Origin of the sequence: Paenibacillus swuensis (assembly GCF_001644605.1) — a bacterium.
GTDB classification, from domain to species: domain Bacteria; phylum Bacillota; class Bacilli; order Paenibacillales; family DY6; genus Paenibacillus_N; species Paenibacillus_N swuensis.
Genome location: NZ_CP011388.1, coordinates 4,173,645 through 4,230,031 on the forward strand (window position 1 = coordinate 4,173,645; position 56,387 = coordinate 4,230,031).

The following is a 56,387-nucleotide window of genomic DNA, read 5'->3' on the forward strand; positions in this document are numbered from 1 at the left end:
GAGATCATGAAGAAAGGCATGCGCATCGTCAACTGTGCGCGCGGCGGTATTATCGATGAGATGGCGCTCATCGAGGCTATTGACTCGGACATCGTCGCCGGCGCCGCCTTCGACGTGTTCGAAGAGGAGCCGCCTCGCGCCGATCACCCGTTCCTGAAGCACCCGAAAGTTATCGTCACCCCTCACTTGGGCGCATCCACCGTGGAAGCGCAAGAGAACGTGGCGATTGACGTATCGGAGCAGGTGCTTCTCATCCTGCGCGGCGAGGCGTTCAAGAACGCGGTCAACATGCCGCCGGTTCCGGCAGACGTGTTGAACAAGCTGGCGCCGTACTTCACGCTCGGCGAGAAGCTCGGCAACTTCCTGGCGCAGCTGACCATCGGCGCTGTGCGGGAAATCCACGTGAACTATTCGGGCGATTTATCCGAAGTGGACACGACGCCTTTGACGCGCTACATCGTGCGCGGCGTGCTTTCTCACCACCTAGGCACCGAAGTGGTTAATGTGGTGAACTCCATGCATCTCGCCAAGGAGCGCGATGTGCAGGTTGTGATCCAGAAGACCGCTTCGACGAAGGGATTCACGAATCTCATCACCGTTACGCTGAAATCCGACAAGGTGGACCGCAGTATTGCCGGTACTTTACTTACGGGTTATGGTCCGCGGTTCGTGCAGATCGACAAGTTCCCTGTTGATGTGGCGCCTGAAGGCAACCTGCTGATCATCTCGCATAACGACAAACCCGGTATCATCGGACGTGTCGGCACATTGCTCGGCGTGAACGACGTAAACATCGCTACGATGCAAGTGGGTCGGGATAATGTCGGCGGAGCGGCGATCATGGTCCTCACGGTCGATAAACCGATTCCGAAAGAAGTATTGGAACAGCTAGGGGAACTGCCTGAAATTATTAAGCTTAAGGCAATTGTTCTATAAAATAGGTTTTAACCCGTTCAGAAAGTTAAAGCCCTGTGAGCATCTATCCTGCTCACAGGGCTTTATTTGATACCTGTACATGTATTCTTTAAATATCACGACGCAATGCTTTAAGCACATCCACTTGAGTTGCCCGTCGAGCCGGGCGCGCTCCAGAAAGAATGGCCACACCGATGGAGAGGCCAATACAAACGAGGGCCAACCAGGCAGGGATATAGGAGAACTGTATTCCGGGGGGAGCTTCTTCGTTGAATACACCCGACAGGATTACAGGCAACGCCAAGTTTACAACGATACTAATGGCGTATGCCACTGCCGTACCGATCAAAGCTCCAAGAAGTCCGATATAAGAGCTCTCTATTCGGAATATGGATCGAATTGTAGACGGATGCGCTCCAATTGCCTTCATGATCCCAATATCCTGCGCGCGCTCGGTTACGGCCATCGTCATGGTGTTATAGATTCCGATGGAAGCAATCAACAGCGCGATCGTCCCAATAAACATCAAACCGATTTTCATCACGGCGAACAAGACATTGACTTGCTTCAATTCATCTGCGATGGAATGGGTTACATACCCTTTCACCTTCAGAGAGTCGGAAATCTCTTTCACCTGCGAAGCGTCTGCTGCAAATACGGATACGGAATCCAGTTCACGGGTTCCGCTAGCCTCGACAGGCGTTTCCTTCGTGATATTTCCCTTACCTCCAGCGGGCGAATCCCCAATCTCACCGTTAGGCGATCCAGTGTAGGCCTCAACTTTGGCTAAAGTTCCCAAGTCAATATAGATGTCCGTTTCCCTCATGAGTTCTCGCGTAGGCTGCTTTCGTATACCCACCACTTTAACAGGGAAGGTTTCACTTTCTTTCTCGGTCCCTTTCCATCGACTGACTTGGAATTGAATCGTCTGGCCAAGCAATTGATTATTCCATGTCTTAAATGATTCCGGCGTGGCTTTCTCACCCTCCATAAGCATAGAAGCCAAATGATAACCAACCACGACCTCACCTGTCGTCACCGGCATAGTCCCGCTTTCCAATTCAAGTCCCGCTTTCACTTCTTCTTCCATGTCAACCGCAATGGTCGTAAGGTCCAGTGATTTGTCCTTCCATGTGATCGGTGTCATTTGTCTGAGGTATTGCTTAAATGTGACGGCTTTCACATGATTCATCTTACGGATGAGTTCTATATCACTAATTGCAGGGGGCTTGTGTCCCTCATCGTTATCAACTTTCTTCGCTTGCAACGTTATTTCGGTCATCAATCGACCTTCCGTTATTTCTTTCACTACGGAACGCTGCAAGCCGAACCCTACGGAAGCCAGCACAATCAGGAAGGCGCAACCCATGGCTGTCGCCAAAACGGTCATAAACACGCGGGATTTGTTCTTCTTCATATTTGACCGGACAAACCGGAATCTGTCTTTCCACTTCATATCTTTCCATGCTCCTCTTTCAGGCAATGACGCCATCTTTTAATGTGATCGTATGGTCGGCTATGGAGGCTACTCTGTCGTCATGAGTGATGATCAAGAAGGTAATCCCGGATTCCCGGTTCAATTCCTTAATAAAGGTTAACAGAGATTCCTCATTTTCACTGTCCAAGCTTCCTGTAGGCTCATCCGCAAGAATGATCGGAGGATTGACAACCAGCGCGCGCGCAATACTTACCCGCTGCTGTTGCCCGCCTGACAACTCGCTGGGATAATGTCCCGCGTATTCTTCCAGTCCTACTTTCTTCAAGATCGATAGCGTCTGAACTCTGCGTTCCACTTCCCCCATGCCCTTTAGAATAAGCGGTAACTCCACGTTAGCATAGGCGGTCATGCTGGGAATGAGCTGGAAGCTTTGAAATATAAAACCGAAGTTTCCGAGTCTGAAATCAGCCCATTCCCCTTCTGTCAACCGGCTTACTTTGCGACCGGAAACGGTAATTTCCCCTTCCGTTGGGCGAATATATCCGCTAATCAGATTAAGGAGTGTCGATTTACCCGAGCCGCTCCGGCCCACAATCGCTACGATGTCGCCGCGTCGTACGTTCAGATTTACATTGTGAAGTACCGGCACGATGCGTTCCTTACCTTTTTGGCCTATACGAAAGGAATGGTTAATTGCCTCTAATTGAATGATTGTTGCTCTCTTCTCCATTACATTTACTCCCTTTATTCTTTATTTCCGTTCCCTGAAACGTCTACGCATAAGAAATCGCAGAACCAGATAAGATATGACCCCGCCGGACACAAATCCAATATAATATAACGTCAGATTAAGATCTCCTTCACCTGCAGCATCCATTAACAAACCGCCGAACAACGCGAAGCAGAACACCACACCCGCTTGAAAAATCCATGCCGTCCGGGGAAAAATCAGGAGTTTACCATTGTTTTCAACTTTGTTGGTAATGTACAGACTGGTCCCCAATGGAAGGAATATAATCGTGTACAGGATCACAGGCCATATGCTCAGATTAACTAATTGAAATCCAAACACTTGCATGGCTAAGCTTAAACTGGAGAACAAATCCAACATCCCTTCCCCGGAACCGAAACCGGGAACGTCCGGTGAATGAACAGCTACACCGTATAAGAAAAGGAAATAAAAACCGATTGGAAACAAACTGAAAATGACTGTTAAAATAAATTGTGTAATTGCGCCGCCGGTTAGGGTGCCGATAAACAACGCGAATGTATATACGGCCAACATGACTAGAGCTATTGTAACTGTTTCACCCCTGTAGTAACTCCAATCCAGATATTCGGCAAAAGGAGAGGATGCAATCACAGCAATTTCGAGTAATGTATTAACTACAAGTCCTCCAAGGAGGAAAGATGCTCCGATTAGCCATTTCGTAACATAAATTTGCTTTCTGGAAAATGGCAAGGAGAATGTGAAATCATTCAACGTATTCTTGCGTTCGACCCCAATCAGAACGACCGCCGCTATGATGACACTGAGCGCTAAGGAAAACCGTAAAAATAAAGGATTGGAGACATATTCATGTAACGTAAAGCTACCTTCTCTAAATTGATTCATCCTATGCGACAAAGTCAGCTTATCCAGCAAGTGGGTTTTACTAAAGGCCTGCAGACCCATGAAGACGAAGGTAATGAGCGGTATTAACCACAGAATAAACTTGGCTTGCTTATAATCTTTCATCCATAACGCTTTACTCCACATGACTGTGCTCGCCCCCCAGCTTGAACATGAACAAATCTTCCAACCGGACCGGTAAACGATCCAATACCAGAGGCTTCAATTGCTCTAGTTGTAACACTGTCTCCTCGGTCTCATCCTCAATGAGAAGCGTATAAACTCGGCCTACCCGGGATAAAACATGTACTGTCGGCAAGCTTAGCAAACCTTCCGCATCATCGTCCTTAAATACAACTTGCATCTTGTGATAGCGATTGTCCTCGCCGTCATGACCGGGCATCGCCTCCACACGGGCTTCCTTGAACATCAGAATCGTATCCGCTACCCGTTCAAGTTCCTCCAGATGGTGCGTGGAAATGATGACAGACACGCCCGATTCCGCGACTTCCTCCACCAAATAAGAAAGAACTTGCTTCTTGATTACGGCGTCGATTCCGTTTGTGGGTTCGTCCAGAAGAATGCAGGAAGCCTTAGTTGAGAACGCCATAATGATAATCACCAAAGCCTTCATCCCTTTGGAAAAATGTCTGATTTTCTTTCGTAGAGGGAGTTGAAAACGGTCCATCAATTCCAAAAAATGCATACGGTCGAACTTCTTATAAATACTTTGGAACAGATCCGCCAGTTCCATCGGCGTGAAGCCGTTGAAAGCCTCGGTGGAATCCGGAACATAGATCATGTCCTGTTTCAATTCAGGGTGATGATGAACGGACTTTCCGTCCCACTCCACAACGCCGCTGTCCGGATCGAGGATTCCGATTAATGTCCGGAGCAACGTAGTCTTGCCGGCACCATTACGCCCAACTAAACCGGTAATGGATCCCGGGTTCATATAGAAGGAGACATCCTCAAGTACGGAGCGTCCGTCGATTACTTTACTGATGTGCTTCACGTTAAGCATTTGTTCCACTCCTTAATTCCTTTAAATACGAATCAATCCATTGTTTCAATTGCTCAGCCGAAACGCCCGCATAAGAGGCATCCAGAACAACTTGCTTCAGGGAGGATTTGAGCCTGTGCAGAGTTTCATCCGACAGGACCGGGGCGCCTCCTGTGCATACGAATGTCCCTTTCCCCCGCAATGTTTCAATAACACCTTGTCTCTCAAGCTCCTGATAAGCCTTCGAGACGGTATTGGGATTCACAAGGAGGGTAGATGACATCTCGCGCACGGAAGGAAGTTTCTCCCCATTCTGCAGTACACCCTTCAATACAAGTTCTTTCATCCCTTGGATGATCTGCTCATAGATCGGCGAACTGCTTCTTTCATTAATGTTGATCATAGGGTCAACTCCAGCTATTCATTTCGTGATTATAACCACGTGTACTATATCACGTAATACACTTAATACAGTACAGTCTCCTTTAAATCTTGTCAAGCCTAAATCCCGTTTATATTACATATGTTTCACGAACAACAAGATTTTCTTCTTTTTTTCAACAAAAAAGACACTTTTCAAGGGGTGACCCCTGAAAAGCGTCCTAGGTATTAATATCCATTTCGGCAAGGTAATGTGATGGAGAATGTTGTTCCTTGACCAAACACACTATGAACCTTCACGGTACCTCGATGGGCATCGATGATGTTCTTTACAATGGAAAGTCCGAGTCCCGTACCCCCGCTGTTACCGCGAGTACGCGCTTTATCGGCTTTATAGAACCGTTCAAACACGTAAGGCAAGTCCTCGGCCGGAATGCCGCGACCCTCGTCTTCGATTTCCAACAACAAGCGCGGTTCCCCGCTCGTGCTGCTTGTCGTATACCGGGCGCGTATATGAATACTTGCCCCCTCGTTCGTGTGGCGAAGTCCGTTATCCAGCAGGTTCGTCAGCACCTGCTCCAAACGGTCTTCATCCGCTGCGTCCACGAAAAGTTCTTCCCGCGCAAGATCCAGCTGCAGACCGATTCCACGATCCTTCGCAACACCCTGAAACTTGCGGTGCACCCGACGGGCGAGCTCCGCGATGTTCACCCGGCTCCACTGCATTTCCATGTGGCCGGCTTCCATCCTCGCCAAGTCCAACAGGTCCTTGACCAGCCTGCCCATCCGGAGCGACTCGTCATGGATAACTTGCACAAGTTCCCTTCGCTCTTCCGGCGTGGCTGCGATTTCATCCAGCAAGGCTTCGCTGTAACCCTGAAGCATCGAGATCGGGGTTCGCAATTCATGGGACACATTCGCCACAAAGTCCTTGCGCAGTTTATCGGAGCGATATTCCTCCGTCACGTCCCGCAGCACGGCTACCGCCCCGCGAATGGCACCTTCGGTGTATAGCGGTGCCAGAACTACGGACCACACCTCCTGCTGTACATGCAGCTTGGTGGTCACTTCGTTCTGCATCTCAACCACACTGCTGAAGAGCTTGCGCAACGGGTCTGGTAAAGAACCGTCAAGCAATGAAGGCGCTTGCGCCTCCTGGGCAGGGAGGTCTGAACCGTTCTCCTCCCACGCAATCTGATTCCAATCTTGCAGAATCAATTCACCTTGAGGATTGGCCAATATGACTTTACCTTCGGCATCAAAGGTAATTACCGCATCGCCCATGCTTCGGAGTATGCTGGATAGCTGTTCTTTCTCATGATTCAGGTCACGGATCGTGTCTTCCAGCTCGATAGCCATGTAATTGAAGGCATTGGCTAATTGTCCGATTTCATCCGAGGAGCGCACGGACACACGCGTTTTGTAATCCCCTCGCGTAATCTGAACCGCCGCGTTCTTCAGTTGAACGAGCGGTTGTGTTATTTTTGTCGAGAGAAAGAAGGCAAAGATGGTTGTCAATGAGAATCCGATGATACATGTATACACAAACAGATGCTTGACGGCGGAGGAGTTGGCGAAATTCTGATCGATATAATCCAGCAGGAACAATCCCAGCATACCCAGTACGAAGAGAACCAGTATGATGATCGTGCCCCAAAGTTTACCGACAATGCTCTTCCACAGCCACATGTTACTTCGGAACCTCTAACTTATAGCCGACGCCCCACACGGTCGTAATCATGGATGCTGCCTCAGGAGAGACTTTATTCAGCTTCTCTCGCAGACGCTTCACATGAGTATCCACCGTCCGAAGATCACCGAAGAATTCATAATTCCACACATCCTTCAACAGATCTTCACGCGAGAACACTTTATCCGGCGACGTTGCCAGATAGTGAAGCAATTCGTATTCTTTGGGAGTCAGGCTGACTTCCTGCCCGCCAGCGGTTACCCGATGCGCATCATGTTCGATAATCAAGTGCGGAAATACAATATTGTTGCTCGTGTTGGCTTCCTTCGTTAAATAAGCCGTAGCCGAGGAACGGCGAAGAATCGCCTTTACCCGATATATGACTTCACGCGGAGAGAAAGGTTTAACAACGTAATCATCCGCACCCACTTCAAACCCTTGAACCCGATTGACTTCTTCCCCTTTGGCCGTAAGCATAATAACCGGTGTGGACTTCACTTGACGCAAACGGCTGCACACTTCCACACCGTCGATTCCAGGCAGCATGACATCCAGCAGAATGAGATCGTAATCCTTCTCTGTTGCTTTCTGCAATGCCGATTCGCCGTCCTCAGCCTCGTCGATCGTATAGCCTTCTTTCTCCAGATACATACGCAACAATCTGCGAATGCGCTCTTCATCATCCACAACCAGAATTTCGTTAAACTCAAGTTCGTTCAAGGACCGCACCTCCCTTAGCTTCTGTTACATGATTAAACGCCGGAATACGAGTGTAAACCCGCAATGACGAGATTTACGCCTACCAAGGTAAACATAACTACAATAAAACCAATGACGGCCAGCCATGAAGATTTGCTGCCCTGCCATCCTTTGGACAAACGCAAGTGCAGATACGCGGTGTAGAATAACCAGGTAATCAATGCCCAAACTTCCTTCGGGTCCCAGCCCCAGAAGCGGGACCAAGCTTGGTGTGCCCAGATCATCGCAAAGATGAGAGCGCCTAAGGTGAAAATCGGGAACCCGATGGCGTTGGCCCGATAGCTGATTTCGTCCAGATCCTCGGGATCGATCCCGTCCAGCAACGGATGAATCGCGCGGCCTAGCGGTTTACGGGCAATCAATCTCAGGATGCCATAGAGCAATAGTCCAAGAATTAAGGACCAAATAACCGTGTTCAGCTTTCTTCCGGCATTGACGCCTTTCATCCAGGAAGGGGCTTCAAACAAAGGCTCCTTCATGCCCAAGAAAGGCTCGACCGAGATCACCTCTCCCTTATAGGGTTTGACAATGGGCGGTAAAATATAGCGAACCGTTTCTTTCGTTACCACTTCTTCTTTGGTATCTTTATTGACGGTGATATTTTGCTTCGAGAATTCCGCATGATAACCTGCCGCCTTAAAGCCGAATACTCCGCTGATAAAAGCAATTACGATGATCACGATTAACAGTACCAGTTCAATGCCGCGTTGTGCTTTGCGAGCCTGCTTGGTCTTGCTCATGAAATCCGTTGCGCGGAGCAAATACATCAGTCCGGCGGCAAAGCCTACGGCGAAAAAGGCTTCACCCAGCGCTGCCGTTGTAACATGGATTTTGAGCCAGTAGGAATCCAGAGCCGGAATCAGCGGCTGCACTTCCTGAGGAAAGACAGAAGCGTAAGCGACCAGAATAACGGCAACCGGCAGGGCAAAAATACCCAATGCCGGCGTTCGGTAGATGAGGTAAACGACCACAAATGCTACGATCACCATCATCCCCAGAAAAGTCATGAACTCATACATGTTACTCACGGGTATATGTCCGCCGCCCGCCCAGCGGGTAAAGAAGTAGACCATATGCGATGCTAACCCGACCGTTGTCAGTCCGAAGCTCATCTTTCCCCAACGGCTCGTATGACCTTTAGGATCACGGTTACTCCATTTGCGTCCGGCAATCGACAGAACATACCCTAAGAAAGCAAAACAATAAGCAAATAGTGCAATTAACAGCGCGACTGCGCTCACATCCAGCAAACTCAAGTTTCCTTACCTCCTTGCTCCAATTGTTTCGGTTCCACTTCGATCCCCATCTTCATTAAGGCATGGGCTACATCATTACGCATCCCGAACCAGTTCTTGTTCGTATGCGCGCCTACCGTGAGCTGATTACCGTCAATGCGCAACCAAATCCGTCGATGTTGCCAGTATAAGCCCATAATAACACCGATCATAAAGATGACCGCTCCTGTCCAGATGTAGGGCATCGCCTTATCGACACGTAAGTTCAAATAACTGGTGTAATTGGAAAACTGAACATCCTGCATCGAATCAACTGAAATGGAAAATTGTTCAGAGACAGCCCCGTTAATTCGGTCTTGTCCGAACCGTTGCTTGTCCACCTGCTTCGGGAAATACATATAAGGAAGTCCTTCCGCAGGGAGGTCGGGACCCTTGATAAAGAAGATGAATGCCGGAGCGTTCGCTTCACGGCCTTTCGTCGCCGGTTCCCCGTTCTCATTAATGGTGAAATCGAGGAAACGATTTTCCAATTGCAATGTATAAGGACCCGCTTTATATTCCGATTCAGGGTTATTCATGGAAATCAGGAAAGGACCGTACTTCTGGCCGGTTTTCTTGTTCTCCAGCTTGGCGTTGACAGCCTGTAACTTAGGCTTGGCGTCAAAGTCGAATTGATAAGCCATGAAGCCCTTATATTCGAGCGCATTGTTCACAATAATATCGTGTCGTTCTACTTCCTTCAAGACAGGCTTCTTCGTCGGCGAATCACAATCGGCAGTACACTCGTACAAGACGGCTTTAGTCTCATACAGCTTGGCCACAACCTTGTTCATCCCTTGAAACTCTTTAGGCAGTTCCGACTCCTGATAGAAATCCACTGTAAACTGCTCGTTCTTCAGATAATAATGCGTTTCAGGAACCTTTAGGGTTTCCCCCTCCGGAAAACCCATATAATGATCCATGTGCCAACCCGGAATCGATCGCGCCAATACCGCCAATAAGAAGATAATGAGTCCTATGTGATTGATATACGGTCCCCATCGGCTAAACCGATGTTTTTCGGCAAGTAGAGCCGTCCCGTCGGTATGAACATGGTAGCGTTTCTTCTTGAGATGCGCGGCTATTTCCCCCACCCACTCGCGATGTCCCTTTTCTTCCGTGGCAGATAGCGGGAGTGTACCGGAATATGTCACTTTCTGACGGGTCAAAAATTGGAGATGCTTCCGGATCTGTTGTTTGTTCAGCGCCTTATACAATGGCAATACGCGGTCCAAGGAGCAGATGACAAGCGATGTGCCGATCATGACCAGTAACCCTTTGAACCACCAGGATTCGTACGTGTGGGACAAGCCGAGGAAATAATAGATCTTGCCGAGTGTACCGTAATTATCGGTATAGAAATTGACCGGAACATCGTTAATGAATGTATTCTCTTGCGGATAGATTGTCCCTAATGTAGCACCCAAAAAAGTAAAGACAATGAGATACACCGCAATCTTGACTGACGAAAAGAAGTTCCATATTCGGTCAATCCACGAAGGATTGACCCGTTGAGAACGGCGGGCCGCACCGTCATATCGCATTTCCAGAAGCTCCGTACCGGCATCCTCCAACAGGGGTTTACCGCAAGACTCACAGAGTACTGTACCGGTCGGGTTCTGGTGGCCGCATTCGCATTTGGTGTTCTGAAACACGGATGTTGTCCTCCCAGGCCCGTTAAGAGCTAATTTTCAACATATGTTCAATCTTGGCTTGCAGCTTCGGCTCTGTGATGCCCCCAACATAAATCTCAACAATTCGTCCGTCGGGATCAATAAAGAATGTAGTGGGATAGTTCTGCAAAGCATATTTCTTCTCCGTAGCCCGGTTAGCATCCAATACAATCGGGAAAACCAGCTTGTTGCGTTTGATGAAAGATTGCACGGTATAGGCGTCTTCACTTAGGTTCACACCTAATACCTCCAGCGGATAATCCTTAGACCATTTGGCATGCTGTCTTTGGATGGCCGGCATCTCCTCAACACACGGAGGGCAGAACGTACCCCAGAAGTTAAGTATGACATACTTGCCTTTATAGTCTGACAGACTGCGCTCCTGACCGTCCATTCCCTGCAAAGAAAATGAAGGTGCTTTGTCACCGACTTTAAGCACCTTCGTACGGTCAGTAAACAGAGCGCTTCCAATGGTATAACCCCCGATCAGAACGACCGCGGTTAAGATAACCAATTGAACCCATCGTTTGTTCTTACCCATATTCATCACCTGTAGTTCTCTTAAGTTTGTATGCTAGTCACTATCTTAATTATAGCGAAACAAACCCGTGACACTACGGCTTATTTTGAATTTTATGTGTCTTTAAAGCGCTGTCCATCAGCTCCTGAACTTCCCCCGGAGTCAAGTGGCGGTAAGTCCCGCGCTTCAGGTTGGACAGCAGAATCGGCCCGAACTGAACCCGCTTCAGCTTTTCCACCGGATGGTGGATCGCATCAAACATTCTGCGAACCTGGCGGTTACGTCCTTCATAGATCGTAATCGAGATTGTCGCCTGTTTGCGCTCCTCATCAATATCGTGGTACTCCAGTTCCGCCGGCGCCGTCATACCGTCCTCGAGCTTGATACCTACGCGCAGCTTCTCAAGCTTGTCCCCGTGCGGGATTCCTCTAACTGTGGCGCGATAGGTTTTCGGCACATGGTGCTTGGGATGCGTCAGCAAATTGGCAAATTCGCCGTCGTTTGTCATGATCAGCAATCCTTCGGTATCGTAATCCAGCCTTCCGACCGGGTAAACCCGCTCCTGAATGCCTTTCAGATAATCCTTAATAACTTTGCGACCTTCCGGGTCCGAAGCGCTGGTGATAACCCCCTTGGGCTTATTGAAGATAATATAAATCTTCTTCTCAGACGTGATGGACTTTCCGTCCACTTTAATCTCATCCGTACTCGGGTCGGCTTTGGCACCTAATTGGTTTACAACTTCACCATTAACCGTGACACGTCCCGCAAGGATAATCTCTTCGCATTTTCTTCGGGATGCTATGCCCGCTTGCGCTAAAACTTTCTGTAGTCTTTCCATATTCTATCTTTCACCTCAACCCTAATGATAACCATCCTGAATGGAAATCACAAGTTCGTCCCAAGGCAAAAAAACGCCCCGGGCAAGCGGCGTTGAGAGAAAATGAGATTATCCGTCTTTATCCTAGCCGAATACAAGTACACATACCGCAATAGCGGCCACGAAACCGACCAAATCCGAAATCAAGCCCACCTTTAACGCATATCCAGCTTTACGGATCCCCACCGCCCCGAAATAGACAGTAAGCACATACAAGGTTGTATCTGTGCTTCCCTGAATGGTGGAAGCAATCCGACCAATCATGGAGTCAGGCCCGTGTTCCTTAATTAGGTCGGTTGTGAAGGCGAGAGAACCCGCTCCTGTAATGGGGCGAAGAATCGCCAGGGGAAATACTTCGCTCGGAACGCCAAGATAATCCAGCAGGGGTTTAAGCATGCCAATAAAGAAATCCATGGCCCCTGACGCCCGAAAAATACTGATGGCCACCATCATACCTACCAGATGAGGAATAATCTTTACAGCTGTATCAAATCCGTCTTTAGCTCCGTCTGTGAAAGACTCGTAAACCGGCACTTTGCGGAACACCGCATATAGCGGAATGAAAACCAACAAAATAGGTATCGTCCATGCCGATATTAGACTGACGAGGGAATACATTCATCCTTCACCCTTTCGTGTAGTGAATCGGTGGTTGCCGTTTCCGATACCAGCGATCCACCATGATGGCGGCAGCGGTCGAGATGAAGGTGGCAATTAACGTTGTGCCTACAATATCAGTGGGTGTCAGAGAGTTGAAGTTCATGCGGATAGCAATCAGTGTTGTAGGTACCAGCGTAAGACTGGAGGTGTTCAGCGCTAACAGGGTACACATTTCCGGAGAAGCATGTTCCTTGTTCGGATTCAACTTCTGCAATTCCTGCATCGCCTTGATTCCCATAGGTGTCGCGGCATTGCCAAGACCCAGAATATTAGCGCTCATGTTCGACATAATGTAGCCAATGGCAGGATGATTGCGCGGGATACCCGGAAAGAGAAATCTCACCAAGGGCTGAAGCAGCTTCGCCATTTTGGAAAGCAAACCCGCATCTTCCGCGATCCGCATCATCCCAAGCCAAAACACCAAAATGGATATTAAACCGAAGCAGACTGTCACCCCTGTCTTAGCTCCTTCAAACGCCGCCTCGGTCACAACTTCGATACGGCCGTTGATCGCTGCCACAATGAATCCAACCAAGATGAAGAATAGCCATATAAAATTCACCATGATGATAAAACCCTCCCATCACCTTCAATCTTGGGTGTTCCCCGTAAAAACGACACGCAGCACATCCATAACATGTTTGGTAAAGGGAACCGCACCAGGAGAAGCCTCGTGGGCAAATGCTCCTACATCCGAAAGCGGACTGTTCTTTTCAACAACTGGAATGGTGCCAATCGATTGTCCCTTAAGCTGGATTGTGATTTTGCCCCGATATCCAAGGATATAGTCCGGGGTTTCCGGAGGGACGAATTCAACAGATTTTGTCAAGCCTGAAACCTCCTCATCCCCGAGAGGATAAAGAAAGTCCCGTCCGGTTACAAATGCGGTATTCTCAACAGGATCGCCAGCTTTAGCAATTTCTCTCAGCGGATACTTTGCGAAGCCGTAATCAAACAATTGTCTGTGATCAGACCAGTCGCTTGGCGCATTCAGCGTAACGACCGCCAGTTGCTGGGTACCTCTTGTCGCTGAGGATATAAGCGTTCTGCCAGACAATTTGGTATAGCCCGTTTTTCCTCCGTCTGCCCCTTCATACAGGAAAAGCATCTTATTCTTGTTGCGCCAGACATAGTCCCAGCTTTCATTGGGATTGGGCGCCTTGCGCAGCTTCGTACCCGAAATTTGGCGGAATACAGGATTGTGCAAAGCATAAGCCGTCAGCTTGGCCATATCATTCGCTGATGAGAAATGGGTGTCCGTATCTAAACCGTGCGGATTGTCAAAATGGGTATTACTCATACCAATTTCTTCTGCCTTAGCATTCATCATGTAGACGAAGCCTTCCAGCGACTGACCAACATGTTCGGCTATGGCTACTGCCGCATCGTTACCCGATCGCAGCATTAAGCCATATAAAAGATTCTCCAGGCTCATTTCTTCGCCAAGCTTTAAATATAATGAAGAGCCTTCCTTGGCATAGGCGTTACGACTTACTTTAACTAAATCTGAAAGCTTTCCGTGCTCAATCGCTACGATGGCTGTCATGACCTTAGTTAAAGAAGCGATGCGCATACGCTCGTCCCCTTTGCGACCGGACAGAATCCGGCCGGAAGTAACGTCAATCAGAGCGTATCCCTGAGCACTGACCCCTACACTTCTCTGATTTGCGATAGTCATCGTATCAGCCTTATACCCGGCAGGCGCCTCGGGTTCCACAGCCGATACAGACCCGGGTATCACTGAAGCGGATAACACTGTTAACAGCATCACCCTGCGTAACGGATGCAACTTCTTCATGAGATCCTCCCTATTAGCCGAGCTCTGAGCTTACCGGCGCATCAACATACTTGTACATATATATGCCGGACAAGTCAGGATATAACCCCCTGCCCAACGACAAAAATGCTCCCAAGGGTTACCTTGGGAGCATAGTTGCAATACCATTTCAAAAAAAGAACTTTAAACAATAATGTTTGTTGTGTTTCCTTCGTCAGTCGTATCCGAGTTGTTACCGGTATTTCCCTTCATCATCCCTTGAATCTTCTCCACTACACTTGGAGCCGAATCAATAAGCCGTTCCAGGATGTGCGTCTGGTTATCCAACGATACGACTTTAATGCCGGTTGGCCCTACAACCAGGAAAGCAATCGGGGTAATGGATATCCCGCCGCCGCTGCCGCCGCCGAACGGCATAGCTACCTTGGCATGATCATGCAGACCATGACCGTGACCTTCTTCCGCAGCAAATTCACTACCGCCGGCAGCGAAACCAAAGCCCACTTTACTAATAGGCAAAATCACAGTTCCGTCCACCGTTTCAACCGGATCCCCGACAATTGTATTTACGTCCACCATATCTTTAATATTTTCCATTGCGGTTTGCATCAAGCCTTGTATCGGATGTTCTGTCATGTCATGTAATCCTCCTTGGAATGGGTTTGTGAAGCATGGCAAGTACTTATAGTATGAGCCAACAAGGTATGACCTATGCCATCCGGCACGAAATATAACAACAGAAATTGCACTTGTCCATGCCAAGTTGTACTACCTCTGCATATACTGTTCCATTCCAATTTACAATTCAATGAGGTGTGAAGACATGCAGGCTACTTTATATGATTATGTTGCAAGTGTACCCAGCACATTTACAGGTTTCGGCGTATTGCCCGGGGGAATTCCCATTCCCGCCAACATCCCCACGGGTCCGTTAGTCTTGGCTGATCTTGGCATCAGCGTGGGACCCGGCAGCTCTAATCGCGTGGAATTGAACTTCAATGCGCAGTTTAATCAACTGTCAGCGGTTGTGAAAACAGCATTCTTCTTTCAGTTCCTAAGGGATGGTTTGGTCATATGGAGCGGGTTTCATCAATTGATGGCTGCGGACTCGCCTTTGGCTTCCGGCCTTCAGCTTGTATCCTTTTCAACAGTTGACTTTAATTTGGTCCCGGGTTTTCACACGTATACTGTGCAGGTTTATTCATCCATCAATCCCAATACCTCTGCCGTTGCCGGTCCGGTTGTCTTTAGCGGTGCCTCATACACGTTGAGCAACTAAGCTTCTGAAACGCGGTCTTCCCAACCGGGTTGACCCTGTTTAGCTTTTCGTTCTTTCGTAATTCGAGTCAACAGAATGACACCGTAATACATCATCACTCCTATTCGCACCTGGGCTCTGCATTCCAACTCCGATGTGAAATGAGGTTTGTTATACACCGGCCAAACGGATAGTTCAGGACGTTTGATCAACCTTACATATTTTAAGGCAAAACCGCTTAACGTCCCTTTTAAGGCCCACACCAGCCCTGTTGTCATCGCGGTCTCTACTGCATCGCCCAATCCTACTGTAGTTCTCCAACGAAACTCCGTTACACGAACTCTCGCTAATATTTTGCGGCCCAACCCAAATAAATCCGTTATATGCTGTAACATAATCTTGAATTTATCATAGTATTTCTTCACCAAATCTTTATCGACTTTACCGCCGCTTTCTTTTCCTTTCTTCAAAGGATTTTGTTGTTCCTGTTTAACTTGAATGCCTTTCTTAAAACCTTTAAAATCCATATTCTTCACTTCATAACGATATGTAATCAGCCCGAACAACGCTCTGGCATCCGCGACAATCCGGTCATCATTCAGGATTCGGGAGACCCTCAGGTGAATATGAACGGAGCTCATAAGAACAATCACAAACAATAATGCAACAATAGAGAGAATAATTAGCAGCGTCATCAGCTTTCCCCTTCCTGACTTTCTTCTGGCTCACATACTGTCAGTATTTCCCGAACTGGTTTATTTAACAAAAAAACACCAAAAGCCCGAATCTGGAAACTCTCAATACGAAAGTTGCACAGATTCGGGCGGGTTATGCTTTATTTATTTATCCACATCATCAATCGTCAACTGCCGTGTATCCAAGCGGTCAAACAGCATGCGGGTTTCTTCTTCCAGATCATGATCATTGTCAAAAGCGGCTGTTTCCGGCAACTCTGAAAGACTGGGCAATCCAAAGTAATCCAGGAAAGACTTGGTCGTTCCGTACAAAATGGGCCGACCTACGGCTTCGGCGCGCCCTACCTCGTGGATCAGGTCCTTAGCATTCAGCGTCTGTAGCGCACGATCCGATTTCACTCCGCGAATCTCTTCAATTTCAACTCGGGTAATCGGTTGTTTGTAGGCAACAATAGCTAACGTTTCCAAGGAGGCTTGCGATAATGTGCCCCGTTGCGGTTGAAAAGCCAACCGCTCGAAATAAGGAGCATGCGCCGGTAAGGTGGTCAGTTGAAACGCTCCCGCAATTTCAATGATCTGCATTCCCCTCTGCTCTTTAGCAAAGTCCGTTTTCATATCTTGCACAATATCTGTTATTACGTTAATGTCTTGCTCCGTTACTTCAGCAATCTGCTTGGCATCGATACCTTCGTCACCGGAGACGAACAACAGCCCCTCAATAATCGATTTCAGCTGTTGATAATTCATCGATTCCATCCAGGTCCTCCGTTTCTTCACGATTCGCTTTCGAATGGATCACGATGTCGTCGAATAATTTGTTCTGATAACAAGAAATTTGCTTCATCTTCATAAGCTCAAGCAGAGCCAGAAAGGTAACAACAATTTCTTCGCGTCCCATCTCTCTTGCGAACAGCTTCGAAAACAACAGCTTTCCCCCACGCTCGCGCAGCCAATTAACAACATCCTTCATCCGGTCTTTCACCGATATTTCATCTCTTCGGATTCGGGCAACGGAATGCTGCGCCGCAGCTTTCTTCAACGCGCGCTGAAAGGCAATCATGAGATCCGTAACATGAAGCCCCTTAACCGGGTTCTCTTTAATGTCGGGAATAAAGGGAGAGAGATCCTCCGGTTCCCGGGAATAAATCAAGCTGCGCTCCAATTCCTTTTCTCGCAAATGCTCTGCTATACCCTTATATTTACGATATTCTACCAGCTTCTGAACAAGCTCAGCACGAGGATCGTAGTCATCGTCGAAGTACTCATCCATTTCATAATCCATAACAGGCGGTTTCGGAAGCAGCAATTTACTCTTAATTGACAACAACGTTGCGGCCATGACGAGAAATTCGCTTGTTACATCCAGTTCCAGCTCCTGCATGGAATGCAGATAGCTTAAATATTGTTCCGTGATTTCGGCGATAGGTATGTTGTATATATCAATTTCGGATTTATCGATCAGATGCAACAGCAAATCCAGCGGACCTTCAAACGATTGCAATTTATAGAGCATTGACATCCTGTTTCCTCCTTTCGCCCGTGCTGGATAAGTTGGAATTATTGAAAGGACTTTGTCAAATTGGCCATTTCAATAGCTGTCGCGGCGGCTTCCCAACCTTTGTTACCGGCTTTGGTGCCTGCTCGCTCGATAGCTTGCTCGATGGAATCTGTAGTCAACACACCGAAAATGGTAGGTACGCCGGTTTTCAACGAGATTGCAGATACGCCTTTAGCCACTTCATTACATACGTAGTCAAAATGAGGTGTGGACCCCCGAATTACGGCGCCCAACGTAATAACGGCATCATACTTACCGCTCTCAGCCATTTTCTGAGCAATGAAGGGGATTTCAAATGCGCCCGGTACCCACGCGATTTCAACTTCCTCATCTTTGGCTCCGTGACGTTTAAAGGCATCTATAGCTCCGGAAAGCAATTTGCCTGTAATGAACTCGTTAAACCGTCCTACGACGATCCCGTAACGTAAACCTTCTGAAATTAAATGTCCCTCATAAACTTTATTCATTGTCCTCATCCTTTGCGTCAAAGTTTAATAAATGGCCAAGCTTCGATTTCTTGGTGTGCAAATAGCCTGTGTTGCTTTCATTCGCAATCATCTGGATTGGCACGCGTTCCACCACTTCAAGTCCGTAGCCTTCCAGCCCGCGAATTTTCTTCGGATTATTCGTCAACAATTTAATCTGGCTTACGCCCAAATCCTTGAGGATTTGCGCTCCGATTCCATAATCCCTTAAATCCGGCGCGAAGCCCAGCTTCTGATTCGCTTCTACCGTGTCCAAGCCTTCTTCCTGAAGCTTATAGGCTTTCAGTTTATTAATCAAGCCTATTCCTCTTCCCTCTTGACGCATATAAAGCAGGACGCCTGAGCCTTCACTATCGATTTGTCTCAACGCCGCTTCCAATTGGGGTCCGCAATCACAACGATGGGAGTGAAATACATCCCCTGTCAGGCATTCGGAATGCACCCTGACCAATGTCGGTTGTGAAGAATCGATCTCGCCTTTCACAAGGGCAACATGCTCCTTATTGTCCACATCGTTGGTGTATGCTACCGCCTTGAACACGCCAAACTCCGTCGGCATCTTCACTTCCACTTCACGCTGAACCAAGTTCTCTTGTTGATTTCGGTAACGTATGAGATCTTCAATAGAAATCAGCTTTAAGTTATGCTTAAGCGCAATCTGTTGAAGATCCGGGAGCCGAGCCATTGTACCATCTTCCTTTATGACTTCGCAGATAACTCCCGCGGGATAGGAACCGCAAAGTTTAGCTAAATCTACGGCAGCTTCCGTATGTCCCGCCCTGCGCAGAACACCGCCTTTCTTAGCGACCAAAGGAAAGATGTGGCCGGGTCTGCGGAAATCCATAGCCTTCGTCTCCAAATCAATTAACGCTTGAATCGTTCGGGAACGTTCGTGTGCGGAAATACCCGTTGTCGTGTCCATATGATCTACAGAAACGGTAAAAGCTGTACCGTGATAGTCCGTGTTTCGCGCGACCATGGGAGGTAATTCCAACGCTCTGGCCCGCTCCTCTTCAATAGGAACACACACTAAGCCCCTGCCTTCCGTAATCATGAAATTAATGACCTCAGGCGTCGCTTTATCGGCCAGTGCGATAAAGTCGCCTTCATTCTCGCGGTCTTCATCATCCACAACGATTACGGTCTTTCCCAACTTCAAATCGGCAAGCGCATCCTCAATGTGATCTAGCTTAATTTCGATAGACATGTTCTGTTCCCTCCTCTTTCCTTGAAATCATAGGAACCCGTTATCAGCCAGAAAAGCTGTAGTCAGGTTGCTTTGAGCTTTAGCTTTACGGTCAACCGGCATGTTTTTGGCACGGCCAAAGTGTAATAAATGCTCAACATATTTGCCTAACAAATCACATTCGATATTGACCGTTTCCCCCGGCCGTTTATCCTGAAGCACGGTTTCCGCTAACGTATGAGGAATAATCGAAACCGCGAAAGTATCTTGATTGGCCGTTGTAACTGTGAGGGAAATACCGTCCACCGTGATGCTTCCCCTTGGAATAATGTATTTGAAAACGTCCGAATCCTCTGGGCGAATTGTAAACACAACGGCATTCGCGTTATGGATTCTTTCGGTTATGGTGCCGTACGTATCCACATGACCTTGCACAATATGACCGCCGAAGCGCCCGTCCGCTTTCATCGCCCTCTCCAGATTCACCTTGCTGCCTGAAGCCAGTAAGCTTAGGTTCGTATGCTTGAAGGTTTCCGGCATGACGTCCACGCTAAATTCGTTGGAACGGAAGGAGGTGACGGTCAGACAAACCCCGTTAACCGCGATACTGTCGCCCAGCGCAACTTTTTCCAATACTTTGTTTGCGCCAATTGAGATTACCATCGCCTCTCCTTTGCGGGAGATGCCTTTCAAATGCCCCATCTCTTCAACCAAGCCTGTAAACAATCACTCCACCTCCTTCGATGTTACGGATGCCCGTTCAGCGTACCGGGGATATCCGGATAAACACAGATCCTCCCCGTACGGTTTCATGGCGACGCGGTCCAGAACGACCGCCTCGTCCATGGAATCATAGCCCTCGAAGGAGAAACTGCCGGGCGCGGAAGCGCCGCCGACGATCTTCGGGGCTATGAACATGACGATCTTGTCGACCAGCCGGGCTGACAACATCGCGCCGTTCAACTGTCCTCCGCCTTCCAGGAGGACAGACCCGATCTCGCGCTCGCTTAAGGCTCGCATCGCGAGCGCGAGATCCACCCGCGGGGCGTCGCCGCAGCGAAGCACGGTGACGCCCCGCGCGGCAAGGGCAGCGGCCTTCGCAGGGGCTGCCCGTTCCGTGGTGAGCACGATCGTCGGCGCCAGGCCGTCGGTCACCACCCTCGCATCCAACGGGATGCGAAGGGTGGAGTCGACGACGACGCGGATCGGGTGCAGCCCCGGAACGGGCAGGCGGGTCGTCAGCTGCGGATCGTCAAGGGCCACCGTGGTCGCTCCGACCATGATGGCCTGATGACGATGACGCAGCGTGTGAACCGCCTCCCGGCTGGCTTCGCCGCTGATCCATTTGCTCTGCCCGGTGCGCGTGGCGATCTTGCCGTCCAGCGTGGACGCGGTCTTCAGCGTGACGAACGGCATGCGCGTCACGATGTACTTGTTGAACGCTTCGTTCAACTCGCGCGCCTCCGCTTCCATAACGCCTACATCCACTTGCACGCCATGCGCTCTAAGCAGCTCCACACCGCGTCCGGCAACGAGCGGATTCGGATCCGTTGTGGCGATGACGACCCGCTTGACACGATCCGCGATCAGGCGCTCCGCACACGGCGGGGTGCGGCCGTGGTGGCTGCACGGCTCCAGTGTTACATACGCTGTGGCCCCCTCGGCCAGCGCGCCGGCCATATCCAAAGCATGCACTTCCGCGTGCGCGGTACCCATCTGAAGATGGGCGCCCATCCCGACTACTCGGCCATCCTTAACAAGGACGCAGCCGACTACGGGATTGACTCCCGTTTGGCCTTGAGCGGACGCCGCCATCTGCACAGCCAGCTTCATATAGAATTCATCATTTAAAGTATCCATATGCGCCATGTTGTTACCGCTCCTCTCTGTGAATAAGACATGCCATTTCTTCCTGACAAAACAAAAACCCCTTGGAGACATTCATCCCGAAGAGGTTTATTCATGACAAGAGAAAACAACGCAAAGACGAAATGGAAAGACCTCCGCAACATCACTTTCAGGACACGGTTCACAAATTAAAAAATTATGACTTGGTGTCGTAGAATCACGGTTGCAACGGTTCTTACACTTATGACGGTACCTGATGAATCCGAATTCATGCTCACAAAAAACAGGTGTCCCCGTTCAGATGTGAAAAAAAGCACAATCCATCATTAGATGTTCGTTTGTCTGCGTTTTCCTTCTCCCATCCAGACTGTACTGTCGGTCTCGGATTCACACCGAGTCCACCGCTACACCGAACAGAAACACTCGGCATATCGGGTCACGGACTTAGCTTGCCTCGGCAGTTCAGCCGCTTCAAGCATCACCGCCGGTTGGGAATTTCACCCGACCCCGAAGGAAATGCGAATATGAAATTGTAGAATGGACTTATTATACCGTTTTTCGTGTGGGATGGGAAGCCGCAACTTCGGAACACATAAGAAAAAGCCCGGATCCAGCGAATGCTGTCCCGGGACTTTCAACAATCACATGAGCTTGTCTTACTCTTCTTCGTTCCAAACTTTAACTTCTTCCATGATGTCGCCTTGTTTAGCCGCATCAATAAGCTCCATGCCGCTGATTACTTTACCGAAAACGGTGTGGTTCCCGTCCAAGTGAGGTTGAGGCTCGTAGCAGATAAAGAACTGGCTTCCGCCTGTATCGCGTCCCGCATGCGCCATGGAGAGCGTACCGCGCTCATGCTTGCTAGTGTTTGTTTTCACTTCACATTTGATCGTGTATCCGGGGCCGCCGGCGCCTGTACCGTTCGGGCAACCGCCCTGAGCTACGAATCCTTTGATCACACGGTGAAAAGTTAGACCGTTGTAAAAACCGCTGTTGGCAAGCGTTTCGAAGTTATTCACCGTGTTTGGCGCTTCTTCCGGATAAAACTCGATAACGACTTCGCCGCCGTTTTTTAATTTAATGGATCCTTTTTTCTTCATAAGTATATGTACCTCCATAGTTTGAAATCGCTGCGGATTTCCGATTGAACTGCCAAACCTATCATACTATATAAACCTTGGCGGCTCAAATCCGCATTCGTTTTATGACACTGACCAGATACTGATCCAGCCTCTCCGCCATGAGTTGATTGCTGAGTCCCGTCAATCCCAAGTCCGTCCAACCCTTATAAACCTGCGGAGGTCCCTCTACCCCATCACCCAATGAGACCAGATCCCAATAAGGGTGATAGGGGTCATCCTTTCCCATGAATTCCCTGTAATAGTGTAGAAATCGATCCGCCTCTTTCACGCCGTATAACAATGCCAGATTAATGCGGCAATGCCCGGTGTCGGCAGCCAGAGGTCCGTTGCAGGCATTGACCCAATCAACTACCCCTGTGACTTGTCCATTGTGCCATAGCACATTGTTCGGGTGATAATCCCTATGAATAAATCCTGTTCGGGTAGGCGGTGGAGGCAACTGAATCCTCGCTAGAGCCTGAGTCCATATATCCGGTACGGAGGACCAGCTCCAGTCGGGTTCAATCCCAGTCCCCTTCCGATAGCGATAGTAGGTCCAATCCGTCGTAACCTCCGTGCTGCTGTGCAGCTTCGCTAACGTGTCAGCCAGTCCCTGCAACCAAGATTCCATATTCTGCGGATGTAGCTCAACCTTACCTGAAAGATGCGTCATAGCCACTGTCGGCAAGCCGCATGCGGTGCCGTCTCCGTCATATGCAATGATTGCGGGTGCCGTAATCTTGCTTCTGGCGGCACTTCTAAGGCTGTCTGCTTCATGTCTCGCCAGTTCCGGCTCCTCTTCCAACCAAGCCTTATTCGTAAACTGACGGATAACGATCGGTGCTCCTTCAGACAAGTCCAATTGATACATCGCTGTAGATATACCGCCAAGCAACGGGGTAACCTGAACTATAGATCGTTGTAAGCCAGTTGAATTTGAAAGCCATGTTTCTACTTTTGTTACGTCCAGAGTCAACTTCCTCATCTCCTCAGCCTTTAGTTATCGTGGCGATGATGAATAAAGAACGGCTAAGCCTCAGCTTAGCCGTTCCTAATCACATATTATAAAATTATAATGTAACAGCTTGTTTCTTCATCCGTTCGGGAATAACGTCCAGTCCTACGATGTTGTCCAGAGACTCCCGTTTCACGACTACATCCGACGCTCCGTCCTTAACAAACACGACCGCCGGCTTACGGATCCGGTTGTAGTTGCTCGCCATCGCGTAGTTATATGCCCCTGTGCAAGAAACAGCGAGCAAATCGCCGGTCTTCGCCTCAGGCAACTCCAAATCAATAATAAGTTTATCTCCGCTCTCACAGCATTTGCCCGCTACAGTTACCGTTTCCGTAGCTTTCTCGTTAGCGCGGTTCGCCAACATCGCTTCGTACTTGGATTCGTATAGAGCGAATCTCGGGTTGTCGGTCATGCCGCCGTCCACCGCGATATATTTACGCACACCCGGGATGTGCTTGGATGTGCCAACCGTGTAAAGCGTCGTACCTGCTTCACCTACAATGCTGCGGCCCGGCTCTACCCAAATTTCAGGAATCGGATAGCTTGCTTCTCCGAAGTACGATTTGATGCCGTCTGTAATCGCCTTAACATACTGAGCGACTAACAGAGGTGTATCACCCTCCGTGTAACGAATACCGAAGCCGCCCCCGAGGTTGATTACTTTGAAAGTGACATTCAGCTCTTGACGAATCTGTACAGCGAATGCGGACACTTTCTCTACCGCCATTGTGAAGCCTTCCACTTCGAAGATCTGTGAACCGATATGAGAGTGAACGCCCAGCAGCTCAATGTGGCTTAGGGAAGAAGCTTGTTGAATAGCTGTGTAAGCCGATCCGTTCCCCAAGTCGAAACCGAATTTCGAATCTGTCTGACCGGTGGAGATATACTCATGCGTATGCGCCTCAACGCCGGGGGTAATCCGAAGAAGAACTTTCACCGTTTCCCCCTTGTCAGCGGCAATGGCATTCAGCATATGTAGTTCAATCAGATTATCAACTACAAAACAACCGATCTTCGCGTCAATCGCCATCTCCATTTCCTCAGGCGTCTTGTTGTTGCCGTGAAAATGGATTCGGGCCGCGGGAAATCCGGCTTGTAAAGCCGTAAACAGTTCACCGTCGGAAACGACGTCGAGCGACATGTCTTCCTCTTCCGCAATCCGGCACATGGCCATCACGCAGAACGCTTTGCTCGCATAGGCGACCTGGAATTGCAATCCCGAGGCACGGAACGCTTCCACATACTCGCGGCATCTTTGGCGTACCAACTGCTCATCTACAATATAAAGAGGTGTACCGTGTGTTTCAGCAAGCTGCTGAACATCGCAGCCGCCGATTTCAAGGTGTCCTTTGTCGTTAATAGTGCTGGTTCCGTGTAAAAACATAAGTCCCACTCCTATTCGAAATTCAATATATGATCCGTTTGCATTATTTTCTACCTTACATTGTTCAGTATAGGGATGAATACTTAAGATTGGTATGGATTTAATCACATATCTTTTGCACTCTTTGTATAGCCGAACAACCAGCTTTGTCATTGGTGATAGATGAGCCAGTCAAACAGCGAGCCGAAGATTTTGCCGAAAACCATCGCCATCAACAACCAGACCATATAGTGCATCATTCGAAGCCTTTTCGCCAAAATCGGCAACACATTCAGCACTTCCGTCAATGCCGCCGCCAAGAGCCCGACAAATACCCCTGTAAACAATCCGACGACCGTTAACAGCAAAGGCGAGGCTCCCAGTTTCCAGTCAAAAAAATCCGCAAAACTCCACAACACCGACCCGCTGATAACGGCCGCTTCCATCCATTGCGATTGATGATAGGAACGGGTAAGCTGCGCCAGCCGTGGAATAATATCGAGCACGATAAGAAAGGCTACTGTGCCGCTTCCCACCGCGATTCCCCCCGCCAATCCCAGGAGGATGACAAACAGGGACCTTCCCAGTTCAACCAACGTCATGGCGAATCCTCCGGCGGATTCATCTTCCGGTATTCCTCGGTTACCACGAATTGGTGAATACTTTCTTGATAAGAGAACATCTCCACTTCCAACGGATTGGGTTCTTCATTGAGCTTTCTTTTGAACAGATGGTTAAAGAAAATAATCATGCCCACACCGATGCCCAGCGAATACGGAATCTGCAGCAGATATGGGTGTTCTGCTCGTTTGCCCGTCACCAACTCCGCAATCCTCTGGTGAACCTCCATCATGGACACGTCCGCATGGAAGTTCATAATCGCCAAGGCGGAACCAAAGAACAGCAGCACCCACACTAAAGCAAATAAGAACAAATTCGGAGGCTTTTGTTTCGTATACAGCTCCACGAGGACATGAGGTTCACCGTAATATTCGATCTGCATACGGGGTTGAATCGCTTTTACCTTGCTTACGACGAGCAGCATATCGATGAGGACGAGGTTGCCTTCTTTGTCGGATGGCGTGCACAGGATAATATTGCAGATTAACTCTTCCAGTTCCGGATCGACCAACAGTTGCGCTATGTCACCAAGACGAATAGGTTTGCCCTTGAGCATCCGGATTCGCCTGCGCAGTCGCAGGTATAACGTTGGAGGGAGTGTGGCTTGCATCAACGATCCGCTCCTTCGGCCAAAGATTTCCCTTAGTATGCCAAAAAAGGAATAAAAAAAACTCTATAGAGACGCTCCGGATGGGGGACCGTGTTCTTGCCTATGTTGGAAACTAAAGAGTTCGCGCGCGAAGCTGGATTATGTTGATTGGTCAACTGCCAAGTATTATTTGCGTTTCAGCGCCGATGCTGGGTTATCCCGAAGAATCAGGTTTACATAATATCAGTGCAATTCAAAAAAATACTTTAATAAACACTTGAAAAAATACTTGTAATAACAATATTGGTTTGGTATTATATTACATATTCAGAACATTTGTTCTCTTATTGGCAGAAGGGGTTGAGGATTGTGTCTACTCATGTAGTAACTTTCGATCAATTTAAGCGCAAGTATCATGATGAGGCTTCATGTCTGCCCATCCTGATCTCAACCAAGTGGCCCAACGGTTACCGCTGTCCGCGGTGCGCTTGCGTTACTGCCCATGTTATCACTACACGTCGGCTGCCTCTGTATGAATGCCGCAACTGCAAGTATCAAGCTTCTCTTCTCGTGGGGACGATTATGCAAGGTAGCCGTACTCTACTTCATAAATGGTTTCAGGCTTTATTTCTCATCGCTAACCCTTCAGGTTCAATTAACGCGGTGGAACTATCAACCATCATTCAAGTCACGTATAAGACGGCCTGGTTAATCCTACACAAACTTCGCCATGCCATTCAGCAAGGAGATGCGCAGCAGCTGCTCACAGGTCTTGTCGAAGTCATCTCTGCTGAATACAATCCGTGCAATTTCCATATTAAAGGTTTTAAGACGATCCGGAACCAGCAGCCATTTGTTGGGGGAGCTTCTCTTAACTTCTATGGTGAGGTTTCCTATGTCAAGCTTAAGCATGTTTTTATACCGAAACTTCATCCGAACAAAGAACTTAGCTATTGGGATTACTCAAACTTCATTGAGACTCATGTGAGTAGTTCAGTCCGAGTTCCTTTTATTCATTACGGTTCCAAAAAATATAACGCATGCGACACCTTAAATATCATTTGTGATTCTGTTCCTGTTAGAATAAACGAGCGATATTACGGAGTAAGTGACAAGCACTTACAATCTTATCTGGATGAAGTATCCTATCGCATTAATTATTCACTGAAACCAAACCGTGCGGTATCGAAATTATTTCGGCTGTTCATTTATACTCCTGCTGTTACTTATAAACAACTCATTTCACGCAAACCGATGTGCTTACATGTACAGGTTGCCTGACTCACGGACAAACATTTTTTAAAATTTCATAGTTCGTTCTCTAAACCCATGATCCCTCATTTTCCCAAGAATAAAAATCACTTCATGCCTTCTTCGATTACACCACTGAGCCTTTGGGATAACCAAGCATTCCAGTTCTTTAATCACGACACTGAGCGTTCGGGATAACCCAGCATTCCAGTTCAAAAAAGTAAACGAACACCCCATCTAAAGAAGTGTAAACCCTAATTATCACCCCTATTTTATATACTTTCTACCATATACAAAAAGAAACCAGATCATTGAGCGATCTGGTCCTTAATGCATTGCAGAATTTTCTTCTCCAAACGTGAAACTTGGACTTGCGAAATCCCAAGCCGTGAAGCCACCTCGGACTGAGTTTGGTCCCGGTAATAGCGGAGATACACAATCAGCCGCTCCCGATCGGACAGGGAGGAAATGGCCTCGTTCAACGCCAGCTTCTCAAACCACTTATCCTGAGACTCATCCGCAATCTGATCCATCAACGTAATCGGGTCCCCGTCGTTCTCGAACACCGTCTCATGAATGGACGTCGGCGGCTTGTTCGCTTCTTGGGCAAACACAATCTCCTCCGGGGTCACTTCCAACACCTCAGCTACTTCTTTCACCGTGGGCAGCCGTCCTAATGTCTTGGACAGCTCATCCTTGGTCTTGCGCACCTTGTTGGCCATCTCTTTCAAAGAACGGCTTACTTTCAGCGTTCCGTCATCCCGGAGAAAACGCTGGATTTCACCGATAATCATCGGCACCGCATAGGTGGAAAATTTCACATCATAGGAAAGGTCAAATTTGTCCACAGACTTCAGCAAGCCGATACACCCGATTTGAAACAAATCCTCCGGCTCGTATCCCCTGTTCAGAAACCGTTGCACCACGGACCAGACCAATCGGATATTACAGCTCACGAGCGTATCTCTTGCAATCGTGTCACCGCTCTGGCTAAGAGCGATTAACCGCTTGACTTCCGAATCGTCCAAATAACTGTGTGAGGCTTGCTTCAGATTGACATCCATAATCCAACCCCTAATTGTATAAAGCTTTCTTGGATTCGATGCGCTTCACCATGCGCACTTTCGTACCTGCTCCTGGTTCGGTGGTAATTTCTACCTCATCCATGAAGTTCTCCATAATCGTAAAGCCCATCCCCGAACGCTCAAGCTCAGGCTTGGACGTGTATAACGGCTCTTTGGCTAAATCCAAATCTTCAATACCAAGTCCATCGTCCTGTACCGAAATCATCACGATATCCCCTTCGATATTCGCGGAAATGGTAATAACGCCCTCCGGGTTGTTCTCATACCCGTGGATGATGGAGTTCGTAACCGCTTCGGAAACGACCGTCTTCAAATCCGTCAGTTCTTGCATCGTCGGATCCAGCTGAGAGACAAAAGCCGCCACCGCTACTCTGGCGAAAGATTCATTCTCCGATCTTGCCGCAAACTGCAGGTTCATAAAATTAGACGCACTCATGAGACAACCTCCAGTCCGGAAAGCGCGAGTCTTTCGTTCGCGTAACACGTGACAATTTTGAACAAACCCGACATTTCAAACAAACGGTAAACGGAAGGATTCGCGTCGCAAACGACCATCTTCCCGCCTTTGGACATTACAAGTTTATACCTGCCGAGAATTACACCAAGACCGGAGCTATCCATAAAAGAAAGGTCCTTCAAACTCAAGATGACATGATCGCTGTAACCTCTCAAGATCGCGTCTTCCATTTTCATTTTGACCATATCGGCCGTGTGGTGATCCAATTCGCCTTTCAATCTGACAATCAATGCGTTGCGGTGATGCTCCATTTCGATGTCCAGACTCATTCGCGTTCACTCTCCTCTTTGACATGAACACAACATTCTCTTTCGCTGAAGCGGATTCCTGCCCCCCGACAAAACTAGAAGAAAACTCCTATATTAAGACAGTCAATCGACAAAAAACATCTTCGCTGCCGTGCGTTTAAATAAGGTCCACCAGCCGGCTTTGCGAATATTCACAGGAGACTCCACGTCGAACTCGGCAATCATCTTGTTCTCTTTATAGACCGTAAGTTTACCAATCGGTTGGCCTGCCGTTAACGGCGCCTTAAGCTCTGGCATCAGCTTCAGCTCATGACGGATTGTCTTGTTGTTGTCCCCTTTTTTTAACAGCACGCTGTAATCCTGTTTGGCTTTGAGCTCCACTTGCTTAACGTCGCCCTTCTCGATCTTCACCATGCCCAGGGCATCGCCTTTTTTGAAAATAGGGAAGTTCGTGTACTGCGCGAAGCCCCAATCGAACATCTTGGACACTTCATTGTTCCGGATCTTCGTATTCGGTTCGCCTAACACTACCGCGATGATGCGGAACTGGTCCCGTTTGGCTGTGGCGGATAAACAGAATTTAGCCTCGCTGGTGTATCCTGTCTTCAAACCGTCCGCACCCGAGTAAAAACGTACAAGCTTATTGGTGTTGACGAGCCAGAAAGGTTTTTCGGAATCCTTACGCAGGTAATCTTGATAACTGCTTGTATATTTAGTAATTTCCTCATGCTTTAGAAGCTCTTTGGACATTAGCGCGATATCATGAGCCGAGGTGTAGTGATTGCTGGCGGGAAGCCCGTTCGCATTGACAAAATTGGTATTGTTCATGCCCAGCTGCTTGGCGCGCTCATTCATCAGCTGAACGAAAGCTTCCTCTGAACCTGCCAATTTCTCAGCCATTGCCACAGAAGCATCGTTACCCGAGGCCATGGCTATGCCTTTCAGCATGTCATCCACGGTCATTTCCTCGCCGGGCTCAAGAAAAATTTGGGATCCCCCCATGGAGGCCGCATTTTCACTTGTGGATACTTTATCGGTTAACTTGATTTCCGCGCGATCCAAAGCTTCCATAATGAGCAACATGGTCATAATTTTCGTTATGGATGCGGGCGGACGTTTCTCGGCCCCATTCTTCTCATAGATAATCGTTCCAGTAGAAGCATCCATTAATACGGCGGAGGTTGCGTTAGGCGCAAGGTCTAAAGACCCTGCAGGCTTAGGTCCCTCGACAGCTGCTGACAAGTTCGTCGTCTGTGAAGGCGTTGAGTTTGCGGAAGCGGTTGCGGCCGTTGCTGATAATGGCAATACCGAGGCAGCTATGAGGCTCAAGCAAATACAAGTCATATAACGTTTTTTCCAAGTTGGCGTAATCATAAGTAGTTAGGTCCCCTCCTAAATTTGGGTTTTCATGCTGGTAACCAGTGTTGACCGATTATATGAAAATTATTCCATGAATCCTTTTGAAATCAGGAGGTTGCCGAGGTTGCCAAAAAAATAAAAGACGCCTCTCGGCGTCTTGGTCTCAATCTATGAAAGAAACTTCTTAACGTGTGCGCAAATTACGTCAAATCTGTTTCTGTACTCCGTCTTTCGTGACAATCGCGTAAATTAACGGTTCCGGCGTGACCGGCTCAGAAACGATCCGGAACGCTTCGATTACTTTCCGGCGGACCGGCGCGACGGCTTCCTCTTCCGTGCGGTTCACGTACATGTCGGCCAGCTTATCGCCTTTACGGACAGCGTCGCCGCTCTTCTTGTGAAGCCGCAAACCAACGGCAAGGTCAATTTGCGACTCCTTCGTTTCCCGCCCGGCTCCCAGCATCATGGCAGCGACGCCGATTTCCTCAGCCGTGATGGAAGCTACGTATCCGTCCTGCTCCGCATGTACAGGGATGATTTCTTTGACCTGTACAATACGGGAGGGATCATCCAGCACCGAGCTGTCACCGCCTTGAGCCGCCACGAATTCTTTGAATTTGGCAAGTCCTGATCCGTTGGCGATCAGTTCCTGCAACTTCGTTCTTGCTTCCTCTACCGTCGCCGCTTTGCGTCCCAGAACAAGCATATAGGACCCTAGCGTTAGACATACTTCTTCCAGGTCTTTAGGACCCTTACCTTGAAGAGTTTCCACCGCCAGCTGCACTTCCAATCCATTACCAACCGCAACGCCTAACGGCTGATCCATATCGGTAATGACGGCTACACATTCCCGACCCACTTCGGTTCCGATATCGACCATGGCTTGAGCAAGCTTGATTGAATCCTCTAAGGTTTTCATGAAAGCGCCGTTTCCGGTTTTCACGTCCAACACAATCGCATCGGCGCCCGCGGCTATTTTCTTGCTCATAATGGAGCTGGCGATTAGTGGTATTGAATTAACAGTCGCGGTAACATCCCGAAGACCGTATAACTTCTTGTCCGCAGGGGTCAAGTTGCCGGTTTGACCGATGACGGCCACCCCTTGCCCTGTGACCTGTTTCGTGAATTGATCCTCGGTCAATTCCACCGAAAATCCAGGGATCGCTTCTAGCTTATCGATCGTTCCTCCCGTATGCCCGAGGCCTCTGCCCGACATCTTGGCCACGGGAACTCCGGCGGCGGCCACCAAGGGAGCCAAAACAAGCGTTGTCGTATCTCCTACGCCGCCTGTACTATGCTTGTCCACCTTGATGCCCGGAATCGCGCTTAAGTCAATCTGATCACCGGATCTCGCCATAGCTAACGTTAGTTCGGCGGTCTCCCTTGCTGTCATGCCTTGAAAAAATACCGCCATAGCCCAGGCCGACATCTGATAGTCCGGAATTGTACCGGCGGTATAACCTTCAATTAAGAACGAAATTTCCTCGGAGGTTAACTCCTGGCCATCCCGTTTCTTCTGTATTACATCAACCGTTCTCATACGGCACCTCCGACAATAAATAACGATCCTTCTTGAACAATGAGCATTCTTAAGTCAGTACGCTATATCATACGGACAAATGCTGAAGGATATACGTTAAGCCGGAACGGAGCCGGTACTTAAGCAGCATTAGCACACAGCACTGACAGAACCGTTCCGACCGGACAATAGAGCAAATAACCCAAACATACATTGTTTTCTCTTCTGACTATGAAGCAATTGAAGCTGATATATAAAGAAGTCAAGTTGTTGACTGAGCTCTACAACCTTCAGATCCGTAAAGTTGCCTGTCTCCATCGCCTTATCGACCATTTGTTGACGCAATATGTCAATAATTTTGTTCAAATCTCGTTCCATATGCTCATGTCTCTCCCTGCAATATATTTCTCTAGCACCAAGGGACATTATACGACGAGCCGATATAAAAAGGTTGTCGGAACAAGTCGAGGAATATGTGACAAATTTGTGACAAATGCCTCAAAGAGGTCTAAACAGTAACTTCTTTCACAAATGCTTTAACCAATCCGATGAATTTAGGTTTCGTCCGATTTGCCACCGCAACTACTTGTTCATGCGTTAAAGGTTCAAGCTCTTCGCCAATGGCCATATCGGTAATACAGGATATACCCAACACACGCATTCCCGCATGTCTTGCGGCAATGACCTCACCTACTGTCGACATTCCGACGGCGTCTCCGCCGACTCTGGCCAACATCGTCAACTCCGCCGGTGTCATGTAAGTTGGGCCGCTTATGCCGCAGTATACGCCCTCTTGCAACTTCAACACCTCTCCGTCATCACCGGTGACGTTTGGCGCCAAGCGCTTGGCCAAGGCGCCGAAATCACGCGAATACGCCTCGGACATATCCGGGAAGCGCACACCAAGACCGGCTTCATTCTTCCCAATCAGCGGATTGGCTCCCGTCAAGTTGATATGATCTGTGATCAACATCAAATCACCTGCGGAAAATTCGCGGTTCATGCCGCCTGCCGCATTCGTGATGACCAGTGTATCAATTCCAAGCTGCTTCATGACATAAACCGGGAAAACGACCTTCTTCATATCGTATCCTTCGTAGAAATGGAAGCGGCCTTGCATCACAATGACCGACTTCCCTTCCAATGTACCCGCGACGAAACGGCCCGCATGTCCTTCTACCGTTGATACCGGGAAATGCGGAACTTCGTTGTAGTTAATGGCGACGGGCGATTCCACCTGATCGGCAAGGTCGCCTAAACCTGAACCCAGAATTAAACCGATGACCGGCTGAACTTCCCCAAGATGCTCTTTGACGTAAGATGCCGCCGCGTTAATTTGGTCCATATAGGACAAATCCGTATTTAAGGTTGTCATGTAGTGGTTACTCCTTACAATTCTGGGATGATGGATACAACGAAATCAAGGAACTTCTGCTTCACTTTCTCGGTCGTTTCCATCACTTCATGATGGGACAAAGGCTGATCCAGAATGCCGGCAGCCATGTTGCTGATACAAGAGATCCCGATCACTTCAATGCCGGAGTGACGGGCGGCAATAACCTCGCCTACCGTAGACATACCCACAGCATCTCCGCCCAGCACGCGAATCATGCGAATCTCGGCAGGTGTTTCATAGTTCGGTCCCAAGAGTCCGAAATAGACACCCTTCTGCAATGGAATGTTATTCTCTGCCGCTTTACGCACAGCAACCTCGCGCAAACGGCGGCTGTAAGCATCCGACATATCCGGGAAACGTACGCCCAGAGCACTTTCATTCTTACCGATTAGAGGGTTCATCGACGTCAAGTTGATGTGATCTTCAATCAACATCAAATCGCCGGGTTGAAAGGACGTATTCACGCCGCCAGCCGCATTCGTTACGAGCAAGGATTTCACGCCAAGCGCCTTCATAACGCGTATAGGCAACGTGACAATCTGAACATCGTAGCCTTCATATAGATGGAAGCGTCCCTTCATCATAATCACGGGCTTGCCTCCGATTTTGCCGACAATCAAGTCACCCGCATGTCCTTCTACCGTAGAAACAGGAAAGTGAGGAATGTCTCCGTAAGAAATAACTGTTGTTTCTTCCATTAATTCATCCAGAATCCCAAGACCGGAACCCAGAATTAACGCCACCTCAGGCAAAAATGTAATGCGCTCCCGAATATATTGCTCAGCTTCCGTAATTTTCTTCATTTGTTCGGACATCGTTTATTCGCTCCCCGTTCATATTCATTCTTATTTCAATTCATTCAAGAAACTGGTTCCGTTGGAAGGCAACGCTGCTCCAAAGTTATCGGCAATGGTGGCGCCCACATCAGAGAATGTGGTGCGTATCGCCAGAGAAGCCGGTTGCGTCAACTGCGGGCTGTATACTAATAAAGGCACATATTCACGCGTATGATCCGTTCCCGGATGGACCGGATCATTTCCATGATCCGCGGTAATCATCAATAAATCCTCGGGGCCAAGCTTCTCCAGAAGCTGAGGCACGTAAGCGTCGAATTCCTCCAGCGCTTTCGCATACCCGACCGGATCCCGGCGATGACCGTAAAGAGAATCGAAATCTACCAGATTCGTAAACAAGAGTCCTTTGAAATCCGTTCCCAGCAACTCAATCGTCTTCTCGATACCGTCCAGATTACTTTTTGTAGGATAGGAAGCTGTGACACCCTCTCCTGAGAAAATATCATTGATTTTCCCGACAGAGATGGAATCATAGCCCGCCTCCTGTACGCCGTTCATAACCGTCTTGGAAGGCGGAACCACCGCGTAATCGTGACGGTTCGGCGTGCGCTTGAACGCTCCGGGCGAACCGATATAAGGTCTGGCAATGACCCGGCCGACGGAGAATTCTTCTTGCAGGGTTAATCTCCTTGCAATCTCACAAGCCTTATATAATTCCTCTAATGGAATGATGTCTTCATGTGCAGCAATCTGAAACACGCTGTCCGCAGAGGTATAGACGATCCAAGCGCCGGTTTTCATCTGTTCCTCGCCGTATTCATCCAGCACTTCTGTACCGGAAGCCGGCCGGTTACATAGAACTTTGCGTCCGGTTTCACGCTCAAAGGCTTCCAACAAAGCAGGCGGAAAACCATCAGGATATGTATTAAACGGTGTTGTTATTTTCAGTCCCATAAGCTCCCAATGACCGGTCATGGTGTCTTTACCCACGGATGCCTCCGCCATTTTGCCAAAATAAGCCAAGGGTTTGTCCACTTTCTGTACCGTACCGAACGCTTCAATATTACCTAATCCCAGCGCCTTCAAATTCGGTAATGCCATGGACGGCACCTGTTCGGCGATATGTCCCAACGTGTGTGAACCCAAATCCCCGAAGCTCTCCGCGTCCGGTAATTCGCCAATGCCTACGCTATCCAATACGATAACGCCAATTCTGTTAAAACGCATACGCGCTCCTCCTTATTCATCCTGCCAATTACAGCCCTTATTATCTCACGCCGCCGAACGATATGCAAAAATCCCCTGTGCCTGAATTCCTTCGCTTCCCAAAAAAAGAAAAAGAAGCCACTCGTTATAGAATGGCTTCCCAAAGCCCCGTTAATTCATGCGCGCCCGGGGATGTGTCCGATCATAAACTTCTTTCATCTTACTTTTGGTTACGTGAGTATAAATTTGAGTGGTGGAAATATCCGCGTGTCCCAGCATTTCCTGAACCGCCCTTAAATCAGCACCATTCTCCAGCAAATGGGTGGCAAACGAATGACGCAGGGTGTGAGGGGTAATTTCTTTATGAATCGCCACTTCCTTGGCGTGTTTCTTAATAATCTTCCAGAAACCCTGCCGGGTCAGACGCGCACCGTGATGGTTCAAGAATAAAGCCTGATCAGGCTTGTTCGGTTTCGTCAACTGCGGACGCATCGTTTGGATATAGACATCCAAGCATTCTCCCGCGATTCGCCCGAGCGGTATAATTCGTTCTTTGGAACCTTTCCCGATACACCGCACAAAGCCCATCTGTAAATTCACACTGTCCATATCCAGAGAGATCAATTCCGAGACTCTTATGCCCGTAGCGTAAAGCACTTCTAACATAGCTTTATCCCGCAGTCCCGCGGGCGTAGAAGTTTGAGGCGCTTCCAGCAGCGTCTCTACTTCCTTGATCGTCAACACCTTCGGCAATCGTTTCTCTTGGCGGGGCGTTTCCATATTCATCGTAGGATCGTGATTTAACAACCGTTCCCGCACCATAAATTGGTGAAAAGAGCGGATCGAGATTAACATACGCGATATGGTAGCGGAAGCGCGGCCGAGTTGTCTTAGCTTTAGCATATAGGAGATGATGTGCGCTTTCGTGACCTGTTCCAGTTCCGTGAGTCCTTCAGCCGTAATAAATTCAATATATTTGGTGATGTCTCTTTCGTAGGATTCCAATGTGTTTTTGGAAAGTCCTCTTTCGACGGAAAGATAATGAATAAAGTTACGTAAGTGTTGGATCATCAGTTGGGTTCCTCATTTTCTTAAAAAATCTTATGTATCTTTTTTCAACAGACAGCCACTCGATTCCTGCTTACTCCCCGTACCAATAGAAGAAACGCAACCGATCGCTCAGAGACACTTGTTCGCCATTGTAGTCGGAACTGGTATTAAATACTTTCACGGACCTGCCCAAAGGTTCCCTATATCGATCGGTAGGTCCAAGCCACGCGGTAACGGCACCGGCGAAGTGGTATAGAAACAACGTGAGGATTAAGAAAATCAAAATAAACTTAATACGCTCCATCCATTTGCGAAGTGAAACAATCATCCGTCGACCCCTCCTTGGGTACAAGTCCTGCTATAATCTAGCGTATGAAAGACTTATCTCGTTTATGTCGTGCGGACAGATGACACAGGCGGATGGTTTTCCCCTGTCATAGAATGATGTAGTTTAACATCATGGCAGGAGGAATGCAACTTGAAGCCTTTGCGAAAGTTATTGAAACCGCTGGCCGGTGCCGGATCAAGTAAACCTAAACGACAACTTCAACGGAAAGTCATAGTGTTCAAAAATGCGCGGAGTTACAACACATGTCTCAAGCATATGCATCAACACGGGGTTCGGCCGGTTAAAACGATGAAAGACATTCATGCCATTTGTTTTCATGTGGATAAACATCAAGATTTGAGTAAGTTGCATCGTCATCCTTCTGTTCGCGCCATTGAAACGGACGGACGAACACGGTCCCACATGTTGCGCAAAAAAGTAAGGATACACAATCTAAAGAATCGTCAAACGACGCCTTGGGGTATTGCGTGTGTAGGGGCTCCCCGCGCATGGAAAGGCTCTCTTTCCGGCAGCGAGGTGCGCATCGCCGTGCTGGACACGGGCATCGCCAAGCATCCCGACTTGTCGGTCAGCGGGCGCTTCAGCACGCTGGATTTCAAGGAGAAGAAGCTGGACGGGAACGGTCACGGCACCCATGTATCCGGCACAGCGGCCGCGTTGAATAACAAGATTGGTGTTGTCGGCGTCTCTCCCGCTGTACGATTATACGGTGTGAAGGTGCTCGATTCCAATGGAGAAGGGTATGTTTCCGACCTTGTCGAAGGAATTGCGTGGTGCATGAAGCACGGCATTCAGGTCGTCAACATGAGCCTGGGCACCGTGGAAGGCAGTAGAGCTTTGAAGGCCATCGTGCGCAAGGCGCATCGCAAAGGCGTCGTCATCATTGCTTCAGCCGGGAATGAGGGCAACGAAGCGGCATCTATCGATTATCCGGCGAAGTACAAAGAGACGATCGCCGTCGCGGCATCGGATCGCAAAAACCGGGTCGCCGGATACAGCAGCCGGGGTGCCGGCGTCGATGTAACCGCCCCGGGGACGGACGTTCTGTCCACGTCGTCCTCCGGCGGGTACACGCGCATGTCCGGCACGTCCATGGCGACGCCGCATGCCGCGGGCACGGCGGCGCTGATGCTCAGCGCCATTCCGCGCCTGTCGGCCAGCGGCGTCAAGGCCCTCTTGCGGCGCACGGCGCGCAACCTCAAAGGCTACGGCGCCCGTTCGCAGGGCGCCGGGCTGATCAATGCGGCCGCAGCTGTGCGCGCTGCCCGAATTCGCCGTTAGCCTGCGCGCCGCCGCGCTGAAACGGCTATAACACGCGGTGCGGGGCGTCACCCCCGCTCCACATCAAAAACTCCCACACGGCGAACCGGTGGGAGTTTCATAGGGGACAAGCCCGTTTAAGGTTTATTCTTATCTCGGCAACGATGGCAAATCCCGTGAAAATCCAGCCTGTGATCGATAACCTGGAAATTAAATTCCTTGTCTAAGCGTTCCTCCAGCGGTCCAAGCCAATCTTCCATAATTTCATCCATGGCGCCGCACTGAACACAGATCAGATGGTGATGATGATGCTGGTTGGAATCGGTACGGAGATCATAGCGCGCTACGCCGTCACCGAAATTAATCTTCTCGACAATATGCAGCTCACTTAGTAACTCTAACGTACGATAGACGGTCGCCAAGCCGATTTCAGGGGCCTTTTCCTTCACTAGCATAAATACGTCCTCGGCGCTAAGGTGGTCCTCTTCATTCTCGAGAAGAACCCGTACCGTCGCTTCCCGTTGGGGCGTCAGTTTATAGCCATGTGATTGCAGCTGCTGCTTAATTTTGTCTATGCGCGCTTCCATCTGAAACTCTCCCCACTTCCGAAAACAACATGCTTCCATTATAGGGTGTGAATCAGCAAGAAGTCAACGTATTCAACTCTGTGTCAAAGCGATCATAGGCGTTACCCATTGCATTAAGGTCGGTGAGACATATGCCTCAAAGAGGGAAGTTCCGAGCAGTACAGCCGCCATACTTAACGTTAACACGGAATAAGACATGAAAGGCTCGGCTAAGGCTCCGCGTCGTTGAAGAATCCGGTTTCGGACCATATACAAGGAAAACGAAATGCCGGAAACACTCACAATGATCAAGGTCGGAATAATGACTAGATTTTGAGGAGCGACCGATACAAGCGCGAACAGCATCCCTTTCCAGGACAGTTCACCGACCAGGTAGCCAACCGTAAATCCGACCATGACGCCTTTCAAAAAGTCCAGCACCAGAATAATCGGCAATCCTATAACGGAAATGCCCAGTAACCAGATGAGCATGATCCATTTCATATGCATCCCAAACAGAGACACGAACGTTTCCTTCGGATGCAACTCCGACGCTTCGCCCAGACTGGCCACAAAACTGCCAAGAAAGCGCGTTAGATCCTCCCTTTGCTCCAAGGACAAAGCGTTCACCATTAACGCCCCGAAGATGACACCCATTACAAACAGAACCGACACAAATATATACAGGGGCATATGTTCTTTCATGTATGTCTGAATTGAGTTCCGGCTCATGCGCAAAAAACCCCCTTTCTTGTCCTATAGTACAAGACTATGAACCAAATGGGGGTTATATGACATGGAAGAATTGATCTTTATTGTGCAAAAAGTTCCGCAGCCGCCACCGTGAAGCCCTGGAAAATCCTTACGGGAATCGAAGCTTCCCGATCATAGGTTTCTCCATCAGTGTAGACACCATGTTCATCAAGCTCGTGAATCATCACGATGCCCTCCTGCGGGTAGACAATCCAGTACTCTCTCACACCAAACCGTTCATATAGCCGCTTCTTAACGGTAAGATCCAGCTTCAACGAACCTGGCGAGATAATTTCCACAATTAAATCCGGTGCGCCCTTGCACCCTCGATCGTCTAACTTATCAGGATCACAGATGATGGAGAGATCCGGTTGAACGACTGTTGATGTTTCTTTGTCGGATTCACCCGGTTTCGCTAGACGCACGTCAAAAGGCGGTAAAAATGTTTTGCATTTTTTGTTTTTCAAATAGTTCCCAAACATTAAATGTAAATTTCCAAGTATTATTTGGTGTAATTTTGATGGTGCAGGAGTCATGGCATACAAATCACCATCAATGATCTCCAGCCTTTCCCCATCAGGCCACGTCAGGTACTCGCTGTAGGTGTAATCTCTACGATGTAAATGCATGCTCATCCTATCACTCCTTTGTAAAGTATCCTTGTACTTCATTATATCACCAACGACACTGCTAATAAACTTGAAGGTTAAGGTTTTAACACATGCGTTTCAACTCGTTCCGGCTCCAGCACATTGTAATAGTTCACATCAAGCTCGACCTTCGCATTCACCGGAATACCCTCGTAAACTTCCTTCACATGGTTATCCTTCCCTTTGTATAATGTCTCCATGTCCGACTTGGGCATGACTCGTTTCCCATTTACGATCAGATAAGTTTGGTTCACGCCTCCGAATCGGGAATCCTTACTCGATGTTTCTACAACAAACACATCACCTTGCGCGTAATACGTTAAATCGACAGTAATATCTTTGAGCATGATCTGTGTTGTTTGCTTGCTTGTGCTTGCTGATTGTATATCTAGCATTGTGGTATGTTCACCTTTTTTAGCAATGAATGCGTCACTGAAGACCAGTTGCACTTTGTGGTCCTTAACATCCAGAATTTCGGGTAACTCAATATAATAATTTGCGTCATCTTGGCTAGAAATAGGAATTCGTTTTTCACCGACTATCAATTCCTTTTTCCAGTAATTTATATATCCATCTGCATTCGTAAAATTCCTAGATCCTACAACTTTGATCTGAGATGGAGACGCGATCAACTGTTTTAAATGTACCCTACCTCCCTCAACATCCTTATTAAGAGAATATAGAGGATAAATTAACGTATCCTTCACAGCAAGCTCATGATCATAATCGAACGGTATGCTCCATGATCCCTTTACCGTTTTCACATGACGTTTATAGCTCAGACTAACCTGAGTATCTTTCAGTTCATCAGGAGATATATCCAATGTCACCTCTCTCTTTTGATACTTCTCCTCCGGGTTGTAGATTATCAGATGAGTAGCGGCAACAGGTACTCCAGCTTGTGTAAATACCAGCTCAGGTTCATTGTCCTTGTCTTCTTGTTTATTCATCAGGGTGCGATATTTCACTCGCGTCGATTTACCTTCCGCCTTAACACTCAGGATTTCAACATAAGCAATCGCCTCGTTATCCACTTCTGCCTTCCAATAATTAGAATCTTGCAACCTCAGCTCCAATGGAACCTGCGTCGTTTTCAACAATCGAATATCTTTGGCCTCGAGTTTCATTTGAACGGTATCAGGCAGCCCCTTCTCAGTCTCGAAGAAGCCGATGATTCTGTCTTTTGCCTCATCCCATTTAACAACTGTCTGACCGGGAACCGGGTAATGAACGGCGTCTCTTACCGTCTTGTCGACAAGCGTAACCGCATCGAAATCGGCTTTCTCTTTCAGTTTAAAGCTAAAATTCAATACGAGTCGATTCATATCCGCCAGTGCGTTGTGCAACGTCAGGGTTCCGCCACTTTCGCGGTCGCTCTTTTCAATGTTCTGACCCAAACCTTGCTTCATGGATGTGACAATCCCTTCACGGCCGGACGACTTCATAATGTCAAAAAAATTAATTTGTACATTTGCGAGAACAGGTACCGCACTTAAACTGGCTGCCGCGAGGGCGACAGTGACTACTTTATTCCGTATGGAACGTACTTGGGATTGGCCCTGTTTGTCATCCTTGTGTTGAGTCTGTTGATGGTTTTCATCAATCCGCGCCCACATAGCGTTAAAATCAGGCTGCGGAATTGAGCTTTTCTGAGTCAGGTGCCGAATGTGCTGTTCAGTGTTCCGTTCCATAGTTTGCGCCTCCTTTAGCAATCGCTAATGAATCTGGATTCCCTCGCAATTTTCCCTGTAACACTTTGAGTCCTTTATGCACTCTGGATTTCACTGTACCCAGCGGGATGCTGAGAATGTCCGCAATCTCCTGATTGGTACAGTCATTGAGATACTTTAGAATGATAACCTTCCGCAGCTTGTCCGACAGTTGGTTCAATAATTCATTAAGCTCTTGACGTTCCCAGTGCCCCTCAAAGACCGTTTCAGCACTCTCGTTAAGCCCCGATGTTCCCCGCCAGCCATAATATATAGCCTCTTTAATCAACTTCAACTTGCTCCGCTTGGTAGCATTAGTGCAGGTGTTGACAGCGATGCGCATTAACCAAGCTTTTAATGCCGTTTCCGGTATCCCTGATCGATCGCAAACCAGCGCTTTGAGGAATACGTCCTGGCACATATCCTCCGCATCAGCTGCATTTCGCAACAAGTAATAACAGAAACGGTAAACTTCCATGTTATACGTGTAAAATAATTCTTGATTCGTCAACAGGTCTATTCACCTCTTTTATTTTCAAACTATGTATATAACAAATAAAGCTTCCAAAAAGTTCAAAATTTTCCTGCGAACCAACATAAAATTTATGATATGCTTTTCTCTCAAAGTAACTAAACCATTACATAAACAGGAGCGGAGCATGAAGATTAAATTAATGGTTATAACCCTGCTAAGTGCCTTATGTCTATTCATTTACGTTCAAACCGACTCAGCGGATCAGGATCCTTTCCTGATTACAGATTACAGCCGACTTCACCCTGTCAAAGTAGAACGGGTTATACAAGGTCGCGAAGAAGCTCAGCTTGTGGAACTGGTAAGAGATGCCCGAGACCAAGGAAAAACGATCTCCATCGCGGGTCAACGTCACAGCCAGGGCGGGCATACCTACTATAAAGATGGGATCGTTGTGGATATGACGCACTATAATCGCATACTTGAAGTAGATCCTGTGAATCGAAAGATAAGAGTACAAGCCGGGGCCACATGGGAAGATGTGCAAAATGCGGTCAACCCCCCCGGTCTCGCTGTGCGGACGATGCAATCCCAGAACCTCTTTACGATCGGCGGGTCCGTCAGCATTAACGCCCACGGCAGAGATATTCGTAACGGTTCCCTCATAGCGAGTGTAGAGTCCTTTCGACTGCTTACGGCGGACGGAAACATCAGAGAAGTCAGCCGCACCGTCAACGCGGACTTGTTCCCTCTAGCACTCGGCGGTTATGGGCTGTTCGGCATCATCCTTGACGTCACTTTGACACTTACCGACGATGTTGTCTATAGAATGACTACAGAGGATCTCCAAGTTGAGAACTATACGAAATACTTTCTTCAGCAAGTCAAATCCAATCCAGATATTGAGTTGCATATCGCGCGAATTTCCGTGTCCCCGGACAAACCGCTTACTGACATGTACGCTATAAATTACACGAGGGATGCCTCTATTCCTTTGTCAGAGCACAACACCCTTAAAACAAAAGAAAAATGGGTCGTGCCAACGAAAGCTTTGTTTCAGCTTAACCGGTCCTTCGATTGGGGAAAAGAAGTGCTGTGGAACCTACAGAAAGAGTATTTTCACAACCAAAAAAATGCCTTGATTAGCCGAAACAATGCCATGCGCTCGGAGTCTCAGTTCATGGAATATAGCGGTGCAGGCGCGAATGATTTTTTGCAGGAATATTTTATCCCCGTAGGAGAATTCGCAGGGTTTGTTGAGGACCTAAGAAATGTGCTGACAGAAGAAGAGTTAAACCTGCTCAACATTACCGTACGATATGTAAATGAGGATGAGGAAGCTGTCATGTCCTATGCTCGAGAAGATATGTTCGCACTTGTGTGTCTGTTCCACGCTCCGCTCTCATCCGATGCTCAGTTTCAGACCAAGGCAGGCATCCGCCGAATTATAGACCAAGTCATTAAACACCGTGGAACCTATTACTTACCTTATGCCGGCTACCCTACCGTGAAGCAATTTCAAACGGTGTATCCTAATTATCGGCATTTTTTCGTTCAAAAAGAGAACTACGATCCGGGTCGTCTCTTCACGAATCAATTTTATGAGCAGTACAACAAAGGAGAATCCACACATTCATGATGAATATTCAATGGCTGATCCGTTCCCAGAGCATTGTCACTTTGGCTGCCGGTATGATCTATCCCTACTATCTGCTGTTTCTCAAAAATTTAGGAAACAGTTATACAAAATACGGTCTCGCTTTTGCGGTGTTCACCATTAGTTCCGCGGCGGTTTCGCAATGGGTTGCGCCACGTCTGGACATGCACGCACAACGTATCTTGATTCTGAGTTCCTTGGGCATGATGGCGGCGATGCTGGCTTTCCCGTGGACTACCTCTTATCTGTGGGTGCTGGTCCTTCAGCTACTGATGGGTACATGCAATGCGATGCAAAAGATGAGCGAACGACTTCTCTTGGCGGATTACACTGAACGCGGCGCCCGGGGCGCTGTTATCGGTTCTTATCATTTCTGGACTTCGGTCGCGTCTGGATTTGCCGTCCTGTTGGGAGGGGTATTGATTGATTGGCTAACGATTAACGCGCTTTTCTATTTAAGTGCAGTTCTGTATGGTGTGAGCGCTTGGACGGTTTGGAAGTTTAGTAAAGTGAAGCAAAATATTCAAAGTATGAAACCGCCCTCTTATCATTAAAGGGCGGTTTATTTTATTTTAAATCATAAAGTACGTAATTTTTGGAAATAAACCTATTTACATATTTATATTTCCATGTGATAATGCAATTAACTAATTAGATGTTAATTAAATTAGATATTTATTAAAACATTTCCAAATTCGAAAGGAAGGTTATAATCATGTTTTATGTCGATGAGTACGTTGCACAAAAAATGATAGAATACCGACATAAAGAATTATCCGATATACACCGGCGACGCGATCCAGGTTACCTTGTGCATTTGCAAACTGCATTCAACAAGACCAATACGTTTGAGTTTCTTCTCATCCCTTTACTCTTCTTAGAAATCATGCAATAATATGCCTATGTAATTAGATATGTGTTTAATTGTTCACAAAGAGAGGATCGAATATATGCAATTAGATAAATTGGTTTCATTTCATAAGGCCGTTGGCGATGTCACGCGAATTCGAATTCTTGCGATGCTGAAGGACGGTCCGTTACATGGGCAGGCTTTGGCAGGGAAACTGGGGGTTACGCCTCCTACCATTACACATCATATGACGAAATTAAGGGAGGTTGGGCTTGTGTTTGAGCGCAGAGATAAGAATAATGTTTACTTTCATCTCGATGAGAAAAGTTTAAAGCAACAAGCTGGCGCGATTGTGAACAAGGTAACTGCATCGATTTCAGAATTGGATGGTGACGAAGCCGCCGCGCTGGTAAAAGAGAAGCAATCGGTAATTCGAAATTTTTTTGCCGGAGACGGTACGTTGAAACAAATGCCTGCCCAGCGTAAGAAGAAACTGTATGTGCTGGAGCATATGGCGGCTACACTGCAACCGAATCAGAAATATACAGAGAAAGAAATAAACGAATTCATTAAGCGTTATCATCCTGATTTTGCAACCATTCGTAGAGAATTTATTATGGGCCATTACATGTATCGCGAGAATGATGTGTATGAGCTTAATCCGCGAGAAATGTGGGGAAATGTAGAAGGTTGACGTTAAGTGTTCCGTTTGTTCGCTATAAAGACAAATCTATGGAGGTTTTCCTATGAAATCAACGAATGACTTTGAAACTGTGTTTTTAAAGGAATCCATCGAAACGTTTGAAAGCATGAAAAAGCTTGGCGACCGAACCCTGGAAAGGTTAAAGGAAGAACACTTTAATCACGTTATAGACCCGGAGTCCAACTCTATGGAAATCATCATACAGCATATGTGTGGAAACATGCGCTCCCGGTGGACAAATTTCCTCACGACTGACGGAGAGAAACCCGACCGGAACCGCGACCAGGAATTTGTGCAGGGAAAACGGACGAAGGAAGAACTGATCGCCATGTGGGAGCAAGGCTGGACGTTGGTATTTACCACCCTCCGTTCCTTACAGCCCGAAGACTTACTTCGAACGATTACCATTCGAGGCGAAGCGCATACGGTGATTCGGGCGATTCAACGACAAATCTCACATTACGGTTATCATGTAGGGCAGATGGTATTCCTTGGTAAGCATTTGTTAGAAGACAGTTGGGAGTCGCTCAGTGTGCCTCGTGCCGGGGCTCCTGAACGTAACAAACAAGACCGCTGAGTACGAACTCGGCGGTTTGTTGGGAACACAAGTACCATATTAGAGATCAATCAGAATACGCAGCTTGCGAGAGCAACCCTATTTGCCGTTCAAAATAACGAATCCGATCCACCACTTGCTTATATTCCGGTTGTATTGCTTTGGGCAGATTCTTAACTTCAATGGAGCCTTTACTTGGGTTGAGTCCGCTCTGGGCAAGAAGTGTCTCTTGGCGCAAGATAGAATCCGTGTAATCCGTATATTGTTCCGGCGTGAGCACAGCACGGCTATCGCCGAGCTCGTTCAGCCGGTCGAAGTAGGACTGGACTTCCGCGAACAATTGACGAACTTCAGCCTGCTTCGCTGCAGGCAGCGCATCCACATCAATTTGCCACGCATCGTTCCCATAGGCCACCTTTGCCGCTATTACCGCCTTCGCCAACTTCTCGAACTTCGGATAGTCCGCGCCCAGCATTTTCTTGGCGCCCATGAACTTGAAACCCACCTTCTGGTATTGCTGCATCGTCACCGTGACGAAAGTCCGCTTCGCGATTTCATAGGACCCGTAAATTCGGTCCGCCACCGAAGGGGTAGAGAACGCGCTTATCGTTAACGCTACAGCCATAACTGCCGCACTCGCGATAAGTCTGTATGTGAATCGGCGCTTGCGTTTACGGGCCTCTGACGGAAATCGCTTCTGCAGCTCCTTCCCCACGCTCTGATCCAGTGCCCTTATTCCTTCTTCCTGCCCCGCAAGCACCGCCTGTTGCATCACACGCTTAAACTCTCGCTCTGTGTACCGATTCATACTCGTTCTCCTCCAATCTCTTCCCATTCACATCTTCCTCCATGAAGTGAACCCGCAACCGCTTCAACGCGGTATGATGCCTGGATTTCACCGTACCCACAGGCACCGATAGCAACGCAGCAATGCCGGTCAGACAAGAATAATAACGGAGCACGATGACCTCGCGAAGCTTCGGCGGCAGCGTCTGGACTTGCTTCAGCATCACCTGCCGCCGCTCGAACAGGAGACCGTCTTCCTCATACATCGCCGGTTCCACGTACTGCTTCTGCTTCTCGAATAATCGGAACCTGCGCCATGCCGTCCTGCGATAGCTGCTCACTTGCCGAATGACGAGCCCATGCAACCAATAGCGGAACGAACGCTCAGAGTCGTATTTATGATAACTTTTCCACAGCGCAACATATACCTCATGGACCACCTCTACCGCATCCCCCGGGTTGGACACCAACAATCGGACCATGCGGTAGACATCTTCCTTCGTCTCATGATACAGCTCCGTGAACGCGGATGGCTCGTCCGCTTCCATACGCAGCAAGAGCGCCCGCAATTTGTCCTCCTTCACTGAATCCCCCTCCTTCCTTCTACACCCTATATTGGTCCGATCTTGGCAAAAGGTTCATTTACACAACAATAAACCCCCGGACTTCAGGTCACGAGACCTTCCGAGGGCTGCTGCTATTGGTACTTCTCCACTTTCCCGTACGTACCTCCGCCGCCGACACCGAGGCGGAGCGTGCCCTCGCGCGCTTGCATAACATAGCGCGCAATCTCCCCGCCGGCCGCCGCCTCGAGGTCCGCCGCCGTTGCCTGGTGCAGAATGTTCATTTCCGTGCCGAACCGCTCAAGCAGCGCAGCCAACTTGCGCTTTCCGAGGCCCGGGATGAATTCCAGCGGCACCTGGTAACGGTACGGCGGACGATGTGCTGCCACCACAGGCGCGGCGCGGTCTGCGATATCGAGGATGCGGTCCATGACACCGCGGACAAGCTTCTTGCTGCCGCAATACAGGCAGCGTTCCACCGAGGCTGCATCCTCGTCAAGGATCGAACCGCACCCGCCGCAATAGGTGCGGTGGTATTTACCGAGACGGGGATTCAGCCCGTAATTGGCCGTTACGCCGCGACCGGCATCGCCTCGCAGCGCCTTCACGACCTCCGCGTAGCTGGGTGATTCCAAAGCCATCAAATTATACTCCCTGCCGATTTTCGCTAAAGAGTGGGCGTCGGAATCCGTGAGGAACGTGAAGGCATCCAACTCGGATAGGTATCCCGCCATTTCCGTATCCGCGCTCAAGCCTAACTCCACCGCGGCGATGCCGTCCAGATCCAGCACATGTTCAATGCGTGTCGAGCAGCTGCCGTATACACTTTTGTGCGGCGTAAAAATATGAGCGGGTATCACCACACCGCCCCGTCCCAACACTTGCTCCTGCAACACGCGCGCTTGAACGTAAATGCGTTGGGAGCTGAGCTCCACGTTCTTCATATGATGCCGCATCCACGCTGTGAAATCCTGCATGACCGCAAGCGTCGGCAAATACACAAGCACATGCGCAGTTCCCATACCCGGGTCCCGCACCTCAATCTCGCTTCCAAGCAACACGGTAGTATCCCTGTAACGAATACCCCCGCCTTCAAGCTCCTCCATATCCCCCGAGTCCAGATAGTTCATGATCTCTTCCTGAACCGAAGGGGAGTGCGAGTCAATAATCCCTACAATATCAATGCCTTTACGCTCTGAAGCTTCCCGCGCGATATTATAGAACGTCAAGTCCTTGCTTCCGCTGATCTTTACGGGGCTGCCTTTCTCCGTTCGCCCGATATGGATGTGCATATCTACGTAGTACGAGCTTAACGCCTTCGACATCGCTTAAATCCGACCTGTCAGTTGATACACTTGCCATGCGTACACAGCGGTGATGGTCTTGGCATCGCTGATGCGCCATTCCGCCATATATCGCTGCGCCTCTTCCAGCGTAATTGCCTCGATCTCGAGAAACTCATCCTCATCCGGATTGACTTCGCCCTTCGTTAAATTCTCCGCCAAGTAGAGATGAACAATCTCATCCGCAAAACCGGGTGAAGTATAGAAGGAGTGTAACAGCCGTATGGAACCGCACTGATAACCTGTCTCCTCTTCCAACTCCCTGCGCGCTGCATCCATCGGGTCCTCTCCGCTGTCCAGCTTGCCTGCCGGTATTTCCACTTGGCTCTTCTCCAGCGCTTTGCGATATTGCTCCACAACAAGCATCCGACCGTCCTCAGTCAAAGCCAGAACAGCAACCGCTCCGGGATGCTTCACAATTTCACGTGTGGATGTGCCTCCATTGGGCAGACGGACGGTGTCTACTTGGAGCGAAATGATTTTGCCTTGAAAAATGGGCTTGAATTCAATCGTCGTTTCCTCGAATTTACGGCCTTCGTAACGTGTATGCTGCATGAATACAACACCTCTCCTCTCCATTTACGGCAAGACATAACTTGTCTTGACTCTACATATACTCCCTATTATATCACGCGGTCAAAAGCGGAGGGAAAACAATGAAGACCTATGTATCCGATCAGCATATTCGTTTGGTAGGCAAGGCTTGGGAAGTTCGAAACCGACTTCGTGTGTTGCAAAAAAACCATGAAGCCGGGGTCATGATGCATGATGTGCTTAACCAGTTGGTCCGTGTGGATTCGGGTTACGCCTCAATAACCCGCAAGCATAATCAGCCGCGCAGCAAACGGCTTCAAAAAATATAACATCGTTCTCAAGCTCACGGCCCATCGTCGTAATGGGCACGGGATAATCCGCCTGGTTCAGGCGGATTTCTTCTTGCGAAATGTGAGGCATACGCGGAAACGTATGCCTCACATGGGCATGCGCTGAGACGCCGAGCTCTCGCTCGAGGCGCTCCTGCGCGGAGGCGGGCAGTCCGCCCGGCAAGGGCACCGCGGCGGACTGCAGCGCCGCCTTGGTCAGCACCGTACGCAGGTGATGACTGGCGCCTTGATGCCGCGCGCGCGGATCGGCCGCCGTGATGCGGGGCATCACGACGGGCGTTCCGCTTAAGCCGGCGGCGGCATTGATCAGTTCGGCCGTCTCCATGCCGGTATGGCCGAACTCGGTCCCGGTCCCGGCGATGCCGGGACCCATGGCGGCGATGACGATGTCGGCGCCGAGCACGTGCTTCGCGGCGAGCAGCGCGCTGAACTTGTTCAGCGCCTCCAGATCGCCGCCGTAGGCGTGGCCGCACGTGACCGTGCCGCGCAGCCAGCCAAGGCCGCGGAGCGCGGCTACGTGTCGGCTGAACGCGGCCGGCAAAGCCCCGCCGTCGGTCATGACGTAGGCGACCGACGCCTCCGGCTGCAGCGCGCGTATGCGGCACACCGCCGCGGGCAGCATGCTGTGCAGCTCGCCGATCAGCACCGGTGTGCCAGCCAGGTCAAGAGACTGCCGGAACAGCCCATGGTATGGGCTTTCGGGCGCCTCCACGCTCACCACGCTGCGTTGCAGCGGGGTGTAGCGCAGCTTCATGATGTGGCCGGTGTCGCCAAGGGACCTAATCGCATCCGTGGCCGGACAGTCGCCATCGATACTCGTCGCTTCGGACTTGGGCATCCGCAATAGCTCCGCCCCGTCCGCGAAGCCCGCCACAAAATGAACGCCCCCTGTCCCGAGCCCGAGCTCCACCGCCGTTACGTTCAAGAGCAGCTTGTCGCCGGGCTTCGCCTCCGGCATCACGTCCGTGTAGTGGACGGCGCGCGCGGAAGCGCCGTCCTCCATAAGCATGGTCAATTGCTGCATGCCCTTCTCTGCGGCAATAACTTGTTGCACCGTCCCCATCTGCCACCGTATCATCCGCTCACCCCTTTGGGCCCCAAGAAAACAAGTCCCTACTTATTTAGAAATATACTCTCATACTTGTCATAAAACTCGGTTTTTAACAGTCCGTAGAAGAACATATCTCTCGGCTTGCCGTGGTGTATCTCATGCTGACGGAGCAGTCCCTCCTGCTTGAAGCCCGCTCCTGCCAGCATCCGCTGTGAACGCTCGTTGAAATCATAGACTTCGGCATAAATTCGCTCTAGATTTTTTACAGTAAATGCGTAATCAATAACGATGCGCAGCGCCGTTCGACCGACACCGCGGTTCCAGTAATTCCGGTTTCCGAGCACAATGCCCACGGCTGCCTTCCGGTTTTCGATATCAATCAACGCCAGCTCCGCGCGTCCCACCAACACACCTTCCGTCTCTACGGCAAAAAGCATTAAATGATCGGGCGTGTTCATGATATATCCTTGAAACTTGTCTATGAACAGCGCCTGGGACCGGCGATTCCCCCAACCGCTGTAGGTTTCAAGCTCCGTGTCCAGATGCCATGCGTACATGGTTTCTAGATCTGAAGGTTCCATAGGCCTAATTTTTACGTTATCGGTTTCAAACATCAGGTTTAGATCTCTCCTTAGAATTATTTCGCTAAAAAACATTCCACAAAAAAGGACTGAGGAAATACCCCAGTCCCTTTGTATACAGCAACACCTTGACTTACTCGCCCTTCGCAACTTCCTTCACGATCGCCACAACAGCTTCAGCCGTCCCGACAAGCTCAGAGACAGGAATTTGTTCCTTTAACGTATGAATAAACTCATAGCCCACCGCCAGGTTCACGGTCGGGATACCCATGCCGTTGAACATATTGGCATCGCTGCCGCCGCCGGTGTGGAACGTCTTCGGCGTCTTGCCGATGGATTCCAGCGCGCGCATCGCCAGCTTCACTACCGGCGCATCATCGCCATAGTTATATGCCGGATAAATGACTTCGCTCTTGAAATCCACCGTCGCGCCGTACTCGGATGCCGCGCTTTCGAAAGCAACTCTCATTTTCTCCACTTGCTCCGTTACTTTCTCTTGGTGCAGGGAACGCGCTTCCGCATCAATTTTCACGAGGTCGCATACGATGTTGGTTTGATCGCCGCCTTGGAATTTACCGATATTGGCTGTCGTATCTTGATCCAGACGCCCTAGCGGCATCCGGGCGATGGCTTTACTTGCCACTTGAATCGCGCTGATGCCGTCCTCCGGATTCACACCCGCATGCGCGGATTTACCGTGAATGGTGGCATAAATCTTAGCCTGTGTCGGCGCCGCGACGGCGATGTGCCCCACCGTTTTGTCGGAATCCAAAGCATAGCCGAAGTCCGCATCCATGTATGAAGCATCCATCGCTCGGGCGCCAAGCAATCCGGACTCTTCGCCTACGGAGATGACGAACTGGATTTTGCCATGGGGAATGTTATTTTCCTGCAGAACACGAATGCCTTCCAACATCGCCGCGATTCCCGCTTTATCGTCCGCGCCCAGAATGGTTGTGCCGTCGCTGCGAATGTAACCGTCCGCGTCCAGTTGCGGCTTAATGCCTTTGCCCGGCGTAACTGTATCCATATGACAAGTGAAGAATAAGCGCGGAAGCTCTTGATCCGATGTCGCCGCAAGGGATGCGAACAGGTTGTTCGCGCCGTGCCCGATTTTGGAACCCGCATCGTCTTCAGTAATGGTTAAACCCAATTCCGTAAACTTTTTTTTCAGCACTTCGCTGATTTCTTTCTCGTACTTTGTTTCGCTGTCCACCCGCACAAGCTCCATAAACTCTTGCACCAAACGGTCCTGATTTATCATAGACTTTCCTCCAATAAGTAAAATAAGTTACAATATACGAATAGTATACCGTTTATCTGCAGCGTTTCCAAATACGAAGGGAGTCTGAATTATCCATGGGTCAAAATAACCGCTGGTTCAAAATCATCATCTACATTATGCTGGCCGCTATGCTGTTATCCACGTTGTTGGTAGCTGTGCAGCCATTGATGCAATAAATTCTTATTTGTAATCAAAACATGTGCATTTACACCTAGGGCCTGTTGCTCTGCCGCGGATTGGGATGGATTTGAAGCCCGAACCCGTGCGCATGGGCGGACAGGCCCTTTGTCATTGCTAAACTGGATCTGAAAGCATTATGTCCTTGTCATACCCAAACTCTTGGCAAAAATAAGGAAGAATCCCCTCAGCCGCTTCGCGTAAAGTTAACCGTTTCCCCGTGCACTCTTCCAATGAAGTAACGCCAAACTCCCGGATGCCGCAAGGAATAATTCCCTCAAAACCATCCACCCCTGCATGAATGTTGAATGCAAAACCGTGACTGGTGACGAAGCCTCTGCGACTCCTGCATTTGTTGAATTTGACGCCTATGGCGCAAATTTTACGGTCACCTACCCAAACACCGGTGTACTCCGGCTTGCGGGATCCTTCGATGCCGAATTCACGGAGATAGTTGATGATAACCTGTTCCAAATTCCGCAAATACCCGTGCAGGTTTAGCCCCACCGCATCCAGATAGACGAGAGGATAGCCGACCAGCTGCCCGGGACCGTGATAGGTAATATCGCCGCCGCGGTCAATCTGGAACACGGAGATGCCCCGCTCTTTCAATTCTTCTTCATCCCACAGCAGATGCTCCGGATTACGATCGGCTCCGATCGTAAACGTCGGCGGATGCTCCAGAAGGAGGAGCGTTTCCGCTTCCTCCTCCTTGTCGATGGCTTTGACGTAATCTTTTTGCAGATCCCAAGCTGTGTTGTATTCAATTCTAGGATGGTAGTAAGCTTGCAATGGTTTCATCATTGAGGGTTCGCCGCTTTCTAGTACAAATTCGTTTCCGCGTTGTAGCCTTCCAAATTCTCCTTGACCCGTTGCAGAAACCGTCCGCAGATTACACCGTCCAGAATCCGATGATCCAGCGATAAGCACAGATTCGCCATGGAACGCACGGCAATCATGTCGTTGATGACGACAGGCTTCTTCACAATGGATTCAAAGGTCAGGATTGCCGCCTGCGGATAATTAATAATTGGATAGGACAGAATCGAGCCAAAGGACCCGGTATTGTTAATCGTGAATGTACCGCCTAACAGTTCATCAAGCTTCAGCTTGCCAGCGCGTGTTTTCGTCGACAATTCTTCAATTTCACGGGCAATGCCTGGAATGTTTTTCTGATCCGCCTTCTGAATGACCGGCGTGAGCACCGAATCTTCTGTACCGACCGCCAGGGAGATGTTAATATCCCGCTTCACGATGATTTTGTCCACAGCCCAGACGGAATTCATGATCGGATAATCTTTGATCGCGCTGACGACAGCTTTAATGAGAAAAGCCAGATAGGTCAGGTTCACGCCTTCTTTGCGTTTGAACTCGTCCTTCCACTTGTTGCGAAGCTGCACAAGATTCGTCACATCCACTTCAATCATCGTCCAGGCGTGCGGAATTTCCGTTACGCTTTGACGCATGTTCCGCGCGATCGTGTTCCGAATCGGCGTCACATCGATGAAGTATTCACTGCGGCCGGCGATCTGCTGACCTTCCACCTCAATATCGGGAAGAGGCGGATTCTGGCTCAGATGGATGCCGGTCGTGCGAAGCGGTCCGCGCTCCGACTGCGTCAGGGGCGCGCTTGGCGCTGCTGCGGCTTGCGCAGTCGGCGCGGCGGCGTAGGCTGCAGGCGCTTGCGCCGGAGGCGTCGGCTTCCCTTCGGCGATGTAAGCGAGCACGTCCTTGCGGGAGATTCTCCCGTCAAGGCCGGTGCCGCTTACGAGCCGAAGGTCGACGCCGTGCTCGGCGGCGAGCGTCTGCACGGCGGGGGAGTAGCGCCCGCGCATGCCGGGCTCCCGTGACGACGACGGAGTCGTTGACACGGGAGCGGCATGCGCCGCAGCGACCCCGCCGGCAGCGAGCGAGGCCGAGCCCGGCGCGCCTGCGGCGGAGCTAACGCCGCTAGCGTGCGCTGCGCTCTGCGCGCCGGCCGCCGCCTGGCTGCCGCCATCGCTCGCGTTGCCCGCGCCACCTGCGGTTGCTGCTCCCGCTGGCGCCTCGATGATGCAGATCGGCGTGCCCACGGGCACATTCTCCCCCTCACGGACGAGAATGCGCTTGAGCACACCTTCCGCCGTCGAGGGAAGCTCTGCATTTACTTTATCCGTAAATATTTCGCATAACACTTCATATTCTTCCACATAATCGCCCGGTTGCTTCAGCCATTTGCCGATCGTTGCCGATACGAGCGATTCCGCCAGCTGCGGGACGATAATTTCAAGTTCCTTAGTCATTTGAAGACACCTCGCTGTGTTCCGTTTATTGAATTCCGATAAAATAACCTCTATCGAAGCCTCTCAGGAGGGGCGACCGCGTTTAAAGGTTGGTTATTATGCCAATCGGAAAGCGTGTTTTCTCGAACGAAAACATATACTTTCCAATGTGGTTAGAATAAGGCCAGCTTCTTCATCGCTTCCTTGACTTTCTCCATATTCAGCATGAAAAATTTCTCGAGCGGAGGCGAGATCGGCATCGCGGGAACGTCCGGACCGCAAAGCCGCATAATCGGAGCATCCAGCTCAAACAACAGTTCCTCCGCGATAATCGCCGACACTTCCGCACCCACACCGCCGGTCTTGTTATCTTCGTGTACGATCAACACTTTGCCTGTCTTCCGCGTCGCTTCCAGAATCGCTTCCCGATCCAGCGGTTGAATCGTTCGCAAGTCCAGTACATGCGCTGAGATGCCTTCCGCTGCGAGTTCCTCCGCCGCCTGCATCACAAAGTGGACCGGCAAGGAGTAAGAAATGACGGTAATATCCGTTCCTTCCCTGCGCACAGCAGCTTTACCGATTTCAACAATGTAGTCGTCGTCAGGGACTTCTTCAACAATGAGCTTATAGCATTTCTTGTTTTCAAAAAACAGCACCGGATCCGGATCGCGCACCGCGGCTTTCAGCAAACCTTTGGCGTCATAGGCGGAATATGGCGCTACAATCTTCAGTCCCGGCGTTCCGAAGAACAACGATTCCGGGCATTGGGAATGGTAAAGCCCCCCGAACACACCTCCGCCGATTGGCGCGCGAATCACGATCGGACAGCTCCAATCGTTATTGGAGCGATAACGAATCTTGGCGGCTTCGCTAATGATCTGATTCGTCGCCGGCAACATGAAATCCGAGTATTGCATCTCGGCGATCGGCTTCATCCCATACATGGCGGCCCCGATGGCCACCCCTGCAATCGCGGACTCCGCAAGCGGTGTGTCAATGACACGCGCTTCTCCGAAGCGTTCCAGCAAGCCCTTCGTCGTACCGAACACGCCGCCTTTCAGTCCCACATCTTCACCGAGAAGAAAGACGTTCTCATCTCTTGCCATTTCTTCATGCATGGCCAAATTAATGGCATCTATATATTGCAGCTTCGGCATCGCTATTCCCCCTCTTCCGGCGTTG

Annotated in this window: 64 protein-coding genes and 1 riboswitch (2 of these 65 cut by a window edge); of the genes, 10 read left to right on the top strand and 54 right to left on the bottom strand. The window is 49.3% G+C overall.

The genetic code is table 11. The features are described 5' to 3' along the window. Positions 1-936 carry the 3' portion of a phosphoglycerate dehydrogenase gene (gene serA / locus SY83_RS18725; protein WP_068609284.1) on the top strand. 654 nt of this gene lie to the left of the window's left edge, so the window shows 936 of its 1,590 coding nt (coding positions 655-1,590); its start codon lies beyond the left edge, outside the window; the stop codon is at positions 934-936. Positions 937-1,024: 88 nt separating this feature from the next. On the opposite strand, the gene SY83_RS18730 is transcribed toward serA, so the two are convergent. From SY83_RS18730 to ytfJ, 15 genes are all read right to left on the bottom strand, one after another. Next, the gene (locus SY83_RS18730) at positions 1,025-2,371 is read right to left on the bottom strand and encodes an ABC transporter permease (protein WP_068609286.1); all 1,347 of its coding nucleotides are present in this window, start codon (positions 2,369-2,371) and stop codon (positions 1,025-1,027) included. A 19-nt stretch (positions 2,372-2,390) separates the two neighbouring features. Continuing rightward, positions 2,391-3,065, bottom strand: a complete 675-nt coding sequence (locus SY83_RS18735; protein WP_068611202.1) for an ABC transporter ATP-binding protein — start codon at positions 3,063-3,065, stop codon at positions 2,391-2,393. Between the two features lie 39 nt (positions 3,066-3,104). Continuing rightward, a complete protein-coding gene (locus SY83_RS18740) occupies positions 3,105-4,112 on the bottom strand; it encodes a hypothetical protein (RefSeq protein WP_068609288.1) in 1,008 nt (335 codons plus the stop codon). Beyond that, a complete protein-coding gene (locus SY83_RS18745) occupies positions 4,102-4,989 on the bottom strand; it encodes an ABC transporter ATP-binding protein (protein WP_068609291.1) in 888 nt (295 codons plus the stop codon). The genes SY83_RS18740 and SY83_RS18745 overlap by 11 nt, the downstream gene beginning before the upstream one ends. Beyond that, on the bottom strand, positions 4,982-5,371 hold the full coding sequence (locus SY83_RS18750) for a GntR family transcriptional regulator (RefSeq protein WP_068609293.1): 390 nt from the start codon (positions 5,369-5,371) through the stop codon (positions 4,982-4,984). The genes SY83_RS18745 and SY83_RS18750 overlap by 8 nt, the downstream gene beginning before the upstream one ends. Positions 5,372-5,577: 206 nt before the next feature. Continuing rightward, complete coding sequence (locus SY83_RS18755) at positions 5,578-7,038, bottom strand: ATP-binding protein (RefSeq protein WP_068609295.1); 1,461 nt, start codon at positions 7,036-7,038, stop codon at positions 5,578-5,580. Position 7,039: 1 nt separating this feature from the next. Further along, a complete protein-coding gene (locus tag SY83_RS18760; RefSeq protein WP_068609297.1) occupies positions 7,040-7,759 on the bottom strand; it encodes a response regulator transcription factor in 720 nt (239 codons plus the stop codon). A 32-nt stretch (positions 7,760-7,791) separates the two neighbouring features. After that, on the bottom strand, positions 7,792-9,054 hold the full coding sequence (gene ccsA, locus SY83_RS18765; protein WP_068609299.1) for a cytochrome c biogenesis protein CcsA: 1,263 nt from the start codon (positions 9,052-9,054) through the stop codon (positions 7,792-7,794). Further along, positions 9,051-10,727, bottom strand: coding sequence for a cytochrome c biogenesis protein ResB (gene resB, locus SY83_RS18770; RefSeq protein WP_068609301.1), 1,677 nt, complete (start codon positions 10,725-10,727; stop codon positions 9,051-9,053). Before resB ends, ccsA begins: the two co-directional genes overlap by 4 nt. 22 nt (positions 10,728-10,749) lie before the next feature. Continuing rightward, the gene (locus SY83_RS18775; RefSeq protein ID WP_068611203.1) at positions 10,750-11,286 is read right to left on the bottom strand and encodes a redoxin domain-containing protein; all 537 of its coding nucleotides are present in this window, start codon (positions 11,284-11,286) and stop codon (positions 10,750-10,752) included. A 73-nt stretch (positions 11,287-11,359) separates the two neighbouring features. Beyond that, a complete protein-coding gene (locus SY83_RS18780) occupies positions 11,360-12,106 on the bottom strand; it encodes a pseudouridine synthase (protein WP_068609303.1) in 747 nt (248 codons plus the stop codon). A gap of 123 nt (positions 12,107-12,229) precedes the next feature. Beyond that, positions 12,230-12,763 carry a spore maturation protein gene (locus SY83_RS18785; protein ID WP_068609304.1) on the bottom strand — a complete coding sequence of 178 codons (534 nt, stop codon included), beginning with the start codon at positions 12,761-12,763 and terminating at the stop codon, positions 12,230-12,232. A gap of 7 nt (positions 12,764-12,770) precedes the next feature. Next, on the bottom strand, positions 12,771-13,370 hold the full coding sequence (locus SY83_RS18790) for a nucleoside recognition domain-containing protein (RefSeq protein ID WP_068609307.1): 600 nt from the start codon (positions 13,368-13,370) through the stop codon (positions 12,771-12,773). Between the two features lie 24 nt (positions 13,371-13,394). Further along, positions 13,395-14,603 (bottom strand): D-alanyl-D-alanine carboxypeptidase family protein, encoded by a 1,209-nt coding sequence (locus SY83_RS18795; protein ID WP_082882616.1) that lies wholly within the window; start codon positions 14,601-14,603, stop codon positions 13,395-13,397. 162 nt (positions 14,604-14,765) lie between these two features. Then, positions 14,766-15,218 (bottom strand): GerW family sporulation protein, encoded by a 453-nt coding sequence (gene ytfJ / locus SY83_RS18800; RefSeq protein WP_068609309.1) that lies wholly within the window; start codon positions 15,216-15,218, stop codon positions 14,766-14,768. Positions 15,219-15,405: 187 nt separating this feature from the next. Between ytfJ and SY83_RS18805 the strand changes: the two genes are divergently transcribed. Further along, on the top strand, positions 15,406-15,861 hold the full coding sequence (locus tag SY83_RS18805) for a hypothetical protein (protein ID WP_068609310.1): 456 nt from the start codon (positions 15,406-15,408) through the stop codon (positions 15,859-15,861). Here the strand turns inward: SY83_RS18805 and SY83_RS18810 are convergent. The 12 genes from SY83_RS18810 to SY83_RS18865 form a co-directional block, all read right to left on the bottom strand. Then, positions 15,858-16,535, bottom strand: a complete 678-nt coding sequence (locus SY83_RS18810) for a DUF2953 domain-containing protein (RefSeq protein WP_068609312.1) — start codon at positions 16,533-16,535, stop codon at positions 15,858-15,860. The genes SY83_RS18805 and SY83_RS18810 overlap by 4 nt on opposite strands. Positions 16,536-16,679: 144 nt before the next feature. Then, on the bottom strand, positions 16,680-17,282 hold the full coding sequence (scpB, locus tag SY83_RS18815; RefSeq protein ID WP_068611205.1) for an SMC-Scp complex subunit ScpB: 603 nt from the start codon (positions 17,280-17,282) through the stop codon (positions 16,680-16,682). Next, positions 17,251-18,054, bottom strand: a complete 804-nt coding sequence (locus tag SY83_RS18820; RefSeq protein WP_068609314.1) for a segregation/condensation protein A — start codon at positions 18,052-18,054, stop codon at positions 17,251-17,253. Before SY83_RS18820 ends, scpB begins: the two co-directional genes overlap by 32 nt. Before the next feature lie 38 nt (positions 18,055-18,092). Next, complete coding sequence (ribH, locus tag SY83_RS18825) at positions 18,093-18,560, bottom strand: 6,7-dimethyl-8-ribityllumazine synthase (protein ID WP_068609316.1); 468 nt, start codon at positions 18,558-18,560, stop codon at positions 18,093-18,095. Continuing rightward, on the bottom strand, positions 18,553-19,785 hold the full coding sequence (locus SY83_RS18830; RefSeq protein ID WP_068609318.1) for a bifunctional 3,4-dihydroxy-2-butanone-4-phosphate synthase/GTP cyclohydrolase II: 1,233 nt from the start codon (positions 19,783-19,785) through the stop codon (positions 18,553-18,555). The genes ribH and SY83_RS18830 overlap by 8 nt, the downstream gene beginning before the upstream one ends. Positions 19,786-19,812: 27 nt before the next feature. After that, positions 19,813-20,490: a riboflavin synthase gene (ribE, locus tag SY83_RS18835; protein ID WP_068609320.1), complete on the bottom strand. Its 678-nt coding sequence runs from the start codon at positions 20,488-20,490 to the stop codon at positions 19,813-19,815. Then, positions 20,491-21,624, bottom strand: coding sequence for a bifunctional diaminohydroxyphosphoribosylaminopyrimidine deaminase/5-amino-6-(5-phosphoribosylamino)uracil reductase RibD (gene ribD, locus SY83_RS18840; protein ID WP_068611206.1), 1,134 nt, complete (start codon positions 21,622-21,624; stop codon positions 20,491-20,493). 334 nt (positions 21,625-21,958) lie between these two features. Next, a riboswitch (FMN riboswitch) is annotated at positions 21,959-22,131 on the bottom strand. A 137-nt stretch (positions 22,132-22,268) separates the two neighbouring features. Continuing rightward, a complete protein-coding gene (locus SY83_RS18845) occupies positions 22,269-22,712 on the bottom strand; it encodes a peptidylprolyl isomerase (RefSeq protein WP_068609322.1) in 444 nt (147 codons plus the stop codon). An 85-nt stretch (positions 22,713-22,797) separates the two neighbouring features. After that, positions 22,798-23,709 carry a phosphotransferase family protein gene (locus tag SY83_RS18850; protein WP_197479892.1) on the bottom strand — a complete coding sequence of 304 codons (912 nt, stop codon included), beginning with the start codon at positions 23,707-23,709 and terminating at the stop codon, positions 22,798-22,800. A gap of 94 nt (positions 23,710-23,803) precedes the next feature. Further along, entirely contained in the window at positions 23,804-25,135 is a 1,332-nt protein-coding gene (gene lysA / locus SY83_RS18855; protein ID WP_068609325.1) for a diaminopimelate decarboxylase, read from the bottom strand. A 149-nt stretch (positions 25,136-25,284) separates the two neighbouring features. Beyond that, the gene (locus SY83_RS18860; RefSeq protein WP_068609327.1) at positions 25,285-25,716 is read right to left on the bottom strand and encodes a stage V sporulation protein AB; all 432 of its coding nucleotides are present in this window, start codon (positions 25,714-25,716) and stop codon (positions 25,285-25,287) included. Next, entirely contained in the window at positions 25,713-26,345 is a 633-nt protein-coding gene (locus SY83_RS18865) for a stage V sporulation protein AA (protein WP_068609329.1), read from the bottom strand. The genes SY83_RS18860 and SY83_RS18865 overlap by 4 nt, the downstream gene beginning before the upstream one ends. 348 nt (positions 26,346-26,693) lie before the next feature. Between SY83_RS18865 and SY83_RS18870 the strand changes: the two genes are divergently transcribed. After that, positions 26,694-27,605: a transposase gene (locus tag SY83_RS18870; RefSeq protein WP_197479893.1), complete on the top strand. Its 912-nt coding sequence runs from the start codon at positions 26,694-26,696 to the stop codon at positions 27,603-27,605. A gap of 278 nt (positions 27,606-27,883) precedes the next feature. On the opposite strand, the gene sigF is transcribed toward SY83_RS18870, so the two are convergent. The 11 genes from sigF to SY83_RS18925 form a co-directional block, all read right to left on the bottom strand. Continuing rightward, entirely contained in the window at positions 27,884-28,639 is a 756-nt protein-coding gene (gene sigF / locus SY83_RS18875) for an RNA polymerase sporulation sigma factor SigF (protein ID WP_068609332.1), read from the bottom strand. A gap of 10 nt (positions 28,640-28,649) precedes the next feature. Further along, positions 28,650-29,096: an anti-sigma F factor gene (gene spoIIAB / locus SY83_RS18880; RefSeq protein WP_068609334.1), complete on the bottom strand. Its 447-nt coding sequence runs from the start codon at positions 29,094-29,096 to the stop codon at positions 28,650-28,652. Further along, positions 29,093-29,446, bottom strand: a complete 354-nt coding sequence (gene spoIIAA / locus SY83_RS18885; RefSeq protein ID WP_068609336.1) for an anti-sigma F factor antagonist — start codon at positions 29,444-29,446, stop codon at positions 29,093-29,095. Before spoIIAA ends, spoIIAB begins: the two co-directional genes overlap by 4 nt. Before the next feature lie 102 nt (positions 29,447-29,548). Beyond that, positions 29,549-30,799 (bottom strand): D-alanyl-D-alanine carboxypeptidase family protein, encoded by a 1,251-nt coding sequence (locus SY83_RS18890; RefSeq protein WP_407944599.1) that lies wholly within the window; start codon positions 30,797-30,799, stop codon positions 29,549-29,551. A 190-nt stretch (positions 30,800-30,989) separates the two neighbouring features. Further along, complete coding sequence (locus tag SY83_RS18895; protein ID WP_068609339.1) at positions 30,990-32,324, bottom strand: pyrimidine-nucleoside phosphorylase; 1,335 nt, start codon at positions 32,322-32,324, stop codon at positions 30,990-30,992. A 129-nt stretch (positions 32,325-32,453) separates the two neighbouring features. Continuing rightward, entirely contained in the window at positions 32,454-32,681 is a 228-nt protein-coding gene (locus SY83_RS18900) for an aspartyl-phosphate phosphatase Spo0E family protein (protein ID WP_068609341.1), read from the bottom strand. A 130-nt stretch (positions 32,682-32,811) separates the two neighbouring features. Beyond that, the gene (locus SY83_RS18905; RefSeq protein ID WP_068609343.1) at positions 32,812-33,678 is read right to left on the bottom strand and encodes a purine-nucleoside phosphorylase; all 867 of its coding nucleotides are present in this window, start codon (positions 33,676-33,678) and stop codon (positions 32,812-32,814) included. Positions 33,679-33,692: 14 nt separating this feature from the next. Beyond that, a complete protein-coding gene (locus tag SY83_RS18910; protein ID WP_068609345.1) occupies positions 33,693-34,514 on the bottom strand; it encodes a purine-nucleoside phosphorylase in 822 nt (273 codons plus the stop codon). 30 nt (positions 34,515-34,544) lie between these two features. Further along, the gene (gene deoB, locus SY83_RS18915; protein ID WP_068609347.1) at positions 34,545-35,720 is read right to left on the bottom strand and encodes a phosphopentomutase; all 1,176 of its coding nucleotides are present in this window, start codon (positions 35,718-35,720) and stop codon (positions 34,545-34,547) included. 150 nt (positions 35,721-35,870) lie between these two features. Beyond that, positions 35,871-36,770, bottom strand: a complete 900-nt coding sequence (gene xerD, locus SY83_RS18920) for a site-specific tyrosine recombinase XerD (protein ID WP_068609349.1) — start codon at positions 36,768-36,770, stop codon at positions 35,871-35,873. Positions 36,771-36,840: 70 nt separating this feature from the next. Next, complete coding sequence (locus SY83_RS18925) at positions 36,841-37,077, bottom strand: DUF4227 family protein (protein ID WP_068609351.1); 237 nt, start codon at positions 37,075-37,077, stop codon at positions 36,841-36,843. Positions 37,078-37,227: 150 nt separating this feature from the next. Here SY83_RS18925 and SY83_RS18930 point away from each other — a divergent pair, with 150 nt between their 5' ends. Further along, a complete protein-coding gene (locus tag SY83_RS18930; protein WP_082882619.1) occupies positions 37,228-38,379 on the top strand; it encodes a S8 family peptidase in 1,152 nt (383 codons plus the stop codon). Positions 38,380-38,495: 116 nt separating this feature from the next. On the opposite strand, the gene fur is transcribed toward SY83_RS18930, so the two are convergent. The 5 genes from fur to SY83_RS18955 all read right to left on the bottom strand — a co-directional run bounded on the left by fur (position 38,496) and on the right by SY83_RS18955 (position 42,547). Further along, positions 38,496-38,945 carry a ferric iron uptake transcriptional regulator gene (gene fur, locus SY83_RS18935; RefSeq protein WP_068609358.1) on the bottom strand — a complete coding sequence of 150 codons (450 nt, stop codon included), beginning with the start codon at positions 38,943-38,945 and terminating at the stop codon, positions 38,496-38,498. A gap of 72 nt (positions 38,946-39,017) precedes the next feature. After that, positions 39,018-39,656, bottom strand: coding sequence for a stage II sporulation protein M (spoIIM, locus tag SY83_RS18940; RefSeq protein ID WP_068609360.1), 639 nt, complete (start codon positions 39,654-39,656; stop codon positions 39,018-39,020). Positions 39,657-39,736: 80 nt separating this feature from the next. Continuing rightward, a complete protein-coding gene (locus tag SY83_RS18945; RefSeq protein WP_157279889.1) occupies positions 39,737-40,312 on the bottom strand; it encodes a Uma2 family endonuclease in 576 nt (191 codons plus the stop codon). A 71-nt stretch (positions 40,313-40,383) separates the two neighbouring features. Continuing rightward, on the bottom strand, positions 40,384-42,018 hold the full coding sequence (locus tag SY83_RS18950; RefSeq protein WP_068609362.1) for a DUF4179 domain-containing protein: 1,635 nt from the start codon (positions 42,016-42,018) through the stop codon (positions 40,384-40,386). Then, on the bottom strand, positions 42,002-42,547 hold the full coding sequence (locus SY83_RS18955) for an RNA polymerase sigma factor (protein WP_068609365.1): 546 nt from the start codon (positions 42,545-42,547) through the stop codon (positions 42,002-42,004). The genes SY83_RS18950 and SY83_RS18955 overlap by 17 nt, the downstream gene beginning before the upstream one ends. A 148-nt stretch (positions 42,548-42,695) precedes the next feature. Here SY83_RS18955 and SY83_RS18960 point away from each other — a divergent pair, with 148 nt between their 5' ends. From SY83_RS18960 to SY83_RS18980, 4 genes are all read left to right on the top strand, one after another. Then, entirely contained in the window at positions 42,696-44,147 is a 1,452-nt protein-coding gene (locus SY83_RS18960) for an FAD-binding oxidoreductase (protein WP_068609367.1), read from the top strand. Beyond that, positions 44,144-44,719, top strand: a complete 576-nt coding sequence (locus SY83_RS18965; RefSeq protein WP_231891300.1) for an MFS transporter — start codon at positions 44,144-44,146, stop codon at positions 44,717-44,719. Before SY83_RS18960 ends, SY83_RS18965 begins: the two co-directional genes overlap by 4 nt. A gap of 396 nt (positions 44,720-45,115) precedes the next feature. Next, entirely contained in the window at positions 45,116-45,709 is a 594-nt protein-coding gene (locus SY83_RS18975) for a DUF2087 domain-containing protein (protein ID WP_068609371.1), read from the top strand. A 52-nt stretch (positions 45,710-45,761) separates the two neighbouring features. Then, entirely contained in the window at positions 45,762-46,295 is a 534-nt protein-coding gene (locus SY83_RS18980; RefSeq protein ID WP_068609378.1) for a DUF1572 family protein, read from the top strand. Between the two features lie 46 nt (positions 46,296-46,341). On the opposite strand, the gene SY83_RS18985 is transcribed toward SY83_RS18980, so the two are convergent. From SY83_RS18985 to SY83_RS19000, 4 genes are all read right to left on the bottom strand, one after another. After that, the gene (locus tag SY83_RS18985) at positions 46,342-47,082 is read right to left on the bottom strand and encodes a DUF3600 domain-containing protein (RefSeq protein ID WP_068609380.1); all 741 of its coding nucleotides are present in this window, start codon (positions 47,080-47,082) and stop codon (positions 46,342-46,344) included. After that, positions 47,054-47,644 carry a sigma-70 family RNA polymerase sigma factor gene (locus SY83_RS18990; protein ID WP_068609382.1) on the bottom strand — a complete coding sequence of 197 codons (591 nt, stop codon included), beginning with the start codon at positions 47,642-47,644 and terminating at the stop codon, positions 47,054-47,056. Before SY83_RS18990 ends, SY83_RS18985 begins: the two co-directional genes overlap by 29 nt. 113 nt (positions 47,645-47,757) lie before the next feature. Next, a complete protein-coding gene (locus SY83_RS18995; protein ID WP_068609384.1) occupies positions 47,758-48,948 on the bottom strand; it encodes an endonuclease Q family protein in 1,191 nt (396 codons plus the stop codon). A gap of 3 nt (positions 48,949-48,951) precedes the next feature. Further along, positions 48,952-49,521 carry an NUDIX hydrolase gene (locus SY83_RS19000; RefSeq protein ID WP_068609387.1) on the bottom strand — a complete coding sequence of 190 codons (570 nt, stop codon included), beginning with the start codon at positions 49,519-49,521 and terminating at the stop codon, positions 48,952-48,954. Positions 49,522-49,622: 101 nt separating this feature from the next. Here SY83_RS19000 and mciZ point away from each other — a divergent pair, with 101 nt between their 5' ends. Beyond that, positions 49,623-49,829, top strand: coding sequence for a Z-ring formation inhibitor MciZ (gene mciZ / locus SY83_RS22865; protein ID WP_082882621.1), 207 nt, complete (start codon positions 49,623-49,625; stop codon positions 49,827-49,829). On the opposite strand, the gene SY83_RS19005 is transcribed toward mciZ, so the two are convergent. The 3 genes from SY83_RS19005 to SY83_RS19015 form a co-directional block, all read right to left on the bottom strand. Beyond that, positions 49,741-50,904, bottom strand: coding sequence for a DUF3866 family protein (locus SY83_RS19005; protein WP_197479894.1), 1,164 nt, complete (start codon positions 50,902-50,904; stop codon positions 49,741-49,743). The two genes, mciZ and SY83_RS19005, sit on opposite strands and share 89 nt — an antisense overlap. A gap of 59 nt (positions 50,905-50,963) precedes the next feature. Then, positions 50,964-51,458, bottom strand: coding sequence for a GNAT family N-acetyltransferase (locus SY83_RS19010; protein ID WP_197479895.1), 495 nt, complete (start codon positions 51,456-51,458; stop codon positions 50,964-50,966). Between the two features lie 157 nt (positions 51,459-51,615). Continuing rightward, entirely contained in the window at positions 51,616-52,746 is a 1,131-nt protein-coding gene (locus SY83_RS19015) for a M20/M25/M40 family metallo-hydrolase (RefSeq protein ID WP_068609392.1), read from the bottom strand. 95 nt (positions 52,747-52,841) lie between these two features. On the opposite strand from SY83_RS19015, the gene prli42 reads away from it, so the two are divergent. Beyond that, positions 52,842-52,943 (top strand): stressosome-associated protein Prli42, encoded by a 102-nt coding sequence (gene prli42, locus SY83_RS23145; protein WP_157279890.1) that lies wholly within the window; start codon positions 52,842-52,844, stop codon positions 52,941-52,943. A gap of 118 nt (positions 52,944-53,061) precedes the next feature. On the opposite strand, the gene lipB is transcribed toward prli42, so the two are convergent. The 4 genes from lipB to SY83_RS19035 all read right to left on the bottom strand — a co-directional run. Then, positions 53,062-53,748: a lipoyl(octanoyl) transferase LipB gene (gene lipB / locus SY83_RS19020; RefSeq protein WP_068609393.1), complete on the bottom strand. Its 687-nt coding sequence runs from the start codon at positions 53,746-53,748 to the stop codon at positions 53,062-53,064. 17 nt (positions 53,749-53,765) lie between these two features. Then, positions 53,766-55,226, bottom strand: coding sequence for a dihydrolipoamide acetyltransferase family protein (locus tag SY83_RS19025; protein ID WP_068609396.1), 1,461 nt, complete (start codon positions 55,224-55,226; stop codon positions 53,766-53,768). Positions 55,227-55,378: 152 nt separating this feature from the next. Continuing rightward, entirely contained in the window at positions 55,379-56,362 is a 984-nt protein-coding gene (locus SY83_RS19030; RefSeq protein WP_068609398.1) for an alpha-ketoacid dehydrogenase subunit beta, read from the bottom strand. Positions 56,363-56,364: 2 nt separating this feature from the next. After that, positions 56,365-56,387 carry the end of a thiamine pyrophosphate-dependent dehydrogenase E1 component subunit alpha gene (locus SY83_RS19035; protein ID WP_082882623.1) on the bottom strand. 1,033 nt of this gene lie beyond the right edge of the window, so the window shows 23 of its 1,056 coding nt (coding positions 1,034-1,056); its start codon lies off the right edge, out of view; it ends in the stop codon at positions 56,365-56,367.

What these genes read in the sequence shown, in the direction of transcription:
- SY83_RS18730 (WP_068609286.1), bottom strand. Translation starts at nt 2,371, where the DNA reads ATGAAGTGGAAAGACAGATTCCGGTTTGTCCGGTCAAATATGAAGAAG.
- SY83_RS18740 (WP_068609288.1), bottom strand. Translation starts at nt 4,112, where the DNA reads ATGTGGAGTAAAGCGTTATGGATGAAAGATTATAAGCAAGCCAAGTTT.
- SY83_RS18745 (WP_068609291.1), bottom strand. Translation starts at nt 4,989, where the DNA reads ATGCTTAACGTGAAGCACATCAGTAAAGTAATCGACGGACGCTCCGTA.
- SY83_RS18750 (WP_068609293.1), bottom strand. Translation starts at nt 5,371, where the DNA reads ATGATCAACATTAATGAAAGAAGCAGTTCGCCGATCTATGAGCAGATC.
- SY83_RS18755 (WP_068609295.1), bottom strand. Translation starts at nt 7,038, where the DNA reads ATGTGGCTGTGGAAGAGCATTGTCGGTAAACTTTGGGGCACGATCATC.
- SY83_RS18775 (WP_068611203.1), bottom strand. Translation starts at nt 11,286, where the DNA reads ATGGGTAAGAACAAACGATGGGTTCAATTGGTTATCTTAACCGCGGTC.
- SY83_RS18780 (WP_068609303.1), bottom strand. Translation starts at nt 12,106, where the DNA reads ATGGAAAGACTACAGAAAGTTTTAGCGCAAGCGGGCATAGCATCCCGA.
- SY83_RS18785 (WP_068609304.1), bottom strand. Translation starts at nt 12,763, where the DNA reads ATGTATTCCCTCGTCAGTCTAATATCGGCATGGACGATACCTATTTTG.
- SY83_RS18790 (WP_068609307.1), bottom strand. Translation starts at nt 13,370, where the DNA reads ATGGTGAATTTTATATGGCTATTCTTCATCTTGGTTGGATTCATTGTG.
- SY83_RS18795 (WP_082882616.1), bottom strand. Translation starts at nt 14,603, where the DNA reads ATGAAGAAGTTGCATCCGTTACGCAGGGTGATGCTGTTAACAGTGTTA.
- ytfJ (WP_068609309.1), bottom strand. Translation starts at nt 15,218, where the DNA reads ATGACAGAACATCCGATACAAGGCTTGATGCAAACCGCAATGGAAAAT.
- SY83_RS18805 (WP_068609310.1), top strand. Translation starts at nt 15,406, where the DNA reads ATGCAGGCTACTTTATATGATTATGTTGCAAGTGTACCCAGCACATTT.
- SY83_RS18810 (WP_068609312.1), bottom strand. Translation starts at nt 16,535, where the DNA reads ATGACGCTGCTAATTATTCTCTCTATTGTTGCATTATTGTTTGTGATT.
- scpB (WP_068611205.1), bottom strand. Translation starts at nt 17,282, where the DNA reads ATGAATTATCAACAGCTGAAATCGATTATTGAGGGGCTGTTGTTCGTC.
- SY83_RS18820 (WP_068609314.1), bottom strand. Translation starts at nt 18,054, where the DNA reads ATGTCAATGCTCTATAAATTGCAATCGTTTGAAGGTCCGCTGGATTTG.
- ribH (WP_068609316.1), bottom strand. Translation starts at nt 18,560, where the DNA reads ATGAATAAAGTTTATGAGGGACATTTAATTTCAGAAGGTTTACGTTAC.
- SY83_RS18830 (WP_068609318.1), bottom strand. Translation starts at nt 19,785, where the DNA reads ATGTCTATCGAAATTAAGCTAGATCACATTGAGGATGCGCTTGCCGAT.
- ribD (WP_068611206.1), bottom strand. Translation starts at nt 21,624, where the DNA reads ATGGATACTTTAAATGATGAATTCTATATGAAGCTGGCTGTGCAGATG.
- SY83_RS18845 (WP_068609322.1), bottom strand. Translation starts at nt 22,712, where the DNA reads ATGAAGAAAAAAGGATCCATTAAATTAAAAAACGGCGGCGAAGTCGTT.
- lysA (WP_068609325.1), bottom strand. Translation starts at nt 25,135, where the DNA reads ATGTTTTTACACGGAACCAGCACTATTAACGACAAAGGACACCTTGAA.
- SY83_RS18860 (WP_068609327.1), bottom strand. Translation starts at nt 25,716, where the DNA reads ATGACGTTGGTTGAACTGGGAAGGTCCCTGTTTGTCATCCTCCTGGGA.
- SY83_RS18865 (WP_068609329.1), bottom strand. Translation starts at nt 26,345, where the DNA reads ATGCAAGCCACACTCCCTCCAACGTTATACCTGCGACTGCGCAGGCGA.
- sigF (WP_068609332.1), bottom strand. Translation starts at nt 28,639, where the DNA reads ATGGATGTCAATCTGAAGCAAGCCTCACACAGTTATTTGGACGATTCG.
- spoIIAB (WP_068609334.1), bottom strand. Translation starts at nt 29,096, where the DNA reads ATGAGTGCGTCTAATTTTATGAACCTGCAGTTTGCGGCAAGATCGGAG.
- spoIIAA (WP_068609336.1), bottom strand. Translation starts at nt 29,446, where the DNA reads ATGAGTCTGGACATCGAAATGGAGCATCACCGCAACGCATTGATTGTC.
- SY83_RS18890 (WP_407944599.1), bottom strand. Translation starts at nt 30,799, where the DNA reads ATGATTACGCCAACTTGGAAAAAACGTTATATGACTTGTATTTGCTTG.
- SY83_RS18895 (WP_068609339.1), bottom strand. Translation starts at nt 32,324, where the DNA reads ATGAGAACGGTTGATGTAATACAGAAGAAACGGGATGGCCAGGAGTTA.
- SY83_RS18900 (WP_068609341.1), bottom strand. Translation starts at nt 32,681, where the DNA reads ATGGAACGAGATTTGAACAAAATTATTGACATATTGCGTCAACAAATG.
- SY83_RS18905 (WP_068609343.1), bottom strand. Translation starts at nt 33,678, where the DNA reads ATGACAACCTTAAATACGGATTTGTCCTATATGGACCAAATTAACGCG.
- SY83_RS18910 (WP_068609345.1), bottom strand. Translation starts at nt 34,514, where the DNA reads ATGTCCGAACAAATGAAGAAAATTACGGAAGCTGAGCAATATATTCGG.
- deoB (WP_068609347.1), bottom strand. Translation starts at nt 35,720, where the DNA reads ATGCGTTTTAACAGAATTGGCGTTATCGTATTGGATAGCGTAGGCATT.
- xerD (WP_068609349.1), bottom strand. Translation starts at nt 36,770, where the DNA reads ATGATCCAACACTTACGTAACTTTATTCATTATCTTTCCGTCGAAAGA.
- SY83_RS18925 (WP_068609351.1), bottom strand. Translation starts at nt 37,077, where the DNA reads ATGATTGTTTCACTTCGCAAATGGATGGAGCGTATTAAGTTTATTTTG.
- fur (WP_068609358.1), bottom strand. Translation starts at nt 38,945, where the DNA reads ATGGAAGCGCGCATAGACAAAATTAAGCAGCAGCTGCAATCACATGGC.
- spoIIM (WP_068609360.1), bottom strand. Translation starts at nt 39,656, where the DNA reads ATGAGCCGGAACTCAATTCAGACATACATGAAAGAACATATGCCCCTG.
- SY83_RS18945 (WP_157279889.1), bottom strand. Translation starts at nt 40,312, where the DNA reads ATGAGCATGCATTTACATCGTAGAGATTACACCTACAGCGAGTACCTG.
- SY83_RS18950 (WP_068609362.1), bottom strand. Translation starts at nt 42,018, where the DNA reads ATGGAACGGAACACTGAACAGCACATTCGGCACCTGACTCAGAAAAGC.
- SY83_RS18960 (WP_068609367.1), top strand. Translation starts at nt 42,696, where the DNA reads ATGAAGATTAAATTAATGGTTATAACCCTGCTAAGTGCCTTATGTCTA.
- SY83_RS18965 (WP_231891300.1), top strand. Translation starts at nt 44,144, where the DNA reads ATGATGAATATTCAATGGCTGATCCGTTCCCAGAGCATTGTCACTTTG.
- SY83_RS18975 (WP_068609371.1), top strand. Translation starts at nt 45,116, where the DNA reads ATGCAATTAGATAAATTGGTTTCATTTCATAAGGCCGTTGGCGATGTC.
- SY83_RS18980 (WP_068609378.1), top strand. Translation starts at nt 45,762, where the DNA reads ATGAAATCAACGAATGACTTTGAAACTGTGTTTTTAAAGGAATCCATC.
- SY83_RS18985 (WP_068609380.1), bottom strand. Translation starts at nt 47,082, where the DNA reads ATGAATCGGTACACAGAGCGAGAGTTTAAGCGTGTGATGCAACAGGCG.
- SY83_RS18995 (WP_068609384.1), bottom strand. Translation starts at nt 48,948, where the DNA reads ATGTCGAAGGCGTTAAGCTCGTACTACGTAGATATGCACATCCATATC.
- SY83_RS19000 (WP_068609387.1), bottom strand. Translation starts at nt 49,521, where the DNA reads ATGCAGCATACACGTTACGAAGGCCGTAAATTCGAGGAAACGACGATT.
- mciZ (WP_082882621.1), top strand. Translation starts at nt 49,623, where the DNA reads ATGAAGACCTATGTATCCGATCAGCATATTCGTTTGGTAGGCAAGGCT.
- SY83_RS19010 (WP_197479895.1), bottom strand. Translation starts at nt 51,458, where the DNA reads ATGTACGCATGGCATCTGGACACGGAGCTTGAAACCTACAGCGGTTGG.
- SY83_RS19015 (WP_068609392.1), bottom strand. Translation starts at nt 52,746, where the DNA reads ATGATAAATCAGGACCGTTTGGTGCAAGAGTTTATGGAGCTTGTGCGG.
- prli42 (WP_157279890.1), top strand. Translation starts at nt 52,842, where the DNA reads ATGGGTCAAAATAACCGCTGGTTCAAAATCATCATCTACATTATGCTG.
- lipB (WP_068609393.1), bottom strand. Translation starts at nt 53,748, where the DNA reads ATGATGAAACCATTGCAAGCTTACTACCATCCTAGAATTGAATACAAC.
- SY83_RS19025 (WP_068609396.1), bottom strand. Translation starts at nt 55,226, where the DNA reads ATGACTAAGGAACTTGAAATTATCGTCCCGCAGCTGGCGGAATCGCTC.
- SY83_RS19030 (WP_068609398.1), bottom strand. Translation starts at nt 56,362, where the DNA reads ATGCCGAAGCTGCAATATATAGATGCCATTAATTTGGCCATGCATGAA.